The organism is Candidatus Liberibacter solanacearum CLso-ZC1 (genome assembly GCF_000183665.1).
In the GTDB taxonomy this organism is placed as follows: Bacteria; Pseudomonadota; Alphaproteobacteria; order Rhizobiales; family Rhizobiaceae; genus Liberibacter; species Liberibacter solanacearum.
Genome location: NC_014774.1, coordinates 345,133 through 402,803, shown reverse-complemented (window position 1 = coordinate 402,803; position 57,671 = coordinate 345,133). Strand labels below are relative to the sequence as shown.

The following is a 57,671-nucleotide window of genomic DNA, read 5'->3' as shown; positions in this document are numbered from 1 at the left end:
AAGTTTCTATCTCCTGTATCAGTATACAATTATTGCGTATATTTAGACTAATCAGTAACTTTATTCAAAAAGTGACTATTTCCATGAATAATACAAAAAAATATGCTCTATCTTTGGAAAAAACAAGATATTATCGTTCTAAATACAAACATTCAAATTCGTTTAAAAGTCAAATAATTCGTAATACGACCTGCAACTTTAGCTTTTTCTTCATAATAAGTAGGAATCCAACCATGAAAAGGTGTCAACCAATCAGAACTATCTTTTGCAATCCACTGGAATGAAGAATGACGATTAAAATGAAATAAAGTCCAATTAATGTAGTCATCAATATCAGAAGAAAAATAAACGACACCATCTTTTTTTAAAACTCGCGAAAAGCGTTCTAGGTTGATCGGAGAAATGAACCTTCTTTTCCAATGTTTTTTCTTTGTCCAAGGATCTGGATATAAAAGATAGATGACATCAATACAATCATCAGGAAGCCAATCTAATAAATGAATGGCATTCCCATCATAAAGACGAATATTTTGTAATTTTAATTCTTCTAAACTTCTAAGACATTGTACCATGGAGTTGATAAACGGCTCTATCCCAATAAAACCAACATTAGGCATTTTAACAGCACGCTGAAGTAGGTTTTCTCCCCTCCCAAAACCTATTTCTATCTTTAACCGATCAATAGAATGAGAAAAAATGTCTTTTAATGGAACTGGTGGAGGACAATCAAGATTTATTTTCCAAGTCGGCAAATGACTTTTGATTAAATGAATATTTTGATCCCTCAAAGGTCTTCCACAACGACGACCATACAATATTTCAGAGGGACTATAACGATCACCTTTATACATTCAAAAATCAAAAACCCACGCATTTTCTCAGAGAATCAACCAAATTTAATGACTCCCAAGGGAAAAAACCATCTTGATCCGCACTACGTCCAAAATGACCATAAGCAGAGGTTTTAGCATATATAGGACGACTCAGATTAAGATGATTCCGTATACCAGAAACAGAAAGATCCATGACCTTATTAATTGCACTTGCAATGCAAGTCTCACTTACTTTACCAGAATTATGAAGATCTACAAAAATCGACAATGGTCTTGATACTCCGATAGCATACGAAAGTTGTATAGTACAACGATCAGCTAAATCAGCAGCAACAATATTTTTTGCCAAATATCGCGCTGCATAAGTAGCGGCACGGTCAACTTTCGTAACATCTTTTCCAGAAAAAGCACCCCCTCCATGTGGAGCAGCTCCTCCATACGTATCTACCACAATCTTTCGTCCTGTTAAACCTGCATCTCCAAAAGGACCTCCTATAACAAATTTTCCTGCAGGATTTATATACCATCTACAATCAGAAGATATCTTAATACCTTCTAAAGCCATCCGGATATAAGGCTCTACAACAGAATGTACTTTTTCCCTATCCCAGGTAGGATCAAAATGCTGTGTAGATAAAACAATTGATTTAACTTCAAAAACCTTATTATCCACATAACGAATAGTAATTTGGCTCTTGGCATCAGGTCCTAATTTAGATACATCACCCTTACCACTCTTACGAGCATCTGCGAGAAATCGAAGAATACGATGTGCATAATAAATAGGAGCTGGCATAAAATCTGCCGTTTCTCGACAAGCATATCCGAACATAATGCCCTGATCTCCAGCACCTGGATTATTACAATCATCGCTGGCATTATCTACTCCACGCGCGATATCGATAGACTGAGAATGCAACAATATTTCAATATCTACTGTTTCCCAATGAAATCCTTCCTGCTCATAACCAATAGACCGAATTACTGATCGAACAAATTTTTCAAATTTTTCTTTATCTACGACATATTGAGATGTTATAGGATCTGTTTTTAAAAGACTGATGGGAAGACGGACCTCACCTGCAACTATTACTTTGTTTTTCGTAACCAATACCTCACATGCAACACGAACACTATTGGCGTCCATTTTGCTTGCGATAGCTTCACGATACACAAGATCCACTATCTCATCAGATATACGATCACAAATCTTATCAGGATGTCCTTCCGAAACAGATTCACTAGTAAAAAGAAGATCTGCCACTATTTTTCATCCCCCCATAATAATTCTGATAAAAAGAATATTTATGAGTATAAAACAATGATTTTGAATTGTCTACATCCGGTCCCTCCATCTACTCTGATAAAGGGACATCCTCTTCTTCCAAAGCTATTGTACTCTTTTCTAAGGATACTATAGATTTGACTAAGTCAATTATTTTTTGTCGAACTTTAACATCTTTGATTTGAGTAAAATGCCGATTAAGCTGTAATCCATCAGAAGAAGAGAGAAAGTCCATGATATTATTCTCTTCAGATAATGCACCCGAACAAACCTCAGGGGGATCATCAAAAAAAAAGGAAATTGGAATATCCAGCGCTCTAGAAATATTCTGAAGACGACTAGCTCCAACTCGATTAACCCCTTTTTCATACTTTTGTACTTGTTGAAATGTTATGCCCAAACTATCGCCAAGTTTTTCTTGGCTCATCCCTAATATCGTTCTACGCAACCGAATACGCTTGCCAACATTGATATCCACTGGGTTAGGTGTTTTTTTGTTTCCAATCATAACTTATGACCTTGATTATAAAATATACGTTTAAATAAATTAATTAAATTATTATAATTACTCTCATAAAAAGCATTAAATATTATAATTACTCTCATAAAAAGCATTAAATATTATGAAATGCATTTAATAAATATGAAAAAATAAAATTAGCATAAGGTAAATATAAATAAAAAACCTAATCTGCACTTATTAGATTAAGTAAAAATAAATATCAAAATAACACCCCTCTCTCTCTGATTTTCACTAAGCTATAATAGCTCTCTCATTATTTATTACTAAGCTATAATAGCTAACATTAGTAAAATTAATTCAATAATCCAAAAAATTATCATTTGAATCTCATAATGGAACTTGTTTTGTATTTTAGGTTGGAAGTACATATCAATAGAAGCGCTTCTACCAACTTGCAAAGATGAAATAATGCGCCCCCTTTTATCAAGAAAAGCAGAAATTCCATTGTTAGCCACTCGAATTAATGGCAATCCAATCTCTACCGCTTGAATTTGTGCATATCTAAAACTCTGATCAAAACCCCTTTTATTATTCATAAACCAAGAATCATCAATAATATTCAAAATTGCATTAGCGGATTCTACGTTCTTATTAATATCTTGGCGAAAAAAAACATCCGAAAAGATCAGCGGATAAAACCTTAACTTCTCAGATAACACTAATACTGAAGAAGACTGAGAAACAACATAATCCTTCGGGAACAAAGAAAAATCAAAGTGTAATTTTTTAAAAATATTTCTATATGGCAAATATTCAGCAAATGGAAAAAGATGTGTTGCATTTGAAGAGGTTAAAATACTCCCCTTGCTATCAATAACATAAACTAACCTATAAAAGCAATCTTCTCTAACCGATAAATCTTTCCATATAGATCCAAAAATTAATATTTGTTTTTCTTTAAGCGTACTAGCTATACGTTTTAGTATCTTGGGTTGGTTTACGATAGAGAAAGGGGGCGCCAGACCCACCCAAATAATAACAGAAGGCTCTGCTTCTCCTGCAGAAACCGGAAGAGCAGTTAAAGATAAATATCGCCCTAAAATATTTTCATCACTTTCTTTCACTGTTGGATTAACCCCAGGCTGCACTATACGCACAACAGGCCATTCTTGTGAAAAATGCAAAGAAGGCTTTGAATCTTCTGCAATGATCCATACACCATATGCAATATGCAATACCAAAAGAACACTAGATATAGTCATGCCTATGTTAACATCTCGTCGCGTTCCAAACAATGCAGGCGATGCAAAACAAAACACGCTCAATGCATTCATCCCAAACAACCCTATCCAATGCACAGATTGCATCATTATGGGTATTGGCATAGCCGCATATCCTATAGCATTCCAGGTACTTGCTCCTAGAAAACTGCGCAACCATTCACATAATCCAAAAGCACATGCCAAAATACAAATACGCCCCATACCTTCAGACCATAATAGTGATGCTATAGCGGTAGCTATTCCATAAAATATAGCTAAAAAAATAGGAAAACTTACAAAAAAGAGCACCTCCCCCCAAAAAGGCAAAAAGGTACTACTTAGCTCTATTATTCCCGCCCTTATCCACCAGAATCCAGTTAGAAAGTATCCAACACCAAATAACCATCCCACCAAAAAAGACGACCCAACCCCATTGATAGAAACCGCTCTACCTCGAATCGAAGAAATTCCATCTAACAACCATACTAACAATGTAAAAGATACGAAAGCAGCAATTAAAAAATCACCTGATGGCATAGAAAAACTACCAATAATGCCCGCTAAGATCGCAAGAAAATATCGCCTTATTCCTGCTGAAAGCATGACTTTACTGGCTATATTATCCAATTTCCAGTTCTCCTTTTTATCAATTGAAAAATGAACTTTTTACAAAATAACTATAACTACAAAACATAATATCATGCGCTAATGTCTAACATCAACAAGACTCCGAATACGAACACGACGCACACAACGAACATCCGAATCTAGAATGACAATCTCAAATCCAGGAATATCCAAAATAACTTCACCTCTTGCAGGTATACGATCTAAAACTGAAAAAATAAGCCCTCCTAAACTATCTACATCTTGCTCTCCTTTAAGAGAATCACAATCTGCCCCTATAATTTTAGCTAATTCTTCTAAATCAGTACGCGCATCTACTATAAAAGTGTTATCAGATACGGCAGAAATCATTTCTTTGATACTATTATGTTCAGACGTAATATCCCCCACCAAAACAGATACTATATCTCTATGAGAAACAAGACCGTCTGTGCCACCATGCTCGTCTATTACAAGAGCCATATGTACTCCGCTTTCTTGAATTTTCCTTAATAGATCGGAAGCTAACATAGAAGAAGGGACAAAAAGGATGTCTTTTATTAAATTAGATTCGGATAGAGTCGTATTCAAATTAATATTTTCTATATCTAGATAAATACGTGCAATATACGATAATAAATCTCGCATATGCACCATCCCCCTTGGATTATCCAAACTATTGCTATATACAGGCATCCAAGATTTCCCATACTTTTCAAACATCATCATGACTTCAGAAATTGTGGCTTTTTCTTCTACCGCACTGATACTGACACGTGGAATCATAATATCGCCAATACGTATCTCACGAAATTGCAAAACATTCTCAAAAATTTCTTTTTCTACCGCAGAAAGCATGTCATCTAACGCACAATCCGTCCATAGAGATCTAACATCTCTCTGGTGATTAAGTCTTGGTTTCCATATCTTATACCATGCCCGCAAGAAACGATTCCAAAAGGAATCAAGGGGTATCTTAGATATAGAATATGATAAATCTATATTTTCGTTTTTTTCTTTCGGATATTCAGATGAATTTGTTTTAAAATCGCCCATCATTCAAAGTTATTTTATAATTTAATCCAGCTCATAAGGATCATCTATACCAAGATCCGCTAAGATAGATCGCTCTAATCCTTCCATTAATCTAGCATCTTCATCGTCCACATGATCATATCTCAAAAGATGCAAAAAACCATGTATAATCAAATGAACTAAATGATCTTTAAATTTCTTTCCCAATACATTCGCCTCCGCCTCCATCACCTCGTAAGCAAGGACAATATCTCCTAACATTGCTCCCGAATATTCACTAGATAATACAGAAGGGAAAGAAAGAACATTAGTCGGTTTATCTATCCCTCGATATTGAGCATTGAGTTCTTTAATTCGATTAGAATCAGTAAACACAAAGGATACCTCAATATCTTCAAGAGAGAAATCTTTCTTTGATGTTAGAAAAGATATTGCCTTGGCTAATACTACTTCACATAACACACTCAAATCAAAATCTTCACCCCATAATTCGCTTTCTACAGCTATATGTAAATTTAGCTTAGGAGGATTCATTCTACCCTTTTATCAACAATAAAGACAAATCCCTTATCAAATACAACGCAAACGTACACCAAAAACTTCTTGTGAATAATTTAGAATGAAACATGCCCTAAATATCAAATCATTGATTTTTGATTTCATGTTAAATAAAAAATATTTCCTTCTATAATCCTGTAAAATTGACATTTAATACGCTTGCTTTCTAAAATTATTTCATGGTTTAAATTATAAAGTCCCGTTAAAAAAATAGAAAACCAAAAATGACACCAATTTTTTATAACAAAAAATCTTCTACGCTTATACCACAAACTCTCCATATAAGGTAATAGTTTTAACATCTGTTATACGAACTTTAACAACATCTCCAATATTATGATCCCTTCCATCTAAAACTACAGATTGCAACCACGGAGATCGTCCTACCAATTGCCCTCTTTCTTTTCCCTCTTTTTCTATTAAAACTTCTACTATTTGCCCAATACAATCATTATTAAAGGATACTTGTTGTTCACGAAGTTTTTTCTGAAGACATAACAGCCTTTCCGTTTTTACACTTTCTTCAACTTGTCCCAACATATTAGCACCTGGAGTACCAGGACGAGGCGAATATTTAAAAGAAAAAGCCTGCGCGTAACCTATGTTTTCAACAAGGTTCATGGTTCCTTCAAAATCAGAATCTCTCTCCCCAGGAAACCCTACAATAAAATCACTTGATATAGCGATATTGGGGCGTATAGATCTAATCCTATCAATTATTTGTTGATATTCATATACTGTATGCCGTCGATTCATAGATTTTAATATTCTATCCGAACCAGATTGCACTGGCAAATGAAGATAGGGCATAAGAATATCTAGTTCACCATGCGCTTTTATTAAGCAATCACTCATATCTCGAGGATGGCTAGTTGTATACCTTAGTCGTATTAAAGATTTGATGTCAGCGAGAGAGTAAAGTAAATCACTAAAATTGCATTTTTGACCATTTAAACCTTTCCCACACCAAGCATTGACATTCTGTCCTAGCAAGGTAATTTCACGAACACCACTTGCAACTAATTTACGCGCTTCTTCAACAATCTGAGATAATGATCGAGAAATTTCAGCTCCACGCGTATATGGCACCACACAAAATGTACAAAACTTATCACAACCTTCTTGTATTGTTAGAAAAGCAGCGACACTTCGCCGCCGCTTATAACCACCATCTACTATAGAAAGACGCTCAAATTTATCTTCCGCAGAATAATCAGTATCTACGACTCTCTTCCCAAATCGAGCACGCTCTAATAATTCTGGCAAACGATAATACGTTTGAGGCCCAACAACTACATTGACTATAGGAGAACGACGCAATATTTCTTCTCCTTCAGCTTGAGCCACACATCCTGCTACGACGACTATTGTCTCTCTTCCTTCTTTTATACGAGAATTTTTTAAATTGCGTATTCTTCCTAAAGAGGAATAAACTTTTTCAGCCGCCTTTTCTCTTATGTGGCAAGTATTAAGGACAATGAGATCGGCATCATCTATAGAATCAGCACGCTCATATCCTTTAGAAAAAAAAATATCTTCTATACGCAAGGAATCATAAACATTCATTTGACAACCGTAACTCTTAACAAAAAATTTTTGTGGAGAAAGATTCTGATTGACAGCCTGCAAAACCATATACACAACACCCGCTAGTTCGATAAATAAACCCAAATTGGCACTGACTAGATACCTACACTACCTTATCGCCCAAAAAATTGGAAATAATTCTATATTAAGATAGATAATTTAAAGCAATAATTTGCTTTCCCCTATTTCAATAAAGAACTTTAGAAAAAAAATCACCTTCTGCCCTCAAAAGCATTATAAACAACCTATCCGTCTCTTAATTTCTATATCAAATAAATACCTTATACTAAATATTATTAAAGAGTGCATGGAGACCGCAAATAAATAGGAGAAGGCGCAATACCTGTTTTTAAAATCCCCAATCGAGCTAAAACATCCATAGGAAGATGATCATTCTCACCTTCAATCCCCTTGATAACAGAGAATCCAGATCCTATAATTTCCCCTTCAAAATTGTCTACCTCAAAACGAGTCTGTTCATAATTCAAAAGAACAGGCTCAGACAAAGGGATACCATCTACAGAAAATGTTTGGCGACAAATCTTCTTATGCAAGAGACTAACCAAAACCATTACAGGGCGACCGGCATGAGTATCAAGATGTGAGCGCGCTAAAACCTCTAAATTTCCCACTCCAAAAGCTGACTTTCCTAAAACTAAAGAAATCCCACGTGCCACAGCAATGGATACCCGCACTCCAGTAAACGATCCTGGTCCCAATGCAGTCACAATACGATCAATCTGAGAAATATCTAACTGAGAATCTCTCAGAGCACAATCTATTGCTGGAATCAAGTATTCAGCATGACCACGTCCTAAATTTTTAAAATAAGATCCCAAAATATAATGAGCATTACTGTCATAAACAATAACGGAACAATCCACTCCCGTTGTATCAAGCGCTAAAACTATCACAAAAACAAATCCATTCTAAACTGTACGGATGTCTTTAACTTCAGGAACGAAATGATTCAAGAGATTGATTACGCCGTATTTTAGTGTTTCGGTGGCAGACGGGCAACCTGAACAAGCTCCCATCATGCTCAAAAACACAATTCCATCTCGATACCCTTTAAAAACTATATCGCCCCCATCTCTAGCCACCGCAGGACGTACGCGATTATCCAAAACATCTTTTATTTTTTGAACGATCACACTATCACTTTCTGAAAAATCACCCTCTCCGAGATCATCGTTTACATTTACAGCATCTAAACCACCATTAGAAATAATCGGATCGCCAGACATGAAATGTTCCATGATTACACCAAGAATAAGAGGCTTAAGCTGTTCCCAATCATATTTATCCTTGGCAACCGTTATAAAATCATATCCCAAATAAACGGAAACAATCCCTGAAATAGAAAAAATACGAGACGCCAAAGGAGATATGCCCGCTTCCTTTGCATTCGAAAAATGAACAGAACCTCGTACAAGAACCACTTGTCCCGGAATAAACTTCAGAGTTGCAGGATTAGGAGTATACTCAGTTTGTATAAACATAACACACCTATCAAAGAAAAATTCTTGATCCTAGTCGTTCACGCAAAAATCATAGATCCCACACTAATAGAAAGAACTTTAGTTGAGATACAATAATTATTTTCAAAATAATTTCTAGGAAACACTATTGATCTAGAAAGAAGATCCGTCATGATTATACATCATATGCACAAAGATACAAAGGCTAATTATACTACTTCGCATTGACTTGTATTTTACGACGATCTTGTACCCGTTGATATGCTAGATTCTTATGGTAATCACAATAAGGAGAATCATTATGAGCATCACTTCCGCAAAAAGAAAAATCTTTTCCAAGAGGATTTCCTAAAGGCCATTTGCAAGTATTTTCCGTAAGTTCCATTAATCTAAGGCAACGAGAAATAGGCAAAACTATTCCCGAAGGAATCTCATCCCCCTTTTCCAAAGGCTTTGATTTCCGTTTGGAGGCAGCAACAGAAACCCGCCCTTTCGACATAGATTCAGGGATACAAGCCACTGAAGATTGTCGAATCTTAGCAGAGGCGTTTCCTGAATTTGAATCCTTGCGACCAACCTCAGCTGCAGATTTCCTATTCTCATTAATCTTTACGCGACCAGATAGGAATAATCTATGCACTTTACCAATAACAGCGTTACGAGTAACACCTCCTAATTGTGTAGCAATTTGGCTAGCGCTTAAACCATCTGACCAAAATTGTTTTAGTTTATCAATTCTTTCATCAGTCCAAACCATCGTATCCTACCCACCTTTTCAAATTTTTAGTGATGTTCTAGAAAGAACAAATAATTAACAAATCGTATGATAACTACTTATTAACTATATACCTTATTCGGATCTTATGTAAGCGTCAACATGTAGCAAAAAACTGTGAATTGGAACCCTTCTTATTCATAGCATAAGTTCGGCGATTTTCTTTTTGTCAAAAGTATGTTTTATTAAAATCAAAAGAGCGATACCTTAAAATTAGGAATTCAACATTAAATTAGAAATTAGTCACTTCTATCTTTTAAATATATTCTCCATAGGGATAATTCCATGAATAACAGTGATTGCTTGTTTAATACTTATGATCGAGCAAAGATTCGCTTTACAAAAGGGAAAGGATCATGGCTCTTTTCTGAGGATGGAACTCCTTTTCTAGATTTTGCATCTGGAATTGCAGTTAATTCTCTTGGACATTCACACCCAGAACTAGTTAGCGTACTCAAGTCACAGTCTGAAAAACTTTGGCATGTTTCTAATCTTTACCAATCAACAGAGCAAGATATTTTTGCAAATCATTTAATAAATAGCACTTTTGCTGATAAAGTGTTTTTTACTAATTCAGGAACTGAATCGGTGGAATGCGCTATTAAAACAGCACGTCGCTATCATTATACGAGAGGGAAAACAAATAAATTTCGTATCGTTACATTTGAAGGAGCTTTTCATGGACGTAGCTTAGCAACGATCTCTGCGAGTGGAAAATTAAAATATTTAGAAGGATTTGGACCTAAAATTGAAGGGTTTGATCAAGCTAAATTTTGTGATCTCCAATCTCTTGAAAAGATAATTGGCAATGAAACTGCAGCAATTTTAATAGAGCCTATTCAAGGTGAAGGCGGTATCCGCAAGGTACCACCGGAATTTTTACAAAAATTGCGTGAAATTTGTAATAATATTGATGCTTTACTCATCTTTGATGAAATTCAAACAGGAAGTGGACGTACCGGCAAATTATTCGCCTACGAATGGGCTGATGTTAAACCTGATATTATGACAATTGCGAAAGGATTAGGCGGAGGATTTCCTGTAGGGGCATGTTTAGCAACACATAAAGTAGCCTCTTGCATGGGCATGGGCTCTCATGGCTCTACATATGGAGGAAATGTTTTAGCGATGGTAATAGGGAAAAAAGTGCTTGATATAATTCAATCCGATGGATTTCTTGAAAACGTGCGTAATCTTTCCAAAATATTATTTGAAGGTTTGACTTTAATCAAAAATCGTTTTCCAAACGTGTTTCTAGAAGTACGGGGGCAAGGATTGTTAAGTGGCTTAGAAACAGCTTTTTCTCCAGCAATAGTAACCAAAGAGTTAAGAAATGAACGCCTCTTAACTGCACCAGCTAGCAATAATGTTGTACGTATTCTCCCCCCTCTTACAGTGACCGCTGACGAAATCCGCGAAGGATTAAAACGCATAGAAAGCGCTGCAATCAAATTATCATTACACTAAAATGCACTTTATATTGTGTTATGATAATAACCCAGCAGTTAAATAGAGGATTGTCCATTTCATGACTTATACAAAACACTTTCTTGACTTATCAAAAGTCTCATCATCAAATCTTTCTCTAATCATGGAGGTCGCCAAAAAAAGAAAAAATCCCCTAGCAAATGACTTAGAAGAAAAACCTCTGTCCGGAAAAGTACTGGCTATGATTTTCGAAAAACCATCTACGCGTACGCGCGTTTCTTTCGAAGTCGCTATGAAGAATCTCGGCGGAGAAACTATATTCTTGTCAGGATCAGAAATGCAGCTTGGACGCGCTGAAACCATCGGGGATACGGCAAGAGTTTTATCTCGTTATGTAGACGCTATAGTAATGCGAACAACTAACCACTCACGCCTCTTAGAATTAGCAGAACATGCAACAGTTCCTGTAATCAATGCTTTAACTGATAATACTCATCCTTGCCAAATTATAGCAGATGTCATGACTTTTGAAGAAGTCCGCGAATCAGTAAAAGGAAAACTGTTTTCTTGGAGTGGCGATGGAAATAATATACTAAACTCTCTCATAGAAGGGGCAGTACGCTTTGATTATCGCTTAAATATTGCAACTCCTATAGGATCAGAGCCTCAAGGCGAATACTTGAACTGGGCAAGGAATCAAGGAGCTTCTGTAGTATTGTTCCATGATGCTGTAAAGGCAGTTAAAGATTCTCACTGTGTTTTTACAGACACATGGACGTCTATGAATCAAGAATTTAGAGCTAGAGAAGAATACGTGTTTGAGCCATTTCAAGTGAATTCTAAGCTAATGTCTATGGCTCATCCTGATGCATTATTTATGCATTGCTTGCCTGCTCACCGTGGTAAAGAAGTAACAAATGAAGTTCTAGATGGCCCTCAATCAGTTGTCTTTGATGAAGCTGAAAATCGTCTTCATACACAAAAAGCTATTCTACTTTGGTGTTTTGATTTAGCTTGATCCCCATATCATATACTTATGAAATCAATTAAATAATGTATAAAAAGGCTTTCCACTCAAACAAGATATCAGTCTATTCTTTGTTATTTTGTATTTTTTGTAGGAGATAATTCAATTTTACTTAACACTCTTCATAAATTAGCATTGCGCAATTTATTATTCTTAGATCCCGAGATAGCACATCGTTTGTCTATTATTGCTCTAAAATCAGGACTTTTGTCATTTTTCCCTATCCATAGTGATTTCCGCCTCAATACCAAGGTTGCTGGAATATCATTTCCTAATCCCCTAGGAATGGCGGCAGGATACGACAAAAATGCTGAAGTTCCTATGGAGTTATTGAAACTTGGATTTGGTTTCGTAGAAGTCGGAACTATTACCCCTAATCCTCAAGACGGTAATCCACCTCCAAGAGTTTTTCGATTAATAAAAGACCAGGCAATAATAAATCAACTCGGCTTCAATAATGAAGGATCTTATGCTGCTTTTTCACGCCTTTCCAAAATGCAAACTTCATCTCCTATTGGTGTCAATATTGGCGCAAATAAAGATAGCAAAGACTTTATTATGGATTATGTATACGGTATCCGCCAATTTTTCACAATCGCGTCTTATTTCACGATTAATATTTCATCTCCCAATACGCCAGGCTTACGTCATCTTCAAAAAAGACAAAACCTTGAGAAGCTACTTACGCGTGTAATGCAAACAAGAGAAGAAGAAATAATAAAAACAGGAAAATCTGTACCTATCTTTCTCAAAATATCCCCTGATTTATCCGAGGAAGAATTAGACGATATCGCTACCGAAGCAATTTCCCATAAAGTGGAAGGACTCGTTGTTTCTAACACCACCCTCTCTCGGGAAGGATTGCAAGATTCACTCAATAAAGAAAAAATAGGGGGATTGTCTGGCTCCCCTCTTTTCCTAAAATCCACTATAATTCTCGCAAAAATGAGACAACGTGTTGGCTCGAAAATGGTTATTATTGGAACCGGAGGGGTTTCTTCCACAGAAGATGCTCTCGAAAAAATCATGGCAGGAGCAAATCTCATACAACTTTATTCAGCAATGGTTTACGGGGGCATATCACTACCAAAAAGTATTATCAAAGGATTTTCTCACTTCTTAGATAAAGAAAAGAAAAAAAGCTTAGAAGATATCCGGGGTTCTCGCACCGAATATTGGGCCAAGAAAGAGGTATAATTATTTTGCCAATCTTACCGCCAAATAACAACTCCTCAATATATTCCAAAACGGATTATCTATGGAATTTACATTCGTTTGAATTCATATAATCCTTTTTTGTTGTTATATCACAATCATTTATATTGATTCCACTAGTAGGATTAACATATCTTAATTGTCGTATAGATCTTCCTACAATAAAATTAATATTAGTCTATATAAGATTAATTTAGATAGAAATGATAGAATAAAGATCTTCATGAAAAATCTATCCATCTAAATATCTATCAAAGGACTTATAAAGAAACATGTTTAGAGGGGATTCAATTATAGAATATTTTCTTATAAGGATAACTGCGCTGATTTTAATCGGCATATACCCTTTTCAAGCTATCGCAGAAGAAAACAACCTCCCCTATTATACATTACTAGACAGCAATACTGGCCATGTGATTGCAGAAAACAATCCTGACAAGCTATGGAATCCCGCATCTCTCACAAAATTAATGACAGCTTATGTTGTCTTCTCTTTTCTTGAACAAAAAAAAATTACACTTGAAACACCCATAACTATTAGTAAAAATGCATCCGAACAGCCTCCTTCAAATAGTACATTTAAAAAAGGTAGCATTTTAACTTTAGACAATGCCTTAAAACTTCTTATTGTGAAATCAGCTAATGATATTGCCGTTGCCATTGCTGAATCTCTCTGCAACACAGAGGAAGAATTCGTTAAGCATATGAATGATAGCGCCCAGACATTAGGGTTGCTGAGAACTAAGTTCATGAATTCCCATGGAGTAGTTCAAAATGGCCACTATACGACAGCACGTGATATGACAATATTATCTTGGAGAATAAAAACTCATTTTTCACAATACGCACATTATTTTCAGATAAAAGGACTAAAAATAAAAAATAAAAAATATCCTAATACAAATTGGGCAATTGGCATATTTTTAGGAGCAGATGGAATGAAAACTGGTTTTACGTGCGCATCTGGATTCAATATCGTCGCTTCTGCTTCTCAAGGGAATAGATCCTTGATCACAGTTGTTTTAGGCGCTTTAGATCGAGATTCACGCAATCAAATATCTGAAAAATTACTATCCGCGGGATTTGACAAAAAAAATATAGGAATAAAATCAATTATATAATAAAAAAATATGATAAAAAACCCTTTTCTATTAAAGTTCCTGATATTTCAGAAAAAGTTTGCACCCCTAAAAACGAAATTACCAACTTTAATACCCAAATCAAAGAAACAAAAGATAAAGAAAAATATTTTACGAACTTTGAAATAATAACCTTATTTAAAAAATCCAACCGCATAACGTAAGTATTTTATTTAAACTAACTTTATAATGATTGTTCCTTACTCTCATAATAGGTTAGGCATTAGATATTAAAAAATAGCTTCCCAAACTTTGATCTTCACAACTAAAAAATTAGCAATTTTACATAAAAATACCACGAAACATCGGCAATAAAAGCTGAGTTTATCATTATCAAAAAATATAAATATCAAATCATACTGCATGTTTTTTGATGCCAGCATTATCCGAACCAATAAAAAAAATTCTTGTTTTATTATCCGCTGCTCTTTAACAAAAGACACGCCCAATTCGCAAATAGATGGTATGAATAGATATATATTGGATTAAAAGTATAATTATACACAACACTAACTACTAGTTCAGAAGGCAATATGTATACAAATAACCTAATATTTTTTAAATACACATCAATCACAAACTATAGTTAATAAAGTATTAATTTATGACCAAAACATACCTTACTTAATAGATCCACTAATCTGGATTAAAGAGCCTTTTTACTCTTAATATTCCATCTTTTGCTTTATAGTATTTTGAATCAATTAACAATGCTTCTTGATAAGAGGCTAAAGAATCTTTATAGGATCCCTGCATTTCATGCGCTAATCCTTTATTAAACCAAAACGTAGCCCTTTTGAAATTAGAGTGAATGGCAAGTTTAAAATCCTCCAAAGCGCTATCATAATTTTTAACAGCCAAATAGGAAACACCACGTCCATTGTAATAATCAGCAGGAGTTATAGCCGACAAAGATATTGCGCGAGAAAAGTCCCCTATTGCTTTTTGATGTTCTTTACGCAACTGATATACGAGAGCACGACCAAACCATGCCCGTCCATCAGAGGTTTTCAACTGTATCGCACGATCAAAATCAGCAAATGCCTTCTGGGAATCACCATATTTCTCATCACGATAGACATTTCCCCTGCCTATGTACGCTATATCATAATTAGGATTAATTTTTAAGGCAGCATCATAGTCTTTAATAGCCATGGGTACATTGCCCATTTTATATTCAATCAAAGCACGATTCACATATGCCTTATAATAAGAGGGATTCAAATCTAAAGCGCTCTGAAAATCTTGCAAGGATTTTTCAAAGTCTCCATTCATCCCATGAACAACTCCCCGTACATTATAAACCTCAGGATCACTGGGATGAGCATGTACAACAGAATTAAGGGAACTAATATTAGCACGTTTACTGCGAACACCATCAAGCAGAAAACATCCTTGTATAAGTGATATTAAACTAACAACCAAAAAAGATAGACAGAAAAAACCCGCCACTCTCTTTGAATTGCCAAAAAATCCATCGCTATATTTAGCAAGCACTAGCATCCTAATCCAACTGAGAAAAGACAATGACCTCTCCCTTTAAAATACTTGTTACTTATAACTGCTGCGAAACCTAGATACAGGAGATCCCTCACGTTGAGCGAGCTTACGTATCAACTTTCTACTGCGACGAATCGCCTCAGACTTCAATCTTACACGTTTCTGAGAAGGCTTTTCATAATGATCACGCATTTTCAATTCACGCAATACACCTTCGCCCTGCATTTTCTTTTTCAAAACACGCAAAGCTTGTTCAACATTATTATCACGCACAAGTACATACACGTTGGATATCTCTCTTCTTTATTTTTTGAAAATTCACCGAAAGGCAACAAACAAACTATCAAATAACAATAATTTTCAGATTGTATCAGAGCATCAAAAATCTGTCTAGTACCTGAATAATCTTTAATGATTCCAGATCATGCTGCACAATTGACAATTCTTAATTGAATAACTTCATGGAAAATTAACAAATAAAAACTAAAACTTAACAATATTTTCCTTTATAGGTTCTGAATCCCAAAAATTTTCTCTACAAATTCAAATTTGGATATTAAAACGTGTCTACCAACGTATCTATTAATCTAAATGCTGTAGCCATGCTCCGCAATCGTCGCAATCTTCCATGGCCAGACTTAGTGCATATTGGAAGAATCGCTCTTCAATCCGGAGCTTCTGGCTTAACAGTACATCCACGTCCAGATCAGCGTCACATTCGTTATACAGATTTACCTAAAATTCGTCAATTAATCGACGAAGAATTTCCAAAAGCAGAGCTGAATATTGAAGGATATCCTAATGAAAAGTTCCTTTTTTTGTGCGAAAACTATAAACCTGAACAAGCAACTCTTGTCCCAGACGATCCTAATCAACTGACTTCTGACCATGGATGGGATTTTGTTAATAATCAAAAACTACTCACAAGAACTGTTTCTAAACTACATGATCTGGGCTGTAGAGTATCTCTCTTTGCCGATGGAGACGGGCATAAAGACTGCCTCCAAAGAGCCAAATTGACAGGAGCCGATTGTATTGAACTCTATACTGGTCCTTATGGAGCGTGTTATGATAACCCCCAACAAGAAAGTATTTTACTAGAAAAACTAGCTCTTACCGCCCATCTTGCTCAGGATATGCATTTCAAAATAAACGCTGGTCATGATCTCACGATACAAAATATACCTCAGTTAGTAGCTTCAATTCCATATATTTCTGAAATTTCAGTAGGGCATGCTTTTACTGTTGCTGCTCTAGAATATGGAACAAAGGAAGCGGTGCTTCGTTTCCGCCATGCTTGTGGACAATGTCCAGGCTAAAATAACCCTATCATACAATAAAATTATATCCCTAATCCTAGTTTGCAAAATTTTTATTGATAAATACAAATAAACCTGTTTTAAGTCTGATTGTAGCGAGGCTTTACACACACCCTTTCATCTCCATTCAATCAATGGAGTCTTAATTTTTTGTGCAATAACACTTAAAGCAATCTTTCTAAACGATTATATCTCACTTTGTTTCTATATTCACATCCTTGCCGACGTCACTCTATTTCTGTAAAATGCAATAATTAATAAAGTTTCTTATCTAGCTATATTCTCTATAACTAAAGGCAGAATCTAATTAACGTAGCAAACTATATATATAAAAAAACTATATAAATTGTATAGGAAGAATAAAATGCCTAAACGTCAAGATATTAAATCAATTCTCATCATTGGAGCGGGACCGATTGTGATCGGACAAGCATGTGAATTTGACTATTCTGGAACTCAAGCCTGTAAAGCACTAAAGGAAGAAGGGTATAGAATTATTCTTATTAATTCCAATCCCGCTACCATCATGACAGATCCAGATCTGGCAGATGCTACTTATACCGAACCTATTACTCCTGAAGTTGTGACAAAGATTATAGAGAAAGAACGCCCTGATGCAATCCTCCCAACGACAGGAGGGCAAACTGCCCTTAACACAGCGCTTTCACTAAAACGAATGGGAGTTCTGGATCGTTATGGGGTTGAAATGATTGGAGCCAAGCCAGATACCATTGACAAAGCTGAAGATAGAGCCCTTTTTAGCAAAGCAATGAAAAATATACCCCTTGCAACTCCAAAATCAATTCTTGCAAACGCCACCGATGTTAAAAATAACGATCGTAAGCTTCATGAGGCAGAACGAGAAAATCTTAAAAAAAATCTTTCAAAAGAAGAGCTTGATTCAGCATTATATGCACTTGAAATTAAATGGAATCTAGAAGAAAACGCTAGGAAACATCGTTATATTTGCCATGCAATGGCCATTGCCGTACAAGCCCTTGATGAGATCGGACTTCCTCTTATCATCCGCCCTTCTTTTACCCTTGGCGGAACAGGTGGTGGTATAGCTTATAATCGTTCAGAATTTTTTGAAATCGTTGAAAATGGACTTCACGCTTCTCCAACCACTGAAGTTTTAATAGAAGAATCTGTCCTCGGATGGAAAGAATATGAATTTGAAATGATTCGTGACAAAAAAGACAATTGCATTGTTGTCTGTTCAATTGAAAACATTGATCCGATGGGCGTCCATACTGGAGATTCAATTACTGTCGCGCCGGCCTTAACCTTAACGGATAAAGAATATCAACTAATGCGCAATGCTGCAATTGCCGTACTCAAAGAAATTGGAGTGGAAACTGGAGGAGCAAATGTACAGTTTGCTGTTAATCCCAAAGACGGGAAAATGGTTGTAATTGAAATGAATCCAAGGGTATCTCGCTCTTCAGCTTTAGCCTCTAAGGCAACAGGCTTCCCTATTGCAAAAATTGCAGCAAAACTAGCTGTTGGCTATACCTTAGATGAACTTGGAAATGATATTACAGGAGGCAAGACTCCCGCTTCTTTTGAGCCTTCGATAGACTACATAGTGACGAAAATACCACGATTCGCTTTTGAAAAATTCCCAGGGGCAGATACAACTTTAACGACCTCAATGAAATCCGTAGGAGAAGTTATGGCGATAGGCCGTAGTTTCCCCGAATCTCTACAAAAGGCATTGCGAGGACTGGAAACTGGACTCACTGGATTAGATGAAATTCAGATACCCTCAATGGAATCAGCCAACGATCAAAATGCAATTCGTGCCGCTATTAGCATACCATCCCCAGATAGATTGCGTATGGTCGCGCAGGCACTGCGTTTAGGGATGAGCGTAGAAGAAACACACCAAGGCTGTAATATTGATCCTTGGTTTATTCAACAAATCAAAATGATCGTTGATATGGAACATCGCATTTGTGAACAGGGGATTCCAAAAGATTTTCATAATTTTCACACTATCAAAGCAATGGGATTTTCTGACGCTAGATTATCACTCTTATCTGGCATTTCTATCCATGAAATAAGAGAGATGCGGAATAAATTAAATGTACACCCTGTTTTCAAATGCATTGATACTTGTGCTGGCGAATTTTTATCTCCTACGTCTTACATGTATTCTACATATGAAAAAAAATTTATCAATCAAGCGATGTCTGAAGATAAAGTTTCCGATCGCAAGAAAATTGTCATTCTTGGAGGGGGACCTAATCGCATTGGACAAGGAATTGAATTTGACTATTGTTGTTGCCACGCTACTTTTTCTTTAAAAGAAGCAGGATTTGAAACCATTATGATCAATTGCAATCCTGAAACCGTATCTACAGATTATGATATAGCAGACAGATTATATTTTGAATCCCTTACTGAAGAAGACGTTCTTGAAGTTTTGCGTATAGAACAACAAAAAGGCGAGCTAATAGGTGTAATCGTACAATTTGGAGGGCAAACACCATTAAAACTCGCTCAAGCACTTGAAAAAAATCAAATCCCTATCCTTGGAACACAACCCGATTCTATCGATTTAGCTGAAGATCGTGATCGTTTCCAAAAATTATTAATGAAATTAAATCTCAATCAACCTAAAAATGGCATTTCTCATTCAGTAGAACAAGCGCGAATAATCGCACGTGAGATTGGATTTCCTTTTTTGATTCGCCCATCTTATGTATTAGGTGGTCGTGCTATGCAGATTATCTACTCTGAAAACATGTTGCAAGATTATCTCCTCGAAACGGTCCCTGAACTTGTTTCAGAAGAGATAAAAAGACAATATCCTAATGATAAAACAGGACAAATTAATACCCTTTTAGGGAAAAATCCTTTATTGTTTGATAGCTACTTGTCTGACGCTATAGAAATAGATGTAGATGCCTTATGCCAAAAAGATCAAGTTATCGTAGTTGGAATTATGGAACATATCGAAGAAGCAGGAATTCACTCTGGAGATTCTGCCTGTTCTTTGCCATCTCGCTCACTCTCAAAACAACTTAAAGATGAATTAATTTCCCAAACTAAAGCTTTAGCTTGTTCATTAAATGTTGTAGGATTAATCAACGTCCAGTATGCCATAAAAGATGGAAAAATTTATATCATAGAAGTTAATCCTCGTGCATCACGTACAGTACCTTTTATTGCTAAAGCAATTGGCTTTCCAATCGCAAAAGTTGCCGCCCGTATTATAGCGGGTGAAAGCCTTGATTCAGCTATAGAAGCATACGGGGAAAGACCAGATCTATCCAAAATAAAACATTTTGCAGTGAAAGAGTCGGTTTTCCCTTTCAATAAATTTCTAGGAGTTGACATCCTTCTCGGCCCTGAGATGCGCTCAACTGGAGAAGTCATTGGCATGGATCGCGATTTTCCTCTAGCATTTGCAAAATCACAATTAGGAGCCGGAGTTGACCTTCCCCGTGAAGGAACCGTGTTCGTTTCCGTTCGTGATGCGGATAAAAAGCGCATTGTTCCCATTATAAGAACCTTTCAGAATCTAGGATTTAAAATCATGGCAACTGAAGGAACAGCCCGTTTTTTAGATTCCCAAGGGCTAGAAACACAAAAAATCAATAAAGTGCTAGAAGGAAGGCCTCATATTGACGATGCCATTAGCAATCGCCAAGTACATTTAGTAATTAATACGACAGAAGGCAAAAAAGCTATTGAAGATTCCAAGTCTCTGCGAAGGTCAACCTTGGTAAGGAAAATACCATATTATACAACTATAGCGGGGGCAGAAGCGGTGTCTCAAGCTATTCAAGCACTCAAAGAAGGCACTCTTGAAGTTTACAGTCTACAAAGCTATCGTTATAACTAATCAGGGAATTAATTTAGAATTATATTCTTTGTAGGAAAAGGATATATTTTATACTGCATTTTATATCTTATAATAGAAAAATCAGGAGGCTTTGAATAAAAAAATATAATACGTTACACATGCTCCTTATGTAAGTGGCATTTTTATTACGAGGATAACAATTATGGTAGATAAAATTCCTGTAACATCTAAAGGATTTGATAAAATACAGCAAGAATTACGGTGGAGACAACAAGAAGAACGCCCGAGAATTATCAAAGCTATATCGGAAGCTCGTTCGTATGGAGACCTCTCAGAAAATGCTGAGTATCAGGCAGCAAAAGAATTACAAAGCATGAATGAAGGAAGAATAGCAGAGCTTGAAAACATCACAACATGCGCAGAAGTAATTGATATTTCTAAAATGTCAGGCTCTAAAGTTGCATTTGGCGCTACTGTTTCACTTGTAGACGAAACCTCAGGAGATAAAAAAAATTATCAAATTGTTGGAGATCAAGAAGCAGATGTGCAATCTGGACTCGTTTCGATATCATCCCCGATAGCAAGGGCCCTTATTGGGAAAGAATTAGGTGATACCGTCTCGGTTAACGCTCCAGGAGGACAAAAAAATTATGAAATTCTTCAGGTCCTATGGATCTAATGGTAAGCCACGATCTTCATACCAATCAATTGATATGAGCAACATTGATGTTATTACTCCTAATCTTAAAATCAGACATTCAGGCGTTACTTCGACTATATTTGGACTTTATCCGATACAGCGGAAAATCGGACAACGCTTAGTTGTTTTTGGATATTTTTTACCAAAAAATATCGCCAGCATTGGCATATCTTCACTTCTAGCCTGCTGGCGAAGACCGATAAGCCAAAAAAATCGTATTTGGCATGCGCGTCGTCATAATGAAATGCTCCTAGGTATTGTTATGCGTGATGTACTACGTATGCCACTAAAACTGGTTTTTACAACATCTAAACAGCGGAAAAATTCCAAATGGGGCGAATTTCTTACTTCTCGTATGGATGCGGTGATTGCCACTAGCAAAAAATCTGCATACTCTACTAATTGCCCTAACACCATCATCATGCATGGTGTTAACACGGAACGTTTTCATCCTACAAACAATAAAAAAGAAGCACGCCGCAAAATACAAATGCCAGAAAATGCAAAACTTATTGGGTGTTTTGGAAGAATACGTAAGCTCAAAGGAACAGATTTATTCGTCGATTGCATGATTAATCTACTGCCTCATCATCCAGAGTGGATAGCGCTAATTGTTGGAAGGACAACCTTAAAACATTGTAGATTTAAAAAAAATATCCAAAAACGTATCTACGAAGCTGGATTAGAAAAACGAATATTATTCATAAACGAACAATACTTAATAGATTCTTGGTATCGTGCATTAGATATTTTTGTATCACCTTCATTATCCGAAGGATTTGGATTAACTCCTTTAGAAGCAATGGCAAGTGGCGTGCCAGTAGTTGCCTCTGACGTTGGGGCTTTTACAGAATTATTGGATCCAGAAAATACAAAAGCTGGCATAATATTCCCACCAGGCGATCTGCACGAAATGGAAAAAGCAATCTTATACTTCATGAAATCAGACAATATAATGTCGGATACTGGTAATCGGGGAAGAGAACGTGCCGTAAAACACTTTTCTATTGAAAAAGAGGCTCTTAAAATCGGGGAAGTATATGATACCCTTTAAAAAAATAAAGGCTATTCTTAACTAATCTCATATATTTTTTTATACCCCACTCAATCCATCTTCTCCTATATAAACAATTCGTAACATGTTAGTTGAGCCAGATGTTCTTAACGGTAGCCCTGCAGAAATTATTATACGATCTCCTGGCTTCCCAAATCCTTGTTCTACAACAATACGACAGGCACGATTTACCATATCATCAAAACCAGAGGCGTCTTCAGTTACCACACAATGGACTCCCCACACGAGAGAGAGCCTACGTGCCGTTCGAATAACCGGAGATAATGCTACTATTGCTAGTTTTGGACGCTCACGTGCAGTTCGCAATCCCGTCTGACCAGAAGCAGTATAACAAACAATAGCCGACAAACGTAGTGTTTCCGCTATTTGACGCGCAGCCGACGATATAACATCCGCACCTGTTTCATTAGGCTCAATTTTACGAAGAGATCTCATATCTAACCAACTTGGATCTTTTTCAGCAGAAGCTGCAACCAATGCCATCATCTTTACCGCATCAACAGGATAAGATCCTGAAGCAGTTTCTGCCGACAACATAATCGCATCCGCTTCTTCAAATACAGCAGTCGCTACATCAGAAACTTCAGCACGTGTAGGAACGGGAGAGCTTATCATGGATTCAAGCATCTGAGTTGCTATAACAATCGGCTTTCCTAATTGACGCGCAATTCGAATCAATTTTTTTTGAATACCTGGAATTGATTCAAGTGGCATTTCTACCCCAAGATCTCCCCGCGCCACCATAACTGCATCTGATAATTTAATTATTTCCGTCGCATAATCAATAGCTTGTGATTTCTCTATCTTTGACATCAAACCTATTTGTTGTGGCGAAATAATTTTACGGATTTCCACTAAATCCTCAGTAGATTGAATAAAAGAAAGAGCGACCCAATCCACTTCAAAAGTTTGTAATGCAGCGTCGAGATCCTCACGATCTTTGGGAGTCAATGCCTGAGTTGTCAAAAGCGTATCTGGGAAAGAAATCCCTTTGCGATCAGAAATAGACGCGCCAGAAACCACTTCACATTTTATGAAATCGCTACCTGTCCCCTTCACGCATAGTTTTACCTTGCCATCATCAATCAGCAAGCGATCCCCGACCTTGACCGATTCAAAAACCTCTGCATGCGGGAGAAAAACACGATCAACATTCCCAAGAGAATCTTTATTGTCCAAAGTAAAATTCTGCCCCTGTTTTAAATAGATTTTAGAACCTTCAAATTTCCCAACACGAAATTTAGGCCCTTGCAAATCTATTAAAATACCAACAGGACGTCGAGATTGTGATTCTACTACTCGAATCTTCCGTATAAGATCACGCATTTTCTCATGACTAGTATGACTCATATTTATACGAAATAAATCTGTGCCCTCTTCATGCAAACGACGAATTAAATCTTCTGAAAAAGATGCGGGACCTAGTGTGGAAATAATTTTAATTCTACGCAAACTTTGCATTTATTACATCCTATTCTAAGGAAGATTCAGTTAGTTGAACTGTCCAACTCTCGTGTTGCCCTGTATCATATTCGATAAAGCTAGCCCTTAAATAGCCACGAGCATAACAATCCTTTATATCAACAATAGTAAATTCATCTTCTCCTACACACATTTGAACGTTTCCAAGCCAACGCTCTCCATGTGAAATTCCTTCGACATGTAAATAATAATACCGCGAACTCAAAGCACCTTCTATGATAGTCTCACAAGAATTTTTAGGGATATGCCACCATCCTTGCGTCGTCCAATGCCCATTTGACAACGGATATCCTATAGCTACACCGATTAAATTTTTAGTACCATTACAAACCCGAAAGCCAGCGTACGATACGCTTGAAAAAATAATCATAGTTCCAAGAAAAATACATATCAAAAAACCACGAATCATGCGAAAAACCTATGATACAATCAGACCAGAACAAAACAATCAGTATTCATGCTGATTTGTATTATCGCAGCATTGACAAACAAATGTCAACGCTACTCAACTATGTCATCACTGCAATCTTAGAGTTTTCCCGCAATGATTTTTCAATAAATATTTTTTTTAAAAGCAAGAGTATCCTCATTAATAATAGCTTTTTACCTATAAAATTATTAGATCATTATCTATAACCGAGCAAACAAAAATATGAAATATCTAAAGCTCATAATTTATCTTCAGAAATATATTCATAGCAACATTATAATGTTCAAAATTCCAAAAAAGGAAGCATTGCAAATGCTATCTTAAAGCAATATTCTCTAGGAATTGCATTGATATTCGTCAGTAGAAATATTAATACGTAAACACATAGCTAATTTTATGTTTGTTACAATAAAGATAGGCTCTCTTCACTGAAGATGGGCGGATTACTAATTAGATTTTTTTAGTTACTATATTGAGGATTATTGAATACAATGTTTGTACATTTCTATCCTTTAAGATTCACTCTTGCTCCAAAGACACAATTCAGATCCGTTTTTATTCATTAAGTGTTATTAACTGTCTGTTGCTCAGTCAAAGATCACAACGTTATCCCAAATCCCAGTGTATTTTATAACTATGGGAAAGATGTTTTTAATAATGACTTGATTGTTTTGAAAGAAGAGTTTGTTCAATGAATTAGATTTGCATCTGCAACAATATAAAAAGTAAAACAAGGCCTTTGATAATCATGACCAAATTTTCACATGAAAAGATATGGGAAGCAATAGATCAGATGGCAAAACGCCATAATCTGACCCCCTCGGGTCTTGCTCGAAAAGCGGGATTAGACCCAACTTCCTTTAACAAATCCAAAAGATTCGGAGTTGAAGGGCGCAATCGATGGCCTTCAACAGAATCAATCTCTAAAATACTAGAGGCCACAAATGAAACAATCTGTCAATTCTTTGGCATTCTATTCCTTGAAGAGAAAAATATCGAAAAGAAAGAAAAGGAAATTCCTCTTTTAGATTTTCCCCCAAGCGAATCAAGTGGTTTTTTTGATAGCGGAGGATTCCCTGCTGGAAACAAATGGAATACCGTAGGCGTTCCTGAAATACGATCACCTCATAATGGAATATATGCGATTCAAATACAAGATACTAGTATGCTACCATTATATAGAAAAGGAGATATCCTCATTTTAAATGCTGCTATACAGGTAAATTGTGGCGATAGGGTGTTGATAAAACCTCATGAAGGTGATATAGAAGCCAAAGTGCTGATCAGTCAACGCGGAAGATCAATTGATCTTATGTCGTTGAATTGTTGCTATCCCGTGGATACCATTGATGCTTCTGACATAGAATGGATTGCGAAGATATTGTGGGCAAGTCAGTGAGCAAATAAGGGCTATTAAGAAATATTTGAGCGCCTTTGCTTAAAATCATCGTTTATTTGAAAAATTTTCGATACCTAGATTTCTTATTATATTTTCTAAGCCCCTTTTTTCAGGTTAATTGATATACGACTTGGTGAAGACTTCAGAACTTCTATCCACTTAGCATATATAGGACTAGCAATGAATACCTCTCAAAAACCCAATTACTCTAGTACATTGTTTCTACCTAAAACCGACTTTCCTATGCGTGCACAATTGCCCCAAAAAGAGCCAAAATTAATCGCTCATTGGAAAGAAATTCGCCTATTTGATAAACTACGCGAGAATGCAGTTGATCGTAAAAAGTTCGTATTACACGATGGCCCCCCCTATGCCAATGGGCATCTCCACATAGGACATGCATTAAATAAGATACTCAAAGACGTCGTAGTTCGCTCATTTCAAATGAGAGGATTTGATGCTTGTCTTGTTCCAGGATGGGACTGTCATGGACTTCCAATTGAGTGGAAGGTAGAAAGTGAATATCTTGCGCAAGGGAAAAATAAAGATATAGTCCCCGTTAATGAATTTCGCCAAGAATGTCGTAATTATGCTAGAGAATGGGTTAAAATTCAGTCAGAAGAGTTTGAAAGATTAGGTGTCGTAGCAGATTTTGAAAATCCTTATACCACAATGGACAACAAATCAGAATCCCTCATCGCATCTGAACTCCTGAAGTTTGCCACAACCCACCAAATATATCGTGGCGTCAAACCTGTTATGTGGTCCATTGCGGAACAAACTACCTTAGCAGAAGCAGAAATTGAATATCATAATGTTGATACCGATTCTATTGTGGTAGGATTCTCTATAAAATCAGCTCCTGATTATTTACGCGAAGCACAAATCGTAATTTGGACGACAACACCGTGGACGATTCCTGGAAACAGAGCCATCGCTTTTTCATCACACCATCAATATGGGCTCTATAAGGTGCTTTCTTCCGACGAAACACATACGTTTGATATAGAAAAAAACCTTGTTCTTTCTAAGAATCTTGCCCAAGAAATCGCAAGTCAAACTAAAATAACCATAGAATTAGTGTGCGAGGTAAAAGCCGAAGATTTGTCTAAGGTAACCTGTTCTCACCCCTTAGAAAAACTTGGTTATACTTGTTCCGTACCTCTAATTGATGCCGATTACGTTGCAAATAATTTAGGAACAGGATTCGTACACGTGGCTCCTAGCCACGGAGTTGATGATTTTGATATATGGAACAAAGCAAAAAACGTTCTTCAATCATGTTCAATCGACACAAGGATTCCATCTCCTGTAGACGAGAGAGGTTTCTATACAAAAGACGCCCCAGGATTTGTTGGAGCCCGCGTCCTAGATGATATGGGAGAAAAAGGGAATGCTAATGAGGAAGTTATAATTGCTTTAATCAATGCCCATGCCCTCCTGAATCGACAAGTCATAAAACATTTATATCCTCATTCATGGAGATCTAAAAAGCCCATAATATTTAGAGCTATATCCCAGTGGTTCATACATGTGGATAAGAAGTTAGAAGATGGAAAAACATTGCGTTCTCGTGCGCTTGGAGAAATAGACAAAATACGATTTTTCCCTTCTGCGGGGAAGAACCGTTTGCGCTCTATGATAGAACAACGCCCCGATTGGGTTCTGTCTCGTCAGCGTCATTGGGGGGTTCCGGTTTGTTTGTTTTTCAATGAAGAGGGAGAAATTCTTCTAGATGAATCGGTGAATCGTCGTATTATCGAAACCTTTAAAGAGCAAGGGTCCGATGCATGGTTTGCTGAAAATATAAGAGACTTCTTCCTTGGCGAAAGAGCTTCAGAACCTTGGATACAATCAATGGACATCTTAGATGTATGGTTTGATTCTGCTTGTACACATGCCATAACACTTGAAGAAAATCCAAAATTACAATGGCCAGCAAATGTATATTTAGAAGGATCGGACCAACATCGTGGCTGGTTTCAGCATTCATTATTGGAAAGCTGTGCAACACGTGGATCTACACCCTTTACCTCACTCATCACACATGGATTTGCCGTCGATGAAAATGGCGAAAAAATGTCTAAATCAAAGGGTAATGTTATTTTCCCCGATACAATAATTTCAGAATCAGGCGCTGATATACTGCGATTTTGGGTAGTAAATTCTGACTATCATGACGATCAACGCCTCGGGAAAAATATCATTCAAACTAATATTGATGCATATCGTAAGTTACGCAATACAATTCGTTGGATGCTAGGAGTGCTTGCACATGACACAGGAAAAGAACCGTCTCTTTCTGATGTACCTGAACTAGAACGTTTCATACTTCATCGTATTACCGAACTTGATCAAACGGTACGTGAAGCTTATGATAACTTTGATTTCAAGACGATCGTTCGTACTCTTATGAATTTTTCTAATTTTGAACTATCTTCTTTTTATTTTGATATACGTAAAGATTCGCTTTATTGCGATTCTCCTTCTAGTCTAAAACGTCTATCCAGTATTGCCGTAATACGGAAATTATGTCGCAGCTTGATACTTTGGCTCGCACCTATGTTGCCTTTTACCGCAGAAGAAGCATGGAGTTGCCTAGAATCAAACGCTTCTTCTGTGCATCTTGAGCAATTTCCTACAATACCGACAGAATGGAAAGATGCTGAACTATCAAAAAAATGGAATAGAATCCTTAAGTTGCGTAAAGTAGTAACGTCTGCTTTAGAAATAGAAAGAAAGGAAAAGCGTATTGGATCGTCCCTAGAAACTTCTCCTATTCTTTACATCACAGATTCATCTCTTATTGCTGATATAGAAGGACAGGATCTTGCTGAAATCTGCATAACATCAGATGTAACAGTCGTCCATAGCGAAGGACCCTCTGATGCGTTTCGTCTACTCGGTGTTTCACAGGTTAGCATCGAATGCAAAAAAGCAATAGGCAAAAAATGTGCTCGATCTTGGCGTATTACTCAAGACGTCGGATCAGATTCATCGTATCCAGATGTATCTGCCCGTGATGCAGCCGTGTTACATGAATTAGGGTATCCTAAAAATTGAAGAATTTAAATTATTATTCAATTCTTGAATTGTATGCAAAAAAAAATTTTGGCATGAATTATGCGTTTCACAAATTCAAATAGTATGGTTTGCAAGTTGAATTTTTTGATCTAAAAAATCGGAAAAGAACGATAATAAATATTTATTTTCAACAATGTATACGACTATTTTGAATTTGTGTTATTACGCTATCATCCAATAATATGCGACCTTGATAAGGGGCAATTTTAGCATGAGGAATTTCTAATTCTTCCAGTCCCATACATTTAATTAGTGTACTTGCGACTGAATTACTATTCTCACCCATCCCTAAAAAAGGATAAGGAAGATATTTTTCATTAAGAATATCTTTTGCACGCAGTGCCAAATGCCATTTACGCATGACATACTCTTTAGTCGACGAGAACAATACTACCTGCTCTTGGTCTTCCCTATATAAATGCGGCGATTTAAATTCGAATACTTTCAACCTATCGGATCGAAGATAACCGATAGGTTTTATCTTCCCGTTTTTGTTGACAACAAGCCCGTCAAGCTCAGCAACAAATCTTTTATTGCTATCAAAAACAGTCAGTAGCCTATGAGCAAAGATCAACCCTATGTCCCATTGAGATAAGACTATGGTGTAGCCCTGAACATTACAATTACTTTCAGCTTTAACTACCATTTCATCATTCATCAGGATCATTATAATAACATACTGGTTTTATTTAAGTAAAATAATTAATATAAATATACACTTTATCTAATTGATACACTAAGTATTTGCGTATTTTATCATCAAAGATTTCTATATTGTTTTGTTTGTCGCTACTCATGATAACATGTGCATACTTCATAACTGTATTTAAGAATAAGAATGTAGAAAAACAGTATAATTTCGTATTCTAATCCCATCTCCCCTTTCTTTGTTGTGATATAATTATTCATTTGAATAAACTCTAGTTAAATTAAATTATCATTACATACAAAGAGATAGTTTTCAGAATTTAAAAATTATTCTCTATATAACTAATAATAAAAAAAAAGTAAAAAGATGATTATAATAATATTATAATTGTTTTCCTTTTCTTTCTACAAAGCTACATTTTCGCCAAATAACGATAGAAAGATCTTTTTTCATGGAATTAACAAAAGTATTGTCGACAATATAAACGAAAATAATTTATTTAAAAATACACATAATTACTATCAAAAGGTAAATTACTTGTATATGTTTAGTAAACTATGTTTGCATAATAAATTATTATTTGAATAAAAAAACGTATATAATATACTTAAATTTTATTTTAATTTATATTTTTTATTTTAAGGAATTATTACTTATGCTTATTTCAAAAACTAATAATAGTTTAGTCTCAATCCTCCCTGAAAAGGAAACAAATAAAAAAAATTATAATCCTAATCTTGATAGCAAAGATCTCTCTAATGCACCATTAAACAAAATAAGTACTTTGGAGAGTATCGCAAAAAAATCTCTTATAGCTGCAATTCCTATTTACGGGACCATCCAAGCCTTTAAAGAGAAAGAATCCGGATGGGGCATATTAGGAATCACAACCGATGTCTTAACCCTTATAGGTATCGGATATGGTATTAAAGGAGCCGCTGCTTTAATACGAGGAAGTAGCGCAGCTGCTACCGCAGCTATGGCTGCCGGAACATCCACGGCCATAGAGGGAGGCAATGCTTTAATTAAAAGTAGCGCTGTACTTGTAGAAAGCAAAAATACCCTGAAACACACAGATATGGGTGCCAATACAATACATATAGATTCCTTGGCTCAGAATTCAAGCAAATCTATAGGAACTATTATTCCTGTAGTGAGCGAAAATCCCAGATTAAAAAAAATTGCGACTAACTATTTTTATGATTTTAAATTATTAAGTCCTAACAAAGCCTATAAGGGATTGCGTGATGCAAGCAAAGCGTCTGAATTTATAGTAAATGGGAAAAAAATTAATATCGATACCCCCGAAAAAATGTTAGAAAATCTCAAGGAAATATTTCCTAATGATTTTGAAAAAGTTCAACTTATATCTTGTTATGCACACGAAGGTATATTTGACGCTCCATTTACGCATAAACTATTCTCCATTAACAATCCGAAAAACTATACGGGAGTAAAAACGTATAATTCTTATAAATTTGATGCCCTAGAAGATGGAACAATAAATTTTTCGGCGACATATAAAGGAAATTTTTCTCCAGTAGATGGATCTCCTAGTACCCATGGTTATGGAGTCAAAGTTGATGGAATTCTATCCAAACAATCTATTCCAGAGCTTCATTTCACACCTATTATTGAAAATTTAAATTCTAATCTAGATTAGAATTTAAAAGAAACGCTATACAGCGAATTATACTTAAATAAGTACATTGCAATAGAGTCCTAAAAAATAATTAGGATTCTTTTGCAAGTGCATTTTTTTATATTAATAAAATAAATTATATATTTAAAATAAAAACAAACTAACGTTTAATATTAAAACAAATATTAATTTTTTTTAATATTAAACAATAAAAAGTAAATGCATTAGATACTTTTTAAAAACTATACTTATAAAAAAAATATACTTTATATAAAAAAATATTTATAATCTCATTAAAATTTATTTTAATTTTTATTTTTATTTTTATTTTTATTTTTAAGGAATTATTACTATGAATTTTCCAGGAATTGACAATAATACAAATCCATCCCCTCCTGTGCAAGAGTTAAAAAATGCCCTTGCTCCTCAAGCAGAAAAAATATCTCTACATCCAAATCCACCAAACGATGCAAAAAGTCTTTTGGATATAGAAAAGCCTTCTTCTTCTTCTAGCAAAATAGGCGAAACCGCAAAAGAGGCTCTTTTAAGTCTTATCCCTATTTATGGAACAATCCAATCATTTAAAAAAGGTGAAATAGGATGGGGCATATTCGGAGCGATAACTGATGTTCTCACTCTTGTGCCAGTTGTAGGATATGGAGCAAAAATGGTAGGTGCTTTAGCGCGTGGAGGGAATGCTGCAATAAAAATCAGCAAAGCCGGGGCCATAGCTGCTAGCGCTACTGCTAGTACATATGCAGCAGCGACAAGAGGAGGTGCTGCTCTTGCAGACGGGGCATTGATCACTAAATATGCAATGGAAGGGGAATCTGCTTTTAATGCTGGATCTGCCACTGTTAAAGCAACATCTTCTACATTGTATGAAAGCAACGTTATCACTAAAGCTGCTGAGTCGACTCACAGCACATTAGATAAAGCTGCAATATTACCTATTTCTAAAAATACTATAAAAACCAGCGTCAATACCGCTGAAATGGATAAAATTGCAGCAAAAGTAGTGGAACAATCTACAAAAAAAACAACTTTATCCAATAAAAAAACCATCAAGCAAGCCTCTAAAAAATTTTTTATTGCATCCTTACGTGCAGTAGATCCCGGATTAGAGCTCTTATATCAAGGGGGAAAAGCAGCTATAAGAAAATCAAGATCTATTCCTGAAAAAATTATGAAAACTTCACACTCACTCCCAAAGAACACATGGAAAAATATCGATTCAATCCCCAGTGAATACAAAATGGTTTCATTGTCTGATGAATCTTTATTCCGAAACTTCAAACAGTTAAATAAAAACGAATTAGATCAGCAATTTTTACTTGATCTAAATCGTGCTGAATATATCATAAATGGGAAAAATATGAGAGATACAAATCAGAAATCTCAGCTAGCTTATCTTCAAAAAACATTTGCCAATGATCCTCAAAAACTTCAAATCATTTCCGCCTATGCTCACCAAGGTATTTTCGCTGACGGAATAAGTTATCTCATGGAAACAATACCTAACATGCTATCCTATGGATCAAAAAATGGGAAAACTACTTTTCAAATTAATACTCTAGGAGAAGAAGGAGTGAGATTATCTGCTAAATATACAGCGTCATTGGTTACTGAAAACCAGGCCATAAAAAACCCATTGCGTGAATACGGGCTGAAAATAGATACAATTCTTTTCCCGAATAAAGCTCCACAATTTACACAATACTTTTATACAAAGGGAAAAATTTTTTAAACATTATAGTAAGCACAAGCCATATCCCATTGGATATGGCTTGTGTACATGCAAAAACAGGACAATAGAATAAACGTGTATTCTTATTGAACCAAGGAAAAAAATTGATATGTCGTAATTAATTGGCGATTCTAATAGTAAAAAATAGCAAAATACTTATTAAGTATTATTCTTAATAATATATTATAGTCATTTAATTGCATTATTCAGAATATATTTATCATACTACTTATTGTTCATATAACATGGGAATTTATTGCCAAATATTTTCCCAATATAATAATTTCATTTTTTGCAACACTAATACAAACTAAAATATTTCAAATTATGCACCATAGCAAATACTTAAAAATACGCAATACGGAACAATATTAAGTATTTTATATTCCATTTTATATCTTTTGATTGAATATATCCTGAACACAAGATAAAATATTTATCAACTATATAACGCTAGATAGAGGCAGGATTTTATTGGTATCTATTAAAAAATAGAAGCAAGAACTGACATTGTCTACAACTATGATTTAGAAAAAGGTCTTTCCCGTTTTGATTTAAAAAATAGAAAAGATAAACTTGAAAAATATAATAAATAAGTTTTAGGCTAGTGGTATGAATAAAAAAGAGAAACAATTCAACATTACATTTCCTTCTACCAACTATATGCGATACTCAATCATAAACCTGCCCATAGTATTTTTAGGTGCATTTTTCTTTATTTTATCCATAATATTTATCATTTTTAGAGATTTCTTAGATAACAACATAGTGCTGGGACTACTGGGTCTTCTTGTGTCCATTGGGGTATTGTTATTGGTATTTCTTGCAATTAACTCCCTTGAAATGATAATGAAGCCGTCTATCCCTCTCGAAAAGGTTTTTATGGATACTGATCCAGAGGGAATATTGATTACAAATGAACGTGGACACATAATGTATGCTAATAATGCATATAACTCACTTACTAATGTTGATTGGAATAAAAGGATAAAATCACTAGAAAGCCTTCTCTCTCGCAATCAAGAAGCTGGAGAAGCACTATATCGCCTTACCAATAATTTACGCGTTAAAAAAGAAGGAAAAGAAGAGTTTCGTTTAATGCACTCTCTAAAAAATCATTCTCAGAATTTAGGCCCTCATTGGTATCGTCTGAAAGCGCGTATCTTACCCGTTTCATTACATAAAGAAAAAGCTCTATATGCATGGCGTATCACTGATATTACCTCTGAGCGCAAGGATCAAGAAAAGTTTTTTCGAGAATTACAAAATGCTATCGATTATCTTGACCATTCTCCTGTAGGCTTTATGTCTGCCGATCATCAGGGGAAAATATTATATATTAATGCCACCCTTGCAGAGTGGATTGGTATTGACCTTACTACATTTACCTCAAGATCAATATCTATAGGTGACATTACAGCAGGAGAAGGCCTTTCCCTTATTCAAGCTGTTCAAGCAGAACCAGACAATCAAAAGACTGTGACACTAGATCTAGATTTTCGCCGAATAGATAATGGACATGGATTGCCTGTAAAGCTTGTACATCATGTTCTTGCTTCGTGCGATGGAAAACCCGGAGAAAGCCGTACTGTTGTCGTCTCTCGTAAAAACTGCGATTTCAACGATCCATCTGGAACGATAGCAAATATGCGTTTTAACCGATTTTTTAATAATATACCTATGGCGATTGCTTCTATTGATAGAAAAGGGAGAATTCTTCGCACCAACGCACCTTTTCTTAAACTCTTCCCTAATGCCATAAAAAGCGATGGAACATCTAATGATATATTTTCTATCGTTCATAAAAATGAAAAAAGCAAGATTGTTGCCGCTCTTAATGATGCGAATAACCAAAAAAGTGATATACCTGCCATCGATTCCCCTCATCCAAAAGACGAAAATCGCCACTTTCGTTTTTATATAAATGCCACGCTTGATCGCAGTACAGAGGCGCCTGAAGAACACGCAATCCTATACACTGTCGAAATAACAGAGCAAAAAGCTCTAGAGGCACGTATGGCACAAACTCAAAAATTAAATGCCGTTGGAACATTAGCAGGGGGAATAGCACATGATTTTAATAATGTATTAACTGCAATTCTTCTGTCTTCTGATCATTTATTATTACAATCACGCTCCTCTGACGCTAGTTTTGCTGATTTAATGGAGATAAAACATAACGCTAATCGTGCCGCAATCCTAGTACGGCAATTACTTGCCTTCTCTCGAAAACAAACCATGTGTCTAGTTGTGCTCAATCTTACTGAGGTAATCAGTAATTTACGCATGATGATCCAAAAACTTATATCTGAACCTCCACAAGTAAAATTACATGTAGATTATGAACGCGACTTATGGGACGTGAAAACAGATTTATCTCAATTTGAACAAGTATTAGTGAACTTATGTGTTAATGCTCATCATGCCATAATGCTCAAAGAAAGTGGTTCCCTAACCATACGCACTCGCAATATCCCATCAACAGAAATACATTCTTTTAATTATTCCGATCTTCCAAAAAAAGACATGGTACTTGTAGAAGTAGAAGATACAGGCATAGGAATATCTTCTGATATTATGGAAAAAATATTTGAGCCATTTTTTACTACCAAAGAAGTAGGAAAAGGAACTGGGCTCGGACTTTCCGTAGTTTATGGAATAATACGGCAATCAGGAGGATACATATTACCTGAATCTGAAGTAGGAAAAGGAACTATATTCCGTATATTTTTGCCCCGACATGTTCAGGAAGATGTTCAACTATCTACTCACTCTCACGATATCACTATCAAACCACCAGAAGAATCCGCTGATCTGACAGGAAACTCAGCTATAGTCTTGCTTGTAGAAGATGAAGATTCTGTTCGACGTGGTAGCAAAAGAATGTTAGAAACACGTGGCTATACCGTTCATGAAGCGTGCTCTGGAACAGATGCGCTGAAGGTCATGGAAGAATTACAAGGAAAAGTTGACATTGTGGTCTCTGACGTAGTGATGCCCGAAATGGATGGACCAACACTACTCCGAGAATTGAGAAAAACATATCCTAATTTAAAATTTATCTTCATTTCAGGATATGCAGAAGATGCCTTTTCCAAAAATTTAGTTAAAGATGCTAAATTTAGCTTTTTATCAAAACCATTTTCGCTGAAACAACTAGCTACATCTGTTCACGAACTTCTTCAATCAGATTCTTAATACTTTTCTTTATGATAAATCAATCCTATGTTTTATAACCTCGTCATAAAAATCATGTGCGATGTAAGGTCAGTCTTATACTCTTGTTACAACTTAATTTTTTTATAGAAAAAGAAATTAAATATCCGGGAAAGCTATATAACTTTCAAAGCGAAAAAGGATTATATTTGAACACTCCAATACATCAGATTAGTATAGATAGAACAGAATATTTTAAAAACAATTCACCCTCACTGAGCAATCTGTCTTAAAACCGTCTGTAAAATACCACCATTTTTCAAATAATTAATTTCATCAAGGGTGTCAACACAACAAATAATCGGAACACGTTTGGACATACCATCAGAATAAGAAATTTCTAAAATGGATTGTTGTCGAGGAGAAATCATTTTTAATCCCTTAATATCAATGATTTCATCGCCTTTAATATTCAATTTTTCCCAAGACATATCCTTTTCGAAGGAAAATGGAATAATGCCCATACCTATCAAATTGGAGCGATGTATACGCTCAAAAGATTCTGCAATGACTGCTCGTACTCCTAATAGTTTAGTCCCTTTAGCAGCCCAATCACGTGAAGAACCATTTCCATATTCAGAGCCAGCAAACACCACTAAAGGTATTTTATCAGCTTTATATCTCATGGCAGCATCATAAATAAAAACTTCTTCTTTAGAAGGATAATGGATAGTATACCCCCCTTTCCTGCCTTTTTTACCAAGCATATGATTGAAAATACGGATATTGGAAAAAGTACCTCGAACCATAACTTCATGATTTCCTCGCCGAGTACCAAACTGATTAAAATCATTTTCTTCAATACCTTGCTGAAGCAAGTAGTGTCCAGCAGACGATTCTAATGGGATCGATCCTGCAGGAGAAATATGATCCGTCGTAATTTTACTCCCCAATAGACATAAGATACGAGCTCCACAAATATCTGAAACATCTCGATTAGTATCTGCAATCATTTCAAAATAAGGAGGATTGCGCACATAAGTGGAATTTTCACCCCATATATAAGTTTCACTCTCAGGAACATTGATATTCCACCAACTACTATCACCCTTAAATACGTTGGAATACTTTTTCTTATATAAATCACGTGTCACATACTGATTGATATAACTTTGAATCTCACTATCTGTTGGCCAAATATCCTTGAGGTATACAGGATTTCCTTGTTGATTCTCTCCTATAGGATCCTTCGTAATATTTTTTCTTATAGTTCCAGCAAGCGCATAAGCAACCACCAAAGGAGGAGATAAAAGATAATTAGCTTCTACATCCGGAGAAATACGTCCTTCAAAATTACGATTTCCTGATAATACACCAACTACCACTAATTTTTTTTCATTAATAACTGCGGAAATTTCTTGATTTAATGGCCCAGAATTTCCAATACACGTTGTACATCCAAAACCAACAAGATTAAATCCTAATGCATTTAAATATTCTACAAGCCCCGCCTGTACAAGATATTCATAAGCTACTTGTGACCCTGGAGCACAGGATGTTTTAACCCACGGCTTGGATTTTAAACCTGCACGAACAGCATTACGGGCTAACAAACCTGCTCCTATCATCACAGATGGATTAAAGGTATTCGTACAAGATGTTATGGCAGCAATTACTACATCCCCATGTTTTAGATAAAAATCATATCCTTCAACAGGATACTTTTCCTCCAATGTATCATATTTTTTGTAATATTGATCCATCGCAACGAGAAAATTAGAAGGTACTTCGCCAAGAGGAATACGAGATTCTGGACGCCTAGGACCTGAAACGGAAGGAACAATATCTCCGAGAGATAACTTTATCTTCTTTGTAAATACAATTTTTTCGTAGTCTATGTCTTCACGCCACATACCTTGAGCTTTGTTATAAGCTTCAACAAGGGCAACACGATTTTCAAGACGATTAGATAAGCGTAAATAATCAGTAGTTATCTTATCAACTGGGAAAAATCCACACGTAGCACCATATTCTGGAGCCATATTAGCTATAGTAGCACGATCTGCAAGCGCCATATTTTCAAAACCTGAACCAAAAAATTCGACAAACTTTGATACAACCCCTTCTTTGCGCAATATCTGCACAATTGTCAATACAAGATCTGTTGCTGTAACTCCTTCTTTAAGTTCACCACTCACCTCAAAACCCACAATCTCGGGAATCAACATTGAAATAGGCTGTCCCAACATCGCAGCTTCTGCTTCGATACCACCGACACCCCAACCTAAAACACCTAACGCATTAATCATCGTAGTATGACTATCAGTACCCACACAAGTATCAGGATAAGCTATATTTTCTCCATCTTTATTTTGAGTCCAAACAGATTGAGCAAGATATTCAAGATTGATCTGATGACAAATACCTGTCCCAGGAGGAACGACACGGAAGTTATTAAAGGCCTTTTGCCCCCATTTTAAAAAACAATACCGCTCCTCATTACGCTGATATTCCAATTCTTTATTACGCATTATTGAACTTTTTTTTCCAAAATGGTCTACTATTAGGGAATGATCTATCACAAGATCAACAGGAACTAGAGGATTAATATCCTGAGGATCTCCACCTAAAACGCAAATTGCATCACGCATAGCAGCCAAATCAACAACAGCAGGCACACCTGTAAAATCTTGCATTAGAACACGAGATGGACGATAAGCAACTTCACTCTCAACTGTTCCCTTGTTATCCAACCATTTTACGAATGCATAAATATGTTCTTGCGTAACAGTACGGCCATCTTCAAATCTCAATAAATTTTCAAGCAAAACTTTTATTGAACATGGAAGACGAGATATACCCTGCAAACCATTAGCTTCAGCCTTTGGTAAGCTATAATAAACATAATCAATCCCTCCGACCGATAGTACAGAGCGACAATTAAAACTATCCAAGGATTGCGACATATCCACACCTCTTTATTATGAAACACACACAAGAACGCAAAATTTAAAAAATAAATTCAACAATTAATCATGAAGAAAAATATAAAAATCACTTAATTATTTGATATACCATTGAAATTTAATGTAATCGTAAAAATCATATCAATACATTGCTTTTTTAAAAAATTGTAATTCATTTCTTTAATCTTGCAATTCCAGCCATGGCATATTGCAAATAAATTAATATATCTTATATCCTTGCAGAAAGAACGAATTATACTATCCAATGCATTCTTATCTATCACTTCAAGAAAAGTTCAATAATTTATTTAACTTCAAAGAAGTTAGATATAAACACAATTAATTACTACTTTCATATAGTAGCTGACTGATATCGTTAAAAAATACATCTTGCTATCTTTTTCTTCTACCCGTCACTCTACCTTCTTTTTCTTTTAACTTATGATAGACAATAAAAAACATAAAATAAAATTTTCATTAACCATCATTAATAGTAAACTTATGTACATTACAATATTATCCGATGGCACACCAAATCGATATCCAAAAATAAATATTTTCCAATATTTTAAAAAAAAATGAAAAAAGCGATCCATTAAAGAACGCTTTTTCTCATATAATAGTTTATTTTAGGTTTTTCTAATCTCTTCTATTTCCTAAAAGTCTGAGCAAGCTTATGAAAATATTGACAAAATCCATATATAATCTCAAAGCTCCTAATACAGACTGACGTTCTATATATTCCATACCATAATTATCTGCATATTGTTCCTTAATTACCTGGGTGTCATAAGCTGTAAGAGCAGAAAAAATCACTACTCCCATAGCAGCTATAGCCATATCAACAACAGAAGAACCCATAAAAATATTGGCCAACATTAATAAAAACAGCCCGCACACTCCCATCAACATGAAAGACCCAATAGGACCCAAATCTTTCTTTGTTGTATAACCATACAAGGACAAGGAAACAAAGGAGGCCGCAGTAATAAAAAACGTCTGTACAATACTCTTATTGGTATACATTATAAAAATGGAAGAAATAGCCAATCCTATGAGAGCCGCATATACAAAAAATGTAATTCTTGCTGCATTTATGCTCAAAGAATTAATACGGACGGACATAAAGATACACACACCTAAGGGCGCAAACATTACTACCCACGACAAGGGAGAGGCATATAAAAGAGTACCAAAACTCGTTAACATAACACCACTTTTAAGGACATAAGACGCTGCATATGGGTCCAAGGTAGTAGCAAACCCACTAATGAGAAACGATACAATCCCTGTAACGACGAGACCAAGGGCCATAAGGTTATAAACCTTTATCATATACGCACGTAAACCCTGGTCAATTGTAGAATCAAATCCACCTCTTGAATTTTGAACTCTTTGGTAATCACGAATATCAGACATTTTTATCCTCTAAAAACTAAATATCTTGCACTATAACTATACAAGCACTAATCCTAAACCCAGCATCACTTAATTAGGACAATATTAAAATAAAACCCAATAGGACTCAAAATCCACACCAGGCACATGAGTGATTATAAATTATAATCCAATTTTTGCAATCAAATATTTGCTCTCATAGTGTACTGTATCCTTGAATTTTATCTTTTTCTTAAACACCGTATTTTTCACTTAAATCATAATACCAAAAATTCTATAATATTTTACATACTCAAACTATTTATCAAAATATAAACCCACTTCGATTCATTGATATATAATTCATTGCAAAAAACAAATCAAATACTAGAAATAAACTCTATATTATTAAACTAAAGAAATGACATGTTGAAATCGTTTAGCTTCTAATAGTGGATCAGCCGCTCTCACGATAGGGCGAGAAACAACAATATGACTAGCACCATAGTTTATTGCCTCTTCTGGAGTTGCAAATCTTTTCTGATCATCTGTTGCGTCACCTATCATCCTAATACCAGGAGTCACAACCGCCATATGATTACCCACTATTTTCCGCACCATCATCGCTTCTCTAGGAGAGCATACTATTCCACCCATCCCTATATCACGTGCTTGAGTCGCACGCATTTTTACTATAGTAGAGATATTTTTTTCATAACCGGATTCTTTGAGATCCAATTCATCCATCGAAGTCAATATAGTCACAGCAAGCAAGCAAATACCTGTCCCTCGCGCAGCATCTACAGCTATACGCATAGTTTGAGGATATGCATGCACCGTTAGCATTAAAATTCCCATTTTTGCTATATGCTCAATAGCAGAGGCTACTGTATTCTCTATATCTAACAGCTTCATATCCAAGAACACACTCTTGCCGTCTAACGCCAAATCACGCGCCAATTCTAACCCTCCCGCAAAGAATAGCTGATAACCTATTTTATAGGAGGATACCGTATCACTTAAAACCGACACGATTCTTTCTGCTTCCTTTACCGTTGGAAGGTCAAGACCAACAATCAAACGATTTCTCTTAAGAAGATCAACTTTCAACGCAACACTCATCAAATGACTAATAAACAAATTTATTAACAAATAAAATCCAAAACATTCATAATTTCCACTTCATCAACGTAATACCTGTTTTTCTTTTATACAAAATATCATCGATAAAAATTAAAAGATCTTATTGTTTGAATACTATGGATTGAATTCCATGTAATTTTATAAATTTACTTTGAATTTTAATGTACTTATATTCTCATAGGCATTAAAACATAAAATGCATCTTTATTCTCAAAACCTTGTATAAGAGCAGAAGAACTAGAGCTATCTAATCGAAAAACAACATCATCATCTGAAATATTACCAATGATTTCCAACAAATATTTATAATTAAAACAAATATCCATTGGGCAATCATGATAATTTACATCCAAATATTCTATGGCCTTACCCATTTCAGGATTGTCAACCGTCATACACAACTTTTCAGAGGACAAAGATAATTTTACTGCTTGATTACGTACAGATGATATTGTCGATACACGATCAACAGCCTGTCTCAAACTACTACAATTCACCCGCAATACTTTATCATTATTATGGGGAATTACATTCTGATAATGAGGAAATTCTCCATCTATCAACCTTATACTCATAGAAAGACGACCTATATTCAGATGAATACGTGATTCAGAAATGCTAATCTTTACAGACAAAAATTTAACTGTAGAAATAATTTTCTGAATTTCTCCAACCGCCTTACGCGGTACAATGATACTGGGCATTTTCGCAATTGGAACATTAACCTTAGCTACAGCTAAACGATGTCCATCCGTTGCCACAGCACATAATGTTGAATCTTCTTCATTAATATGAAAAAAAATACCATTTAAATAGTATCTTATTTCTTCAGTCGCCATCGCGAAATGCGTACGTTCTATAAGAATTTTTAAAACAGACGATTCAAGTTCAAAAGAATATTCATAATCCTCTTCTTTTATATTGGGAAATTCCGATTCTGAAAAAGATTGTAAATAAAACTGTGAATCGCCAGAAACAACCTTTACTTCCGTTCCCTGTGCATCACTCTTAGAAAACAAAATTTCCGAACCCTCAGGAAATTTACGAACTATGTCATAAAGAAGATGGGCAGAAACAGTAGCAGAACCACCAACATTAATTACAGCAGGTATCACTTCTGTAATTTCAATTTCAGGACCGCTCGCTTTCATCTTCAAAGAACCATCAATGGTCTGTAAAAAAACATGACAAGCTACTGGAATAGTAGTCCTACGTTCAATAATTCTACAAACATGGTTCAAAGGCTCTAATATATTAGAGCGCTCAACAATAATCTCCATTATAGCCCCAGATTATTTCCTTACAAAATCAAAAAAAATTTACAGGTATAATAATATTAAAAAGACAATTCATCAATCAGATTTATCTTGATAACAGAATTATGCCTTGATAGTAGTTAAGCTTAGTTTTTTGCCTCAATCCACAAAATAAAAAATAGGTTATTCCCATGGCCATAGTATATAATATATTTTTTAGAATTTAATACCAGTTATTAACACGATCATTGATATAATTCATAAAAAATCTTCTTTATTTGAATAAGGAGGAAAAATCTGATGAAAGAATATTCCCTTTTAAAAAGCTCCTCTCAATATTTTTCAACACCAGATCCTATAATAACCAGTTTATTAGATACAGATTTTTATAAGTTTCTCATGTTGCAATTAATTTGGAAGTTTTATCCCAATATTAATGTGACTTTTTCGCTATTTAACCGCCAACAAAAATTGAACTTCTCAGATAAAATAGATGAATCTGAATTACGAGCTCAACTTGATTACGCCCGCTCTCTACGAATCACTGAAAAAGAAAAAGAATGGCTCAATCATAATATTTTTTATGGTAAAAAACATATTTTTGAACCAAATTTTCTAACCTGGCTCTCTAATTTTCAACTACCAGAATATGACCTTTCACATAAAAAAGGCCAATATATCCTTAAATTTCATGGATCGTGGAAAGATATTAGCCTATGGGAAATCCCTTCTTTAATCATAATAAACACACTCTATTCCCGAACAATCATCCGCTCAATGAAGCCTTTTTATTTAGATTTGCTATATGCCCAAGCAAAAGGAAAGCTTTGGTCCAAGATTGTTAAACTAAAAGAATTTTCTGGATTAAAAATTGTCGATTTTGGAACACGCCGTCGACATTCTTTTGCCTGGCAAAAATGGTGCATAGAAGCTTTACAAGAAGGCATTACTGATTCATTTCTTGGCACTTCTAATGCTCTACTTGCCATGAATCATGCAATCAATGTCATCGGAACTAGCGCACATGAATTACCTATGGTAGCTGCTGCGATAGCGCAAACGGACATAGAAACTCAAAACTCTCCTTATCAAATGATGCAAAAATGGAATAGCCTATATGATGACAATTTACTCATAGCACTGCCTGACTCTTTTGGCACTGATTTCTTCTTAGAACATGCTCCTTCTTGGGTGGCAAAATGGAAAGGATTCCGCCACGATAGCGCCTCTCCCATTGAAGGAGGGGAAAAAATACTTGCCTGGTGGGAAAAAATGAATTGCGAAACCCACAATAAAATTTTGATTTTTTCCGATAATCTTGATGTTGATTCAATTATCAACACCTACAAACACTTCGAAAATCGCGTACCTATGATCTTTGGATGGGGAACAAACCTTACTAATGATTTTGGTGGCTGCATGCCTTGCAATAATACACAAATAGAAAAATTACAAATTGTATGCAAAGTAATTAAAGCGAACAACCAACATGTCGTAAAATTGTCTGATGATCCAGTAAAAACAACAGGAAATACATTAAAAATTAAACGCTATTTAAAACTATTCAAAACACAAAAATAAGAGATGATTTTCAATAATCATATAAGATGATCCGTTATCTCCCCCTAATAATAAAAAGAAGAAAAGAAAACGCATTACAATCCTAGTTATAAGCCATATTCATACAATACAACACATGTACGAATTTTGACATTCTCCCCAAACTAAAAGCCGAGGATTCCTATTACTGTTCAGCCCAAAGACTGAATCATTTTAATGGATTCTTATTTCAACAAGCGGCTTTGATTCGCCATCTGGAAAGTACGGCATCTCCTGCCGCTGGAATATTATAAGCAGTGGTGAAAAAGATACGTCCAACCCTATGATAAAAAGGTTACTACGACAAAGATCATTTATAAACTCGCTAAAATAATAGTGGATTGTACTTGAAAGGTAAGCTATAAGGTTTATAAATCATTGATTATTCATTATTCTGATCTGGTCTTACTTTGATTTAAGTCATTGATTTTGCTTTTCTCTGGCGGACAGAGAGGGATTCGAACCCTCGATACGCTTTCACATATACACGCGTTCCAGGCGTGCGCCTTAGACCACTCGGCCATCTGTCCTCTTAAACAAAATTCTATACACATGGATGCGATGAATATCTTATTAATCCATAAATCTTTTTGATAAACAAAAAGAAATGCTCAGACACCTATTCTTTATTGCTATCAGAATCATCAGAATCATTCCCACGATTCTTAAGAGCTATACCTAGTATATCACCAAGCGAAGCCCCTGAATCTGAGGAACCAAACTGAGCTATAGCACCTCTTTCCTCTGCTATTTCCAAAGCTTTGATAGACAAGGAAACCTTATTGTCTTTTCTAGAAGTGCCTACAACACGAGCATCTACTATTTGTCCCTTAGAAAAACGTCCAGGATCTTGATCCGCGCGATCTCGAGATAAATCAGAACGACGTATAAACGAAGTAATACCTTCATGATCAATAAGAGTAACCTCTATACCACCCTCATTAATCGCAATCACTTCACAAGATACGACAGTATTCTTGCGCAAAGCACTTGCAGAATCGGCAATATCTGGAGCAGAACCGCTAAGCTGTTTTATTCCTAAAGATATACGTTCCTTTTCAATATCGACATCTAGGACAATAGCTTTAACAACATCGCCTTTGTTATATTCTCCGATTACTCTCTCTCCAGGACGATTCCAGTCCAGATCAGAAAGATGAACCATTCCATCCAAATTATCGTCAAGACCAATAAATAACCCAAATTCAGTCTTATTCTTAATCTCCCCTTCAACTTCTGTACCAGGCGGATGACTTTCAGAAAACGCTTTCCAAGGATTGATAAGAGCTTGCTTCAAACCAAGAGAAATACGCTTCCTAACAGGATTAATTTCTAAAATAACAACTTCAACTTCTTGACCAACAGATAGAATTTTACTCGGATGAATATTCTTCTTTGTCCACGATATTTCAGAAATATGGGCCAATCCCTCAATGCCAGCTTCTAATTCAATAAATGCCCCATAATCCGTAATGTTTGTAACAACACCCGTCACTTTACTTTCTTCAACGTATCTGTCCTTAATATCATCCCAAGGATTTTTTTCTAGCTGCTTCATCCCGAGAGATATTCGATGCGTCTCTTGATTGATTCGTATGATCTGTACTTTAACCTGCTGTCCTACGCTTAAAACTTTCGAAGGATGCTGGATACGATGCCAGGCTATATCCGTAACATGCAACAAACCGTCAACACCAGACAAGTCCACGAATGCACCGTAATCCGTAATATTCTTAACGATACCTTCAATAACTTGACCCTCTTCAAGTTTCTGCACTATTTCAGAACGCTGTTCAGCACGCGATTCTTCTAGAACCGCTCGACGCGAAACAACAATATTTCCACGCCTTTTATCCATTTTTAAAATTTCGAAAAGCTGAGGCTCATGCATAAGAGGAGTAACGTCTCTTATAGGGCGAACATCTATCTGAGAGCGAGGCAAAAACGCAATTTCTCCATTCAGATCAACAGTCAAACCACCCTTTACCTGATTAAAGATTACGCCTTCAATTCTCTCTCCTGCCGCAAATTTTGCTTCTATCTTTTCCCACACCCCTTCACGCAGTGCTTTGTCACGAGAAAAAACAGCTTCTCCGAAAGAATTTTCTATACGCTCAATATAAACTTCAACTTCATCGCCAACTTTAATGGTTGCTTCTTGTCCTTTTCCCATGAACTCTTTAAGGGGGATACGCCCCTCAAACTTAAGTCCTGCATCAACAACCACTATATCTTTCTCTAAAGATACAACAATACCTTTAGATACACAATTTTCAGCAAGATCCTTCTTAGAAAAACTATCCTCAAGAAGGGTGGCAAAATCCTCGCGGGATGGACAGGTAAAAGACATCAACACTCCTGATAGAAACAACCTCAAATAAACACAAAATTTCTATTACTTTCTCTTCCCTAACAACTTAGGATTCGAGAACATAACAAAAAAACCTAAAATCAAACTAATAAAGAGAAAACAAGTAAAAACTTTTAACCGCTGTAGAGCTTTGTGTCAACAAGTCCTTTTGCAACTTTACACATAGTGCCTATACTCATTAATGATGTATCAAAAAAATAAGCATCTTTAGCTTGTACAAGCGGACAACAATCCCGCTCTTTATCCTTATTATCACGTTTTTGTAAATCTTCCAAAACTTTTATATAATCACCTTCTTCTCCGCAAGCAAGCATTTCATTGTAACGCCTCCGTGCCCGCACATTTAAAGAAGCTGTTACATAAAACTTTACCCTAGCGTTTGGGCAAACTACTGTCCCTATATCCCGCCCATCAAGAACTACACCTGGCTCTTTTTGAGCAAAAGACCTCTGGATATCAATCAATGCATGACGAACAGACGATATAGTAGCCACGTGCGAAGCTACCTTAGAAATGGCATGCGATGAAAATTGTATTTTATCCTTTAAGTGAGATAAAACAATATTTTGTGCTACTTTTACCACCTCTACTTCATCATCCAATGATATATTAGAATCCAAAATATTGGCAGCAACAGCTCGATAAATTAAACCAGTATCAAGACAATGAAACCCATATTCCCGCGCAATAAAACGAGATAAAACGCCCTTTCCTGCCGCCGCAGTGCCATCAATAGCAATAATCACGCCCATACTTTTTACCTAATCCATCCTTTCAATTCTAGCGCCTAAGCCTTGCATTAAATTTATAAAATCCTGAAAAATAGTAGAGGCCATGCTACAGTCGTCTACAATAACTGAATATTCTGATGCAAGCCCCATAACAAGAAAACTCATCGCTATACGGTGATCAAATTTTGGTTGTACCATACGCCCTGAACGTGATCCTAATCCTTTTCCGCCAGGAACACCCATCACCACAAGATCATTTTCTCCTTGTTCACATTGAACATTGTTAATGCTGAGTCCCTCTAAAATCGTAGACAATTGTTCTAATTTTCCCATCCCCTTTATAACCGTTCTTCCCTCAGCAAAAGCAGAAATTATCGCTAAAATAGAATATTCATCTATCATATATGGCATACGATCCTCAGAAATCGTAATTCCTTTCAGATTGGAAAATCGAACTTGAATATCTGCAATATTTTCACCGCTTTCAATTCGATGATTGACAAAAACAATATCCGCCCCCATGTCTTGCAATATATTAATCAATCCAATACGCGATGGATTAATCAATACATTTAAGATTTGCACATTAGATCCAGGGATTAACAAAGCTGCAGCCAATGGAAAAATAGCAAAAGAAGGGTCTCCTGGTATTGTTAAACTACATCCTGAAAGCTTCTTTCTTCCTTCTATTTGCACCGAATATCCTCTAATTTTATCGGATTTTACTAATAAGTCGACTCCAAACTCCTTGAGCATTATTTCCATATGATTTTGCGTTTTCATAGACTCAATGACCTTAGTTACCCCAAGGGAATTGAGACCGGCCAACAAAACAACCGATTTCATTCGCGCAGAAACCATAGAAGATTTATAAACAATTGGATTGGGCGTCTTCGGTCCATGTAAAGAAAATTCCAAGCAGTTTTTTTTAGCTGGCACTACCTGCGTCCCCATTTGAATCAAGGGGGTTAAGACACGTTCCACTGCCTTTTTTGAAAGATCCCCTCCTTTAAAAAAAGTTTGAAAGTCATATACACCAACAAGCCCCATTGTTAATTCACATCCTATTTCGGAATTCTCGAAATCCAGAGGAGATTCGGGGGCAAGAAGACATCCATTCCCAACACCTTTTATAATCCATTCACCATTTTTTTTTGTAAAATGTGCCCCTAAACAATTCATCGATTTTATTGTTTTGAGCACATCATCACTTTCAAGCAATCCGCTAATCCGCGTCTCTCCCGAAGCAAGCCCCCCCAATATAATGGAAAAATGCGAAATAGACCTGTCCCCTGGAACGCAAATAGTCCCTGTCAATCCGGAAGAACAAGAAGACCTAGCAGGTCTTTTTTTATATAAAAATGGCAAAAAATTTCCACTCGACATAATAAAAGGAACAATAATATAACAACAGGAATACAAATCATATTGCAAATTACAACACTGCAAAGAAAAATATATCTTTATCAAACACATGTTCTCTTGCTTTTTTACAATCATTAGCATAATATTTCATCTTCGTTATAGATAGATATGCTAGTTCACCTATATTTGAGGACTTTATATTTTGGCAAAACCAGAACTTGGAACTAAAAGAACCTGTCCCGACACGGGCAAAAGGTTTTATGATTTAAATAAGAAGACTATTGTATCCCCATATACACAGAATTCTTGGCCCTTGTCGTATTTTGAAACAGCCCCTACCCCTGAAGAGGCAGATGAAATTTCCGTCCTTGAAGAAGAAAAAGAGGTCAAAGTTTTCACAAAACATCCAGCAATCGAAGGGGAAGAAAATATTACATCCAAGGAAGATGATAGTAGCCTTGATATGAAATACGTTCAAGAAATAGATCTAGATGATGATGATGTCCATGATGATTTCCTTGAGCAAGCTGACGATGATACTGATTCTGATGTGGTTTGATATTTGGAGAGTCAAGTTAGCGTTTAAAAGTATACGATATAGCAAAAAATAGCTATTAAAATAACGCTACTATTTGTTCTTATTATCAAAGAAAACATGCATTTCTTATTTGTTTTAGGTAGTCAAGACGTATCTATAAATAGGGGCTATAGCTCAGCTGGGAGAGCGCTTGCATGGCATGCAAGAGGTCAGCGGTTCGATCCCGCTTAGCTCCACCAATGCATGTGATAATCACACATAAACAAATTATTTATTTATATCCTATGCGCTGTTGACTAACTAACTATCTATTCTACCATAAGATATCACGATATGCTTCATTGCAATTAAGATATAAACTTGTACCCGCGATTTCAAAAATAGATCTGTGCAAAAAAAAATTTATTTTTGCATTGAATTGGTTTAAGCTTGCCTTCATAGGAGTTTTGTTCCTATTTAAGGGAAAAGCATGAATTAGTAGAGAAAATTCAGTGCGCGAGTCTACTTTTTTATATCAATCGGATTGATGTAAAATTTAAAATTGTACGATCAGTGGTTTATTAATCGAAATTATAGTGCGATAGATCCAAAAGAAAGATGAATTAGGTAAGTGTTTTATTATGGAAAATAGAAAATCTAGTTATAGTTATGAGGATATCCTTAGCTGTGGACAAGGCGAAATGTTTGGTGAGGGTAACGCTCAGCTCCCCACCCCTCCAATGTTGATGTTTAATCGCATAACACACATTTCTAAAGCTGGGGGAACTTATAATCAAGGATTTGTGCGAGCTGAAATGGATGTTACTCCAGACTTATGGTTCTTCCAGTGCCATTTTAAAAACGATCCTGTAATGCCTGGGTGCCTTGGATTAGACGCCCTATGGCAACTTGCAGGTTTCTTTCTTGGGTGGTTGGGAGAGCTTGGTAGAGGAAGAGCAATCTCCGTTTCTAACATAAAATTCAGAGGCATGGTAACGCCTAAATGCAAGATCATTGAATATGGAATAGATTTTAAAAGAATAAGTCGACGTCAAGTTGTTCTTGGAGCAGCTGATGGATGGGTAAAAGTCGACGGGGAAAAAATATATACAGCGGAAGATTTACGCGTTTGCCTTTATGCAAATGATGAGCTCACCTAATGGAATATGAAATTATTGCAAATCAACAAAAGAGGCCTTTATTATGAGACGGATAGCAGTGACAGGAATGGGAATTGTATCTTCCATCGGAAACAATGTTTCTGAAGTTGCGACAGCACTATGGAAGGCACAATCCGGCATCACATTTTCGGAGGATTTCGCAAGGCTTGGTTTTCGTTGCCAAGTATGGGGAAAGCCAGACCTTAATGAGGCAGAGTTAGTCGATCGAAAGGCTATGCGTTTTCTGTCGCAAGGGGGAATGTGGGGACATATCGCTATGCAGCAAGCAATTGCTGATTCTGGCTTGGACCAATCTGAAATAACCCATGAAAGAACCGGATTAATTGTGGGATCAGGAGGGCCCTCTACTAAATGCATCGTAGATTCTGCACAACTAACTCAAGAACATCTCAATACTCGACGTGTAGGCCCATTTGCAGTGCCCAAAGCAATGTCATCGACAGCTTCTGCAAATCTGTCAACTTGGTTTAAGATACTTGGAACAAGCTATTCAATATCTTCGGCTTGCTCTACTTCTGCTCACTGCATTGGAAATGCTGCAGAACTAATCCAATCTGGGAAGCAAGATATAATGTTCGCAGGAGGGCAAGAAGATCTTGATTGGACAATGTCTAATCTTTTTGATGCAATGGGCGCTATGTCTTCGCATTTTAATGACAATCCCCGTGCCGCCTCTAGACCCTATGATTCTCAACGTGATGGATTTGTGATCTCTGGAGGGGCAGCAATACTCGTTATGGAGGAAATGGAACGAGCTAAAGCACGTGGCGCAAAAATTTATGCTGAACTTTCCGGCTACGGGAGTACATGCGATGGTTGTGATATGGTATCTCCTTCTGGAGAAGGAGCTGTGCGTTGCATGCGTCAAGCTTTGAGTTCAGTACAGAATCCAATTGATTATATTAATACCCACGGAACCGCAACTCTTATAGGAGATAAAAAAGAAATTGAAGCTATTAAAGAAGTATTCAAAGATGATATCCCTCACATTCAATCAACAAAATCTCTAACTGGGCACTCCTTGGGTGCTGCTGGAGCACAAGAGGCAATATATTCCTTAATAATGATGCAAAAAAATTTTATTGGTGAAAGTAAAAATATTGAAGAAATTGATCCTGAATTTAAAGGATTACCAATAGTTCGGAAAAGAATTGATAATGTACAAATTGATACAGTTTTATCCAATTCTTTCGGATTTGGTGGAACAAATGCCACCCTTGTCTTTCAGCGCTATAAAGGATAAAAAAAATGGTTGATATCCTAAAGGGCAAACGCGGTCTAATAATGGGAATTGCAAATAATCATTCCATAGCATGGGGAATAGCCAAAGTACTCCAATCTGAGGGAGCACAGCTTTCCTTTTCTTATCAAGGGGAAGCAATTGGAAAAAGATTAAAACCTCTAGCATCAGAATTAAATTCTGACTTCACTATCCCTTGTAATGTAGAGGATTCAGCGTCTATAGATTCACTTTTTGCGCAAATTCAAGATCGCTGGGGCTCTTTGAATTTCATTGTACATTCCATAGGATTTTCCGACAAAAATGAACTGAAAGGTCCTTACGTCAATACTAGCCGTGATAATTTTATTCGCACTATGTTGATATCCTGTTTCTCTTTTACTGAGGTTGCAAAACGCGCAGCAAAACTAATGCCTCATGGAGGTGCCATGATTACTCTTACTTATGGAGGATCAACGAGAGTGGTACCTAATTACAATGTAATGGGAATTGCTAAAGCAGCTCTTGAATCCTCCGTTAAATATTTAGCATGTGACTATGGCCATATGAATATTCGCGTTAATGCCATTTCTGCTGGACCTATCCGTACTTTAGCTGGCGCTAGTATTGCGCATGGACGTGATATTGCTTCTTGGAGCAGAGATAATTCCCCTCTTCAACGTACAGTATCACTTGAAGATATAGGAAATTCAGCTCTTTATTTGCTTTCTAATATGTCTAATGGAGTCACTGGAGAAATCCATTACGTGGATTGTGGATATAACATTACCGCTATGCCTTTACATAATAAAAAAAACATTGATTAGATTGACTGTATAAAAAGGAATTAATTATAAAATTTATTTTCAAAGATACCATATGCAAACAATAGACTTAATACCGATTGTTTAATATTTAATACACGTAAATAAGGGTTCTATCCTTTGAAAAATGCAAATATATAAATAAATATTTAATAAATTAACTCGTTTTTAACTATGTTTGATAGATGATTAACAGGATTATATCTATATTATTGTTAAAAATATTATTAAGAGCAAATAAGATTCGATGAGTGGATTACGTCCAAAAAAAAACCATTCTAATGATACGGTATCTAAAAATTCAAGATTAGAGAGCGCGTTAGGTATGACGGATATCCAGAATATTAAAAATTGGATCCAAGAAGCTGCAGGAAAGGATCAAAAGAATCCTTTAAGCCAAGAGAAAAAAGAAAAAATACAATTGTTATGGTCTTCATTGAGAAAAATTTCTGGGGATAATACAGAAATAAGCAATCTCAACTTAGATACTTTCCCTCAGGACAAAAGTAATCCCAATAAAGAAAAGGAAGCCAACGATACTAATCAAGTATTTAATTTTTTAAGACAAAAAAGTTCTAATCCTCCTTTACAAAAGCAACAAACTTTTCAAGAAAAGAATAATTCCGCATATCAAGGAATAGATCAATCTCTAAAAAATACATTAAAGTCAAAATCCTCTTATGAGATAACAGAACATAACGCTAATTTTAAAAATTTTCATTGCGACATGGACAAACTAGCAAAGAGTATATCCGAATTATGTCGAATTATCTCTCTTTCTGGAATACAAGGATCTTATTCTAGCTTTGGAAAAACACTCTTAAAAATAGAAAATATTGCAAAAGAATATTCCTTGCAAAATGTAGGGGATACTTGGAAAGTTGCTTTGCAATACCTTAAAAAATTAGATTTCCAGAATTTACACGAAAAGATTAATGCCCTTTCATGCCAAATGGATAGTATGAAATGCGTCCTTGATCAAAAAAATTGCTCTAAAGAGCCTGTTCTTGATGAAAAAATATTGTCTATTTTGAACAATACCCATAATCTCCTTTCCCTTTTAAAACTTTTAAATGAGAAAATATCCGCCAAAGAGGCTTTGTCTATTAATACAAAACTTTCTGACATCAAGGCTATCGTCGAAAAAAACGAACAATTTACAGAATCGTATACCCAAAAATTTGTTAAAAAATGTGATGAAAGTTTCGAAAATATTGGGACAAAGATTCAAAATATACAAAACGAAGTTTTGTCACAGAAAAAATCCACTGAACAAAAATTACAATCTCTTGAATCACTAGATCAACGTCTCCAGAATTTGGATACTCATGTTCAAAATATCACACGACAACTAGAAGAAAAGCAAAATACCCCTCAAAACAATGTTCTTTTACGCAACTTAGAAAGACAAATTACTAGTATAAAAGAGGTTGTGACAACTAATACACGTGATCAGAAATTATCCCAAGAAGTTGCTAAGAAAATTTTTCATCTAGAAGATTTTATTGTGCAAACTGCGAATAAAACAGCTAAGTCAATGTTGAATTCGCTTGATGGACGTCAAGCTTTGGAGACAATTTTAAAAAACAATATGCATGAATATTTGAAAAAAGCACAACAGGTGCAGGCAGAACAAACAATCAAGAATTTTACTACACTCTATGATATGCTTGTGAAAATCATCCAAAAATTGGAAAATCCCTTGGAAGAAAATAGAAAGCCATCTTCTGTGCCTACTAATTTTTCTCCAAATTTTCAGTCTTCCCTACCCTTTGCAAATACTTCTCATACCGGAAAGGTTGATGGTACTTCACAAACCAAATTGGAATCAAATAAATTATCAATAAAAGAAAACCTACCTTTATTGTTTGCGTCAAAGCACCTTTTCAATGGTAAACCTAATAAGCTACATGACAATCCCAAAACATATAAAGAATCGTTTGATGATCGAGAAGAAGAACTTGATATTCCTCGCGACATACAACAAATATTAGAGCGAGTATCATCTATACAAAATGGGAATTTAGAAGATGACACAATTCCCCATTATATCTCTGCTGTAAGACGTGCAGCATCAAAATCCGTCATAGGGAATGAAACTCTAAAGAAAAAAAAAGAACGACGGGGTAAGATTAAAAGCATGATATTCAACAAGTGGGTTACATCTATGATGTTAGCGGCAACATTAATTGCCTCTTCCTTTTTGTTAGCACCTTCTTTAGTAGGGACAACATTTTTTTTTAGAGGATAAATAATTTCAATCTTATCCTAGCCTCTTAAATCAAATTTCTTAAAATCATTAGATAATTTGCAAAATTCTCTTTTATAAGAATGGGATACTTGTACGAACTCATATCTTTTTGATATGTCCATTCAAGAATCCATTCTCATTTTTTGCGCATTACGACAAGGAATTAAAAATCACGAATTTTCAAATTATGCATCAATTCACTACTGCTAGGTATATCATTTATAGGAGGTCCTAAAATTGCAATAGTCGGGACACTGCTAAATATTCGTTCTGCAATTTCGATAATATCTGTACAGGTAATGGCTGATATCGTATCGATTATCTCTTCATTGCAAAGAACATGCCCACAAAACATTACTTGTTTAGAAATCTCTGAAGCACGAAAATCAGAATCTTCTTGATTTATTATCAACTGTGCACGTATTTTTGCACATACCTTGCTTATTTCACTTTGTTCTATACCTTTTAACAAGGAATGTATTACCTCAACAATAGCAGATATGAGCTCTACAAGATTTTCTTTTGCCGTAGCAGCACTAATACAAAAAACACCATTATCAGAAAAATTGTTGTGATGTGCTGATATCGAATAGCATAATCCTCGTTTTTCTCGAACCTCTTGAAAGAGCCTTGAAGACATTCCACCCCCAAGAATAGATGTAAGTATCTTCGTAGGATAGAAATCACGAGATTGATATGCGCATCCTTTGAATCCTAAAGCGATATGCTCTTCTGCAAGATCTCGTTTCTGAATATATTCTCCACCAACATATACAGCTGGTTTTATATTTTCTTCTTTTGTTACAGCTGGATATACATTGAAATAGTTTTCGACCTGACGTAAACATGCATCATGATCAACTGATCCAACACAAACCACATATATACGATTTGCAGTATAATTTCGGGATATATAGGAAATTATTTTTTCTGATCCAAAAGATGCAACGGTATCTGGTTTTCCTAAAATTGGTCTTCCTATAATTTGATTTTTCCAAACTATTTCTAAAAAATGATCGTACAGAAAACTCCACGGATTATCTTCGGACATACCAATTTCTTCTAAAACAACACTTCTCTCTCGCTCTATATCAGATGGATTAAAAGAAGAATTACTTAGCATATCCCCGATAATATCAAGAGCTAGGGGCACATCATCTTTTAGAACCCGCGCATGGTAAGAAGTGTGTTCAACCGATGTATAAGCGTTAATATCCCCACCCACTTTTTCAATTTCTTCTACTATGTCTTTTGATGTGCGTCGCGATGTCCCTTTAAACAACATATGCTCAAGAAAATGTGCCATTCCATGCTCTTCTTCCCTTTCATCTCGAGAACCAGAACGTATATTTACTCCAACAAATGCACTTTTAAGATGTGGCATTACCTCAGTTATAACGGTAATTCCTGAAGAAGTTTTGCTAATTCTAAGATTCAATTTCGATCTCCACGTTTCTTGTTTTTGATAAACTCTTTAACTTGCTCTATATTATTACTCATTAATTTAAAACTTTCAGGTCTTTTCATAGTTTGTTGTAAAAACACAGGACAATTTGGAGTTATACTTGAAGCCATTTTTACAATATCTGGAAATTTTGCAGGATGTGCTGTAGCAAGTGTTACCATTGGCGTTGATAAGGTCTTTCTACACGCTAATGCAGCATGGATACCAACAGCTGTATGTGGGTCCAGAAGATAACTAGAATTCTCTAAAACGGAATGAATAACATCATTGACATCTTTCTGAGAAGCACTTCTAGCAGAAAAAAGACAAGATATTTTTTGCAAATGCTCCGGATAAATTTGAAAGTATTGTTGATTTTCCAGGGAATCAAATGCTTTTTTTACAAGAACAGAATCCCTCCCACTAATTTCAAATAGCAATCTTTCGAAATTAGAAGATATTTGTATATCCATTGCAGGAGATGTCGTCTCCTTTACTGTCTCCGGCTTATATATACCCGTATTTAACATACGAACCAGTGTGTCATTTTCATTGGTGGCTATAATTAATTGTTCTATAGGAAGACCCATTAATTTTGCAAAATATCCTGCAAAAATATCACCAAAATTACCCGTTGGAACACTAAAAGAAATCTTACGATCTGGAGCGCCCAGTACAATAGCAGAAACAAAGTAATAAACAATTTGAGCCATAATACGAGCCCAATTTATTGAAT

The 57,671-nt window shown here is 35.7% G+C and carries 43 protein-coding genes and 2 tRNA genes (1 of these 45 running past the window's edge); 20 read left to right on the top strand and 25 right to left on the bottom strand.

The genetic code is table 11. From position 1 onward, the window contains the following. Nucleotides 1–152: 152 nt before the first annotated feature. The 10 genes from trmB to CKC_RS01805 form a co-directional block, all read right to left on the bottom strand. Nucleotides 153–851 (bottom strand): tRNA (guanosine(46)-N7)-methyltransferase TrmB, encoded by a 699-nt coding sequence (gene trmB / locus CKC_RS01850; RefSeq protein WP_013461789.1) that lies wholly within the window; start codon nt 849–851, stop codon nt 153–155. Between the two features lie 7 nt (nt 852–858). Continuing rightward, a complete protein-coding gene (metK, locus tag CKC_RS01845; protein WP_044054068.1) occupies nt 859–2,100 on the bottom strand; it encodes a methionine adenosyltransferase in 1,242 nt (413 codons plus the stop codon). A gap of 88 nt (nt 2,101–2,188) precedes the next feature. Further along, nucleotides 2,189–2,626, bottom strand: coding sequence for a helix-turn-helix domain-containing protein (locus CKC_RS01840; protein WP_013461787.1), 438 nt, complete (start codon nt 2,624–2,626; stop codon nt 2,189–2,191). 278 nt (nt 2,627–2,904) lie between these two features. Further along, nucleotides 2,905–4,470, bottom strand: a complete 1,566-nt coding sequence (gene lnt, locus CKC_RS01835; RefSeq protein WP_013461786.1) for an apolipoprotein N-acyltransferase — start codon at nt 4,468–4,470, stop codon at nt 2,905–2,907. Nucleotides 4,471–4,548: 78 nt separating this feature from the next. Next, complete coding sequence (locus tag CKC_RS01830; protein ID WP_013461785.1) at nt 4,549–5,508, bottom strand: transporter associated domain-containing protein; 960 nt, start codon at nt 5,506–5,508, stop codon at nt 4,549–4,551. Nucleotides 5,509–5,526: 18 nt separating this feature from the next. After that, on the bottom strand, nt 5,527–6,018 hold the full coding sequence (gene ybeY, locus CKC_RS01825) for an rRNA maturation RNase YbeY (RefSeq protein WP_013461784.1): 492 nt from the start codon (nt 6,016–6,018) through the stop codon (nt 5,527–5,529). 285 nt (nt 6,019–6,303) lie between these two features. Next, on the bottom strand, nt 6,304–7,677 hold the full coding sequence (gene miaB / locus CKC_RS01820; RefSeq protein WP_013461781.1) for a tRNA (N6-isopentenyl adenosine(37)-C2)-methylthiotransferase MiaB: 1,374 nt from the start codon (nt 7,675–7,677) through the stop codon (nt 6,304–6,306). Between the two features lie 248 nt (nt 7,678–7,925). After that, nucleotides 7,926–8,543, bottom strand: coding sequence for a tRNA (adenosine(37)-N6)-threonylcarbamoyltransferase complex dimerization subunit type 1 TsaB (gene tsaB / locus CKC_RS01815; RefSeq protein ID WP_013461780.1), 618 nt, complete (start codon nt 8,541–8,543; stop codon nt 7,926–7,928). Nucleotides 8,544–8,558: 15 nt separating this feature from the next. After that, entirely contained in the window at nt 8,559–9,131 is a 573-nt protein-coding gene (locus tag CKC_RS01810) for a NifU family protein (RefSeq protein ID WP_013461779.1), read from the bottom strand. A gap of 193 nt (nt 9,132–9,324) precedes the next feature. Further along, nucleotides 9,325–9,867, bottom strand: coding sequence for a GcrA family cell cycle regulator (locus CKC_RS01805; RefSeq protein WP_013461778.1), 543 nt, complete (start codon nt 9,865–9,867; stop codon nt 9,325–9,327). A 303-nt stretch (nt 9,868–10,170) separates the two neighbouring features. Between CKC_RS01805 and CKC_RS01800 the strand changes: the two genes are divergently transcribed. From CKC_RS01800 to CKC_RS01785, 4 genes are all read left to right on the top strand, one after another. Continuing rightward, nucleotides 10,171–11,352: an aspartate aminotransferase family protein gene (locus CKC_RS01800; protein ID WP_013461777.1), complete on the top strand. Its 1,182-nt coding sequence runs from the start codon at nt 10,171–10,173 to the stop codon at nt 11,350–11,352. 61 nt (nt 11,353–11,413) lie between these two features. Next, nucleotides 11,414–12,331 carry an ornithine carbamoyltransferase gene (argF, locus tag CKC_RS01795; RefSeq protein WP_013461776.1) on the top strand — a complete coding sequence of 306 codons (918 nt, stop codon included), beginning with the start codon at nt 11,414–11,416 and terminating at the stop codon, nt 12,329–12,331. Between the two features lie 114 nt (nt 12,332–12,445). Then, complete coding sequence (locus CKC_RS01790; RefSeq protein ID WP_050780875.1) at nt 12,446–13,537, top strand: quinone-dependent dihydroorotate dehydrogenase; 1,092 nt, start codon at nt 12,446–12,448, stop codon at nt 13,535–13,537. 290 nt (nt 13,538–13,827) lie between these two features. Further along, entirely contained in the window at nt 13,828–14,676 is an 849-nt protein-coding gene (locus tag CKC_RS01785) for a D-alanyl-D-alanine carboxypeptidase family protein (RefSeq protein WP_013461774.1), read from the top strand. 654 nt (nt 14,677–15,330) lie between these two features. Here CKC_RS01785 and CKC_RS01780 read toward each other — a convergent pair. Together CKC_RS01780 and rpsU are read right to left on the bottom strand one after the other, a co-directional pair. Beyond that, complete coding sequence (locus tag CKC_RS01780) at nt 15,331–16,221, bottom strand: tetratricopeptide repeat protein (RefSeq protein WP_013461772.1); 891 nt, start codon at nt 16,219–16,221, stop codon at nt 15,331–15,333. Between the two features lie 24 nt (nt 16,222–16,245). Continuing rightward, entirely contained in the window at nt 16,246–16,479 is a 234-nt protein-coding gene (gene rpsU, locus CKC_RS01775) for a 30S ribosomal protein S21 (RefSeq protein WP_013461771.1), read from the bottom strand. Between the two features lie 278 nt (nt 16,480–16,757). Here rpsU and CKC_RS01770 point away from each other — a divergent pair, with 278 nt between their 5' ends. From CKC_RS01770 to CKC_RS01755, 4 genes are all read left to right on the top strand, one after another. Next, on the top strand, nt 16,758–17,513 hold the full coding sequence (locus CKC_RS01770) for a pyridoxine 5'-phosphate synthase (protein WP_013461770.1): 756 nt from the start codon (nt 16,758–16,760) through the stop codon (nt 17,511–17,513). A gap of 364 nt (nt 17,514–17,877) precedes the next feature. Further along, nucleotides 17,878–21,366: a carbamoyl-phosphate synthase large subunit gene (carB, locus tag CKC_RS01765; RefSeq protein WP_013461769.1), complete on the top strand. Its 3,489-nt coding sequence runs from the start codon at nt 17,878–17,880 to the stop codon at nt 21,364–21,366. A gap of 163 nt (nt 21,367–21,529) precedes the next feature. Then, nucleotides 21,530–22,006, top strand: a complete 477-nt coding sequence (greA, locus tag CKC_RS01760; protein ID WP_013461768.1) for a transcription elongation factor GreA — start codon at nt 21,530–21,532, stop codon at nt 22,004–22,006. Beyond that, the gene (locus CKC_RS01755; RefSeq protein ID WP_013461767.1) at nt 21,978–23,081 is read left to right on the top strand and encodes a glycosyltransferase family 4 protein; all 1,104 of its coding nucleotides are present in this window, start codon (nt 21,978–21,980) and stop codon (nt 23,079–23,081) included. Before greA ends, CKC_RS01755 begins: the two co-directional genes overlap by 29 nt. Before the next feature lie 39 nt (nt 23,082–23,120). Here CKC_RS01755 and pyk read toward each other — a convergent pair whose 3' ends face one another. Continuing rightward, nucleotides 23,121–24,563, bottom strand: coding sequence for a pyruvate kinase (gene pyk / locus CKC_RS01750; RefSeq protein WP_013461766.1), 1,443 nt, complete (start codon nt 24,561–24,563; stop codon nt 23,121–23,123). Between the two features lie 10 nt (nt 24,564–24,573). Continuing rightward, nucleotides 24,574–24,993 carry a DUF1036 domain-containing protein gene (locus CKC_RS01745; RefSeq protein WP_013461765.1) on the bottom strand — a complete coding sequence of 140 codons (420 nt, stop codon included), beginning with the start codon at nt 24,991–24,993 and terminating at the stop codon, nt 24,574–24,576. Between the two features lie 769 nt (nt 24,994–25,762). Here CKC_RS01745 and CKC_RS01740 point away from each other — a divergent pair. Both CKC_RS01740 and ileS read left to right on the top strand, forming a co-directional pair. Then, a complete protein-coding gene (locus tag CKC_RS01740) occupies nt 25,763–26,413 on the top strand; it encodes a S24 family peptidase (protein WP_013461764.1) in 651 nt (216 codons plus the stop codon). 180 nt (nt 26,414–26,593) lie between these two features. After that, nucleotides 26,594–29,476 (top strand): isoleucine--tRNA ligase, encoded by a 2,883-nt coding sequence (gene ileS, locus CKC_RS01735; RefSeq protein ID WP_013461763.1) that lies wholly within the window; start codon nt 26,594–26,596, stop codon nt 29,474–29,476. Nucleotides 29,477–29,624: 148 nt separating this feature from the next. Here the strand turns inward: ileS and CKC_RS01730 are convergent, their stop codons facing one another. After that, a complete protein-coding gene (locus CKC_RS01730) occupies nt 29,625–30,155 on the bottom strand; it encodes a hypothetical protein (protein WP_244391982.1) in 531 nt (176 codons plus the stop codon). A gap of 646 nt (nt 30,156–30,801) precedes the next feature. Here CKC_RS01730 and CKC_RS01725 point away from each other — a divergent pair. The 3 genes from CKC_RS01725 to cckA all read left to right on the top strand — a co-directional run bounded on the left by CKC_RS01725 (nt 30,802) and on the right by cckA (nt 36,733). Further along, complete coding sequence (locus tag CKC_RS01725) at nt 30,802–31,809, top strand: hypothetical protein (protein ID WP_013461761.1); 1,008 nt, start codon at nt 30,802–30,804, stop codon at nt 31,807–31,809. Between the two features lie 331 nt (nt 31,810–32,140). Beyond that, nucleotides 32,141–33,535: a hypothetical protein gene (locus CKC_RS01720; RefSeq protein WP_013461760.1), complete on the top strand. Its 1,395-nt coding sequence runs from the start codon at nt 32,141–32,143 to the stop codon at nt 33,533–33,535. A gap of 612 nt (nt 33,536–34,147) precedes the next feature. After that, nucleotides 34,148–36,733, top strand: a complete 2,586-nt coding sequence (cckA, locus tag CKC_RS01715) for a cell cycle histidine kinase CckA (protein WP_080550982.1) — start codon at nt 34,148–34,150, stop codon at nt 36,731–36,733. A gap of 230 nt (nt 36,734–36,963) precedes the next feature. Here the strand turns inward: cckA and acnA are convergent, their stop codons facing one another. The 4 genes from acnA to dnaN all read right to left on the bottom strand — a co-directional run bounded on the left by acnA (nt 36,964) and on the right by dnaN (nt 43,457). Continuing rightward, nucleotides 36,964–39,657, bottom strand: coding sequence for an aconitate hydratase AcnA (gene acnA / locus CKC_RS01710; protein ID WP_013461758.1), 2,694 nt, complete (start codon nt 39,655–39,657; stop codon nt 36,964–36,966). Nucleotides 39,658–40,296: 639 nt separating this feature from the next. After that, entirely contained in the window at nt 40,297–41,076 is a 780-nt protein-coding gene (locus tag CKC_RS01705; protein ID WP_013461757.1) for a Bax inhibitor-1/YccA family protein, read from the bottom strand. Between the two features lie 366 nt (nt 41,077–41,442). After that, the gene (gene pyrF, locus CKC_RS01700; RefSeq protein WP_044054231.1) at nt 41,443–42,156 is read right to left on the bottom strand and encodes an orotidine-5'-phosphate decarboxylase; all 714 of its coding nucleotides are present in this window, start codon (nt 42,154–42,156) and stop codon (nt 41,443–41,445) included. A gap of 188 nt (nt 42,157–42,344) precedes the next feature. Beyond that, complete coding sequence (gene dnaN, locus CKC_RS01695; RefSeq protein WP_013461755.1) at nt 42,345–43,457, bottom strand: DNA polymerase III subunit beta; 1,113 nt, start codon at nt 43,455–43,457, stop codon at nt 42,345–42,347. A gap of 276 nt (nt 43,458–43,733) precedes the next feature. Between dnaN and pncB the strand changes: the two genes are divergently transcribed. Then, on the top strand, nt 43,734–45,014 hold the full coding sequence (gene pncB / locus CKC_RS01690; RefSeq protein WP_013461754.1) for a nicotinate phosphoribosyltransferase: 1,281 nt from the start codon (nt 43,734–43,736) through the stop codon (nt 45,012–45,014). Nucleotides 45,015–45,472: 458 nt separating this feature from the next. On the opposite strand, the gene CKC_RS01685 is transcribed toward pncB, so the two are convergent. The 4 genes from CKC_RS01685 to CKC_RS01670 all read right to left on the bottom strand — a co-directional run bounded on the left by CKC_RS01685 (nt 45,473) and on the right by CKC_RS01670 (nt 49,520). Further along, nucleotides 45,473–45,562 (bottom strand) — tRNA-Ser (locus CKC_RS01685). 89 nt (nt 45,563–45,651) lie between these two features. Beyond that, nucleotides 45,652–47,382 carry a 30S ribosomal protein S1 gene (gene rpsA, locus CKC_RS01680; protein ID WP_013461753.1) on the bottom strand — a complete coding sequence of 577 codons (1,731 nt, stop codon included), beginning with the start codon at nt 47,380–47,382 and terminating at the stop codon, nt 45,652–45,654. 134 nt (nt 47,383–47,516) lie between these two features. Next, a complete protein-coding gene (gene cmk, locus CKC_RS01675; RefSeq protein WP_013461752.1) occupies nt 47,517–48,155 on the bottom strand; it encodes a (d)CMP kinase in 639 nt (212 codons plus the stop codon). A gap of 9 nt (nt 48,156–48,164) precedes the next feature. Beyond that, on the bottom strand, nt 48,165–49,520 hold the full coding sequence (locus CKC_RS01670) for a 3-phosphoshikimate 1-carboxyvinyltransferase (RefSeq protein ID WP_050780907.1): 1,356 nt from the start codon (nt 49,518–49,520) through the stop codon (nt 48,165–48,167). Between the two features lie 181 nt (nt 49,521–49,701). Between CKC_RS01670 and CKC_RS01665 the strand changes: the two genes are divergently transcribed. The 6 genes from CKC_RS01665 to CKC_RS01640 all read left to right on the top strand — a co-directional run bounded on the left by CKC_RS01665 (nt 49,702) and on the right by CKC_RS01640 (nt 55,491). Further along, the gene (locus CKC_RS01665; RefSeq protein ID WP_013461750.1) at nt 49,702–50,058 is read left to right on the top strand and encodes a TIGR02300 family protein; all 357 of its coding nucleotides are present in this window, start codon (nt 49,702–49,704) and stop codon (nt 50,056–50,058) included. A 142-nt stretch (nt 50,059–50,200) separates the two neighbouring features. Further along, nucleotides 50,201–50,276, top strand: a tRNA-Ala gene (locus CKC_RS01660). Between the two features lie 381 nt (nt 50,277–50,657). Then, on the top strand, nt 50,658–51,176 hold the full coding sequence (gene fabA / locus CKC_RS01655; protein WP_013461748.1) for a bifunctional 3-hydroxydecanoyl-ACP dehydratase/trans-2-decenoyl-ACP isomerase: 519 nt from the start codon (nt 50,658–50,660) through the stop codon (nt 51,174–51,176). Nucleotides 51,177–51,219: 43 nt separating this feature from the next. After that, the gene (gene fabB, locus CKC_RS01650) at nt 51,220–52,440 is read left to right on the top strand and encodes a beta-ketoacyl-ACP synthase I (protein WP_013461747.1); all 1,221 of its coding nucleotides are present in this window, start codon (nt 51,220–51,222) and stop codon (nt 52,438–52,440) included. Between the two features lie 5 nt (nt 52,441–52,445). Continuing rightward, the gene (fabI, locus tag CKC_RS01645; protein WP_013461746.1) at nt 52,446–53,243 is read left to right on the top strand and encodes an enoyl-ACP reductase FabI; all 798 of its coding nucleotides are present in this window, start codon (nt 52,446–52,448) and stop codon (nt 53,241–53,243) included. A gap of 322 nt (nt 53,244–53,565) precedes the next feature. Beyond that, entirely contained in the window at nt 53,566–55,491 is a 1,926-nt protein-coding gene (locus CKC_RS01640) for a peptidoglycan-binding protein (protein WP_244391980.1), read from the top strand. A 163-nt stretch (nt 55,492–55,654) separates the two neighbouring features. Here the strand turns inward: CKC_RS01640 and CKC_RS01635 are convergent, their stop codons facing one another. Next, the gene (locus CKC_RS01635; RefSeq protein WP_013461744.1) at nt 55,655–56,929 is read right to left on the bottom strand and encodes a M16 family metallopeptidase; all 1,275 of its coding nucleotides are present in this window, start codon (nt 56,927–56,929) and stop codon (nt 55,655–55,657) included. Continuing rightward, nucleotides 56,926–57,671, bottom strand: the 3' portion of a protein-coding gene (gene thrC, locus CKC_RS01630; protein WP_013461743.1) for a threonine synthase. It continues 658 nt past the right edge of the window; only the last 746 of its 1,404 coding nucleotides appear in the window; its start codon lies beyond the right edge, outside the window; the stop codon is at nt 56,926–56,928. The genes CKC_RS01635 and thrC overlap by 4 nt, the downstream gene beginning before the upstream one ends.

What these genes read in the sequence shown, in the direction of transcription:
- trmB (WP_013461789.1), bottom strand. Translation starts at nt 851, where the DNA reads ATGTATAAAGGTGATCGTTATAGTCCCTCTGAAATATTGTATGGTCGT.
- CKC_RS01840 (WP_013461787.1), bottom strand. Translation starts at nt 2,626, where the DNA reads ATGATTGGAAACAAAAAAACACCTAACCCAGTGGATATCAATGTTGGC.
- CKC_RS01830 (WP_013461785.1), bottom strand. Translation starts at nt 5,508, where the DNA reads ATGATGGGCGATTTTAAAACAAATTCATCTGAATATCCGAAAGAAAAA.
- ybeY (WP_013461784.1), bottom strand. Translation starts at nt 6,018, where the DNA reads ATGAATCCTCCTAAGCTAAATTTACATATAGCTGTAGAAAGCGAATTA.
- miaB (WP_013461781.1), bottom strand. Translation starts at nt 7,677, where the DNA reads ATGGTTTTGCAGGCTGTCAATCAGAATCTTTCTCCACAAAAATTTTTT.
- CKC_RS01810 (WP_013461779.1), bottom strand. Translation starts at nt 9,131, where the DNA reads ATGTTTATACAAACTGAGTATACTCCTAATCCTGCAACTCTGAAGTTT.
- CKC_RS01805 (WP_013461778.1), bottom strand. Translation starts at nt 9,867, where the DNA reads ATGGTTTGGACTGATGAAAGAATTGATAAACTAAAACAATTTTGGTCA.
- CKC_RS01800 (WP_013461777.1), top strand. Translation starts at nt 10,171, where the DNA reads ATGAATAACAGTGATTGCTTGTTTAATACTTATGATCGAGCAAAGATT.
- argF (WP_013461776.1), top strand. Translation starts at nt 11,414, where the DNA reads ATGACTTATACAAAACACTTTCTTGACTTATCAAAAGTCTCATCATCA.
- CKC_RS01785 (WP_013461774.1), top strand. Translation starts at nt 13,828, where the DNA reads ATGTTTAGAGGGGATTCAATTATAGAATATTTTCTTATAAGGATAACT.
- carB (WP_013461769.1), top strand. Translation starts at nt 17,878, where the DNA reads ATGCCTAAACGTCAAGATATTAAATCAATTCTCATCATTGGAGCGGGA.
- greA (WP_013461768.1), top strand. Translation starts at nt 21,530, where the DNA reads ATGGTAGATAAAATTCCTGTAACATCTAAAGGATTTGATAAAATACAG.
- CKC_RS01755 (WP_013461767.1), top strand. Translation starts at nt 21,978, where the DNA reads ATGAAATTCTTCAGGTCCTATGGATCTAATGGTAAGCCACGATCTTCA.
- pyk (WP_013461766.1), bottom strand. Translation starts at nt 24,563, where the DNA reads ATGCAAAGTTTGCGTAGAATTAAAATTATTTCCACACTAGGTCCCGCA.
- CKC_RS01745 (WP_013461765.1), bottom strand. Translation starts at nt 24,993, where the DNA reads ATGATTCGTGGTTTTTTGATATGTATTTTTCTTGGAACTATGATTATT.
- CKC_RS01740 (WP_013461764.1), top strand. Translation starts at nt 25,763, where the DNA reads ATGACCAAATTTTCACATGAAAAGATATGGGAAGCAATAGATCAGATG.
- ileS (WP_013461763.1), top strand. Translation starts at nt 26,594, where the DNA reads ATGAATACCTCTCAAAAACCCAATTACTCTAGTACATTGTTTCTACCT.
- CKC_RS01730 (WP_244391982.1), bottom strand. Translation starts at nt 30,155, where the DNA reads ATGAATGATGAAATGGTAGTTAAAGCTGAAAGTAATTGTAATGTTCAG.
- CKC_RS01725 (WP_013461761.1), top strand. Translation starts at nt 30,802, where the DNA reads ATGCTTATTTCAAAAACTAATAATAGTTTAGTCTCAATCCTCCCTGAA.
- CKC_RS01720 (WP_013461760.1), top strand. Translation starts at nt 32,141, where the DNA reads ATGAATTTTCCAGGAATTGACAATAATACAAATCCATCCCCTCCTGTG.
- cckA (WP_080550982.1), top strand. Translation starts at nt 34,148, where the DNA reads ATGAATAAAAAAGAGAAACAATTCAACATTACATTTCCTTCTACCAAC.
- acnA (WP_013461758.1), bottom strand. Translation starts at nt 39,657, where the DNA reads ATGTCGCAATCCTTGGATAGTTTTAATTGTCGCTCTGTACTATCGGTC.
- CKC_RS01705 (WP_013461757.1), bottom strand. Translation starts at nt 41,076, where the DNA reads ATGTCTGATATTCGTGATTACCAAAGAGTTCAAAATTCAAGAGGTGGA.
- pyrF (WP_044054231.1), bottom strand. Translation starts at nt 42,156, where the DNA reads ATGAGTGTTGCGTTGAAAGTTGATCTTCTTAAGAGAAATCGTTTGATT.
- dnaN (WP_013461755.1), bottom strand. Translation starts at nt 43,457, where the DNA reads ATGGAGATTATTGTTGAGCGCTCTAATATATTAGAGCCTTTGAACCAT.
- pncB (WP_013461754.1), top strand. Translation starts at nt 43,734, where the DNA reads ATGAAAGAATATTCCCTTTTAAAAAGCTCCTCTCAATATTTTTCAACA.
- rpsA (WP_013461753.1), bottom strand. Translation starts at nt 47,382, where the DNA reads ATGTCTTTTACCTGTCCATCCCGCGAGGATTTTGCCACCCTTCTTGAG.
- cmk (WP_013461752.1), bottom strand. Translation starts at nt 48,155, where the DNA reads ATGGGCGTGATTATTGCTATTGATGGCACTGCGGCGGCAGGAAAGGGC.
- CKC_RS01670 (WP_050780907.1), bottom strand. Translation starts at nt 49,520, where the DNA reads ATGTCGAGTGGAAATTTTTTGCCATTTTTATATAAAAAAAGACCTGCT.
- fabA (WP_013461748.1), top strand. Translation starts at nt 50,658, where the DNA reads ATGGAAAATAGAAAATCTAGTTATAGTTATGAGGATATCCTTAGCTGT.
- fabB (WP_013461747.1), top strand. Translation starts at nt 51,220, where the DNA reads ATGAGACGGATAGCAGTGACAGGAATGGGAATTGTATCTTCCATCGGA.
- fabI (WP_013461746.1), top strand. Translation starts at nt 52,446, where the DNA reads ATGGTTGATATCCTAAAGGGCAAACGCGGTCTAATAATGGGAATTGCA.
- CKC_RS01640 (WP_244391980.1), top strand. Translation starts at nt 53,566, where the DNA reads ATGACGGATATCCAGAATATTAAAAATTGGATCCAAGAAGCTGCAGGA.